The sequence below is a fragment of the Natronococcus sp. genome (assembly GCF_047921035.1).
GTDB lineage: Archaea > Halobacteriota > Halobacteria > Halobacteriales > Natrialbaceae > Natronococcus.
In genome coordinates, this window is the sequence record NZ_JBLRWX010000003.1 from 1 (window position 1) to 54,163 (window position 54,163).

General features: G+C 66.8%; 56 protein-coding genes, 1 tRNA gene and 1 pseudogene (1 of these 58 cut by a window edge). 29 read left to right on the forward strand and 29 right to left on the reverse strand.

What is annotated here, in order from left to right:
- The 3 genes and pseudogenes from ACNA7R_RS01140 to ACNA7R_RS01150 form a co-directional block, all read left to right on the forward strand.
- Positions 1 to 1,085 (forward strand): annotated as a pseudogene (locus ACNA7R_RS01140) (Rieske (2Fe-2S) protein); the annotation flags it as partial.
- Between the two features lie 83 nt (positions 1,086 to 1,168).
- On the forward strand, positions 1,169 to 1,951 hold the full coding sequence (locus ACNA7R_RS01145) for a hypothetical protein (RefSeq protein WP_416281695.1): 783 nt from the start codon (positions 1,169 to 1,171) through the stop codon (positions 1,949 to 1,951).
- Between the two features lie 57 nt (positions 1,952 to 2,008).
- The gene (locus tag ACNA7R_RS01150; RefSeq protein WP_416281786.1) at positions 2,009 to 2,524 is read left to right on the forward strand and encodes a DUF367 family protein; all 516 of its coding nucleotides are present in this window, start codon (positions 2,009 to 2,011) and stop codon (positions 2,522 to 2,524) included.
- A gap of 13 nt (positions 2,525 to 2,537) precedes the next feature.
- Here the strand turns inward: ACNA7R_RS01150 and ACNA7R_RS01155 are convergent, their stop codons facing one another.
- Complete coding sequence (locus ACNA7R_RS01155) at positions 2,538 to 3,437, reverse strand: hypothetical protein (RefSeq protein ID WP_416281696.1); 900 nt, start codon at positions 3,435 to 3,437, stop codon at positions 2,538 to 2,540.
- 93 nt (positions 3,438 to 3,530) lie between these two features.
- Here ACNA7R_RS01155 and ACNA7R_RS01160 point away from each other — a divergent pair, with 93 nt between their 5' ends.
- Together ACNA7R_RS01160 and ACNA7R_RS01165 are read left to right on the forward strand one after the other, a co-directional pair.
- The gene (locus ACNA7R_RS01160; RefSeq protein WP_394739081.1) at positions 3,531 to 3,680 is read left to right on the forward strand and encodes a 50S ribosomal protein L40e; all 150 of its coding nucleotides are present in this window, start codon (positions 3,531 to 3,533) and stop codon (positions 3,678 to 3,680) included.
- A gap of 151 nt (positions 3,681 to 3,831) precedes the next feature.
- Entirely contained in the window at positions 3,832 to 4,344 is a 513-nt protein-coding gene (locus ACNA7R_RS01165) for a hypothetical protein (RefSeq protein ID WP_416281697.1), read from the forward strand.
- Between the two features lie 36 nt (positions 4,345 to 4,380).
- Here ACNA7R_RS01165 and ACNA7R_RS01170 read toward each other — a convergent pair whose 3' ends face one another.
- Positions 4,381 to 5,742, reverse strand: a complete 1,362-nt coding sequence (locus ACNA7R_RS01170) for a hypothetical protein (RefSeq protein WP_416281698.1) — start codon at positions 5,740 to 5,742, stop codon at positions 4,381 to 4,383.
- 185 nt (positions 5,743 to 5,927) lie between these two features.
- On the opposite strand from ACNA7R_RS01170, the gene ACNA7R_RS01175 reads away from it, so the two are divergent.
- From ACNA7R_RS01175 to ACNA7R_RS01185, 3 genes are all read left to right on the forward strand, one after another.
- Entirely contained in the window at positions 5,928 to 6,155 is a 228-nt protein-coding gene (locus ACNA7R_RS01175; protein WP_416281699.1) for a DUF2249 domain-containing protein, read from the forward strand.
- 110 nt (positions 6,156 to 6,265) lie between these two features.
- Complete coding sequence (locus ACNA7R_RS01180) at positions 6,266 to 6,499, forward strand: DUF2249 domain-containing protein (protein ID WP_416281700.1); 234 nt, start codon at positions 6,266 to 6,268, stop codon at positions 6,497 to 6,499.
- A gap of 92 nt (positions 6,500 to 6,591) precedes the next feature.
- Positions 6,592 to 6,855 (forward strand): DUF2249 domain-containing protein, encoded by a 264-nt coding sequence (locus ACNA7R_RS01185; RefSeq protein ID WP_416281787.1) that lies wholly within the window; start codon positions 6,592 to 6,594, stop codon positions 6,853 to 6,855.
- 39 nt (positions 6,856 to 6,894) lie between these two features.
- Here the strand turns inward: ACNA7R_RS01185 and ACNA7R_RS01190 are convergent, their stop codons facing one another.
- Positions 6,895 to 7,506, reverse strand: a complete 612-nt coding sequence (locus ACNA7R_RS01190; RefSeq protein ID WP_416281702.1) for an MBL fold metallo-hydrolase — start codon at positions 7,504 to 7,506, stop codon at positions 6,895 to 6,897.
- 204 nt (positions 7,507 to 7,710) lie between these two features.
- Between ACNA7R_RS01190 and ACNA7R_RS01195 the strand changes: the two genes are divergently transcribed.
- The 3 genes from ACNA7R_RS01195 to ACNA7R_RS01205 all read left to right on the forward strand — a co-directional run bounded on the left by ACNA7R_RS01195 (position 7,711) and on the right by ACNA7R_RS01205 (position 9,185).
- Positions 7,711 to 7,887, forward strand: a complete 177-nt coding sequence (locus tag ACNA7R_RS01195) for a DUF5786 family protein (protein WP_416281703.1) — start codon at positions 7,711 to 7,713, stop codon at positions 7,885 to 7,887.
- Positions 7,884 to 8,477: a DUF99 family protein gene (locus tag ACNA7R_RS01200; RefSeq protein WP_416281704.1), complete on the forward strand. Its 594-nt coding sequence runs from the start codon at positions 7,884 to 7,886 to the stop codon at positions 8,475 to 8,477. Before ACNA7R_RS01195 ends, ACNA7R_RS01200 begins: the two co-directional genes overlap by 4 nt.
- Positions 8,478 to 8,588: 111 nt before the next feature.
- Positions 8,589 to 9,185, forward strand: coding sequence for a uracil-DNA glycosylase (locus tag ACNA7R_RS01205; RefSeq protein ID WP_416281705.1), 597 nt, complete (start codon positions 8,589 to 8,591; stop codon positions 9,183 to 9,185).
- A 316-nt stretch (positions 9,186 to 9,501) separates the two neighbouring features.
- Here ACNA7R_RS01205 and ACNA7R_RS01210 read toward each other — a convergent pair whose 3' ends face one another.
- Entirely contained in the window at positions 9,502 to 9,858 is a 357-nt protein-coding gene (locus tag ACNA7R_RS01210) for a nuclear transport factor 2 family protein (RefSeq protein ID WP_416281706.1), read from the reverse strand.
- Positions 9,859 to 10,091: 233 nt separating this feature from the next.
- On the opposite strand from ACNA7R_RS01210, the gene hisH reads away from it, so the two are divergent.
- The 4 genes from hisH to ACNA7R_RS01230 all read left to right on the forward strand — a co-directional run bounded on the left by hisH (position 10,092) and on the right by ACNA7R_RS01230 (position 16,060).
- The gene (hisH, locus tag ACNA7R_RS01215; RefSeq protein WP_416281707.1) at positions 10,092 to 10,811 is read left to right on the forward strand and encodes an imidazole glycerol phosphate synthase subunit HisH; all 720 of its coding nucleotides are present in this window, start codon (positions 10,092 to 10,094) and stop codon (positions 10,809 to 10,811) included.
- 74 nt (positions 10,812 to 10,885) lie between these two features.
- Positions 10,886 to 11,707 (forward strand): hypothetical protein, encoded by an 822-nt coding sequence (locus tag ACNA7R_RS01220; protein ID WP_416281708.1) that lies wholly within the window; start codon positions 10,886 to 10,888, stop codon positions 11,705 to 11,707.
- A gap of 1,195 nt (positions 11,708 to 12,902) precedes the next feature.
- A complete protein-coding gene (locus tag ACNA7R_RS01225) occupies positions 12,903 to 14,102 on the forward strand; it encodes a Cdc6/Cdc18 family protein (protein WP_416281709.1) in 1,200 nt (399 codons plus the stop codon).
- A 119-nt stretch (positions 14,103 to 14,221) separates the two neighbouring features.
- Entirely contained in the window at positions 14,222 to 16,060 is a 1,839-nt protein-coding gene (locus ACNA7R_RS01230) for a multicopper oxidase family protein (RefSeq protein WP_416281710.1), read from the forward strand.
- A 34-nt stretch (positions 16,061 to 16,094) separates the two neighbouring features.
- Here the strand turns inward: ACNA7R_RS01230 and ACNA7R_RS01235 are convergent, their stop codons facing one another.
- Complete coding sequence (locus ACNA7R_RS01235) at positions 16,095 to 16,451, reverse strand: hypothetical protein (protein WP_416281711.1); 357 nt, start codon at positions 16,449 to 16,451, stop codon at positions 16,095 to 16,097.
- Positions 16,452 to 16,631: 180 nt separating this feature from the next.
- A complete protein-coding gene (locus tag ACNA7R_RS01240; protein WP_416281712.1) occupies positions 16,632 to 17,078 on the reverse strand; it encodes an S-layer protein in 447 nt (148 codons plus the stop codon).
- Positions 17,079 to 17,301: 223 nt separating this feature from the next.
- Between ACNA7R_RS01240 and ACNA7R_RS01245 the strand changes: the two genes are divergently transcribed.
- The 4 genes from ACNA7R_RS01245 to lrp all read left to right on the forward strand — a co-directional run bounded on the left by ACNA7R_RS01245 (position 17,302) and on the right by lrp (position 21,350).
- Positions 17,302 to 18,417 (forward strand): tRNA (guanine(26)-N(2))-dimethyltransferase, encoded by a 1,116-nt coding sequence (locus tag ACNA7R_RS01245; protein WP_416281713.1) that lies wholly within the window; start codon positions 17,302 to 17,304, stop codon positions 18,415 to 18,417.
- A 110-nt stretch (positions 18,418 to 18,527) separates the two neighbouring features.
- Positions 18,528 to 19,832, forward strand: coding sequence for a YihY/virulence factor BrkB family protein (locus ACNA7R_RS01250; RefSeq protein WP_416281714.1), 1,305 nt, complete (start codon positions 18,528 to 18,530; stop codon positions 19,830 to 19,832).
- Between the two features lie 61 nt (positions 19,833 to 19,893).
- Positions 19,894 to 20,643: a phosphatase PAP2 family protein gene (locus tag ACNA7R_RS01255; RefSeq protein ID WP_416281715.1), complete on the forward strand. Its 750-nt coding sequence runs from the start codon at positions 19,894 to 19,896 to the stop codon at positions 20,641 to 20,643.
- A gap of 245 nt (positions 20,644 to 20,888) precedes the next feature.
- Complete coding sequence (gene lrp, locus ACNA7R_RS01260) at positions 20,889 to 21,350, forward strand: HTH-type transcriptional regulator Lrp (RefSeq protein ID WP_416281716.1); 462 nt, start codon at positions 20,889 to 20,891, stop codon at positions 21,348 to 21,350.
- 11 nt (positions 21,351 to 21,361) lie between these two features.
- Here the strand turns inward: lrp and ACNA7R_RS01265 are convergent, their stop codons facing one another.
- The 5 genes from ACNA7R_RS01265 to ACNA7R_RS01285 all read right to left on the reverse strand — a co-directional run bounded on the left by ACNA7R_RS01265 (position 21,362) and on the right by ACNA7R_RS01285 (position 26,809).
- Entirely contained in the window at positions 21,362 to 23,290 is a 1,929-nt protein-coding gene (locus tag ACNA7R_RS01265; RefSeq protein ID WP_416281717.1) for an ABC transporter ATP-binding protein, read from the reverse strand.
- Positions 23,291 to 23,366: 76 nt separating this feature from the next.
- The gene (locus ACNA7R_RS01270) at positions 23,367 to 23,507 is read right to left on the reverse strand and encodes a hypothetical protein (RefSeq protein WP_005552975.1); all 141 of its coding nucleotides are present in this window, start codon (positions 23,505 to 23,507) and stop codon (positions 23,367 to 23,369) included.
- 49 nt (positions 23,508 to 23,556) lie between these two features.
- Positions 23,557 to 24,048, reverse strand: a complete 492-nt coding sequence (locus ACNA7R_RS01275) for a methyltransferase family protein (RefSeq protein WP_416281718.1) — start codon at positions 24,046 to 24,048, stop codon at positions 23,557 to 23,559.
- Positions 24,049 to 24,190: 142 nt separating this feature from the next.
- Complete coding sequence (gene thsB, locus ACNA7R_RS01280) at positions 24,191 to 25,852, reverse strand: thermosome subunit beta (RefSeq protein WP_416281719.1); 1,662 nt, start codon at positions 25,850 to 25,852, stop codon at positions 24,191 to 24,193.
- A 201-nt stretch (positions 25,853 to 26,053) separates the two neighbouring features.
- Entirely contained in the window at positions 26,054 to 26,809 is a 756-nt protein-coding gene (locus ACNA7R_RS01285; RefSeq protein WP_416281720.1) for an SOS response-associated peptidase, read from the reverse strand.
- A gap of 114 nt (positions 26,810 to 26,923) precedes the next feature.
- Here ACNA7R_RS01285 and ACNA7R_RS01290 point away from each other — a divergent pair, with 114 nt between their 5' ends.
- The gene (locus ACNA7R_RS01290) at positions 26,924 to 27,091 is read left to right on the forward strand and encodes a hypothetical protein (protein ID WP_416281721.1); all 168 of its coding nucleotides are present in this window, start codon (positions 26,924 to 26,926) and stop codon (positions 27,089 to 27,091) included.
- A 229-nt stretch (positions 27,092 to 27,320) separates the two neighbouring features.
- Here ACNA7R_RS01290 and ACNA7R_RS01295 read toward each other — a convergent pair.
- From ACNA7R_RS01295 to sepF, 6 genes are all read right to left on the reverse strand, one after another.
- Positions 27,321 to 27,401: transfer RNA gene (locus tag ACNA7R_RS01295), tRNA-Ser, on the reverse strand.
- 47 nt (positions 27,402 to 27,448) lie between these two features.
- Positions 27,449 to 27,694 carry a hypothetical protein gene (locus ACNA7R_RS01300; protein WP_416281722.1) on the reverse strand — a complete coding sequence of 82 codons (246 nt, stop codon included), beginning with the start codon at positions 27,692 to 27,694 and terminating at the stop codon, positions 27,449 to 27,451.
- Between the two features lie 47 nt (positions 27,695 to 27,741).
- A complete protein-coding gene (gene ilvA, locus ACNA7R_RS01305; RefSeq protein WP_416281723.1) occupies positions 27,742 to 28,953 on the reverse strand; it encodes a threonine ammonia-lyase in 1,212 nt (403 codons plus the stop codon).
- 245 nt (positions 28,954 to 29,198) lie between these two features.
- Positions 29,199 to 29,636 (reverse strand): gamma-glutamylcyclotransferase family protein, encoded by a 438-nt coding sequence (locus ACNA7R_RS01310; RefSeq protein WP_416281724.1) that lies wholly within the window; start codon positions 29,634 to 29,636, stop codon positions 29,199 to 29,201.
- A gap of 69 nt (positions 29,637 to 29,705) precedes the next feature.
- A complete protein-coding gene (citZ, locus tag ACNA7R_RS01315; RefSeq protein WP_416281725.1) occupies positions 29,706 to 30,854 on the reverse strand; it encodes a citrate synthase in 1,149 nt (382 codons plus the stop codon).
- Positions 30,855 to 31,002: 148 nt separating this feature from the next.
- The gene (sepF, locus tag ACNA7R_RS01320) at positions 31,003 to 31,374 is read right to left on the reverse strand and encodes a cell division protein SepF (protein WP_416281726.1); all 372 of its coding nucleotides are present in this window, start codon (positions 31,372 to 31,374) and stop codon (positions 31,003 to 31,005) included.
- 169 nt (positions 31,375 to 31,543) lie between these two features.
- Here sepF and ACNA7R_RS01325 point away from each other — a divergent pair, with 169 nt between their 5' ends.
- From ACNA7R_RS01325 to ACNA7R_RS01340, 4 genes are all read left to right on the forward strand, one after another.
- Positions 31,544 to 33,058, forward strand: coding sequence for a S8 family peptidase (locus tag ACNA7R_RS01325; RefSeq protein WP_416281727.1), 1,515 nt, complete (start codon positions 31,544 to 31,546; stop codon positions 33,056 to 33,058).
- A 52-nt stretch (positions 33,059 to 33,110) separates the two neighbouring features.
- Positions 33,111 to 33,860 carry a DUF1028 domain-containing protein gene (locus tag ACNA7R_RS01330; protein WP_416281728.1) on the forward strand — a complete coding sequence of 250 codons (750 nt, stop codon included), beginning with the start codon at positions 33,111 to 33,113 and terminating at the stop codon, positions 33,858 to 33,860.
- Positions 33,861 to 34,410: 550 nt separating this feature from the next.
- A complete protein-coding gene (locus ACNA7R_RS01335) occupies positions 34,411 to 34,656 on the forward strand; it encodes a type II toxin-antitoxin system HicB family antitoxin (protein ID WP_416281729.1) in 246 nt (81 codons plus the stop codon).
- The gene (locus ACNA7R_RS01340; RefSeq protein WP_416281730.1) at positions 34,611 to 34,817 is read left to right on the forward strand and encodes a type II toxin-antitoxin system HicA family toxin; all 207 of its coding nucleotides are present in this window, start codon (positions 34,611 to 34,613) and stop codon (positions 34,815 to 34,817) included. Before ACNA7R_RS01335 ends, ACNA7R_RS01340 begins: the two co-directional genes overlap by 46 nt.
- Positions 34,818 to 35,092: 275 nt before the next feature.
- On the opposite strand, the gene ACNA7R_RS01345 is transcribed toward ACNA7R_RS01340, so the two are convergent.
- Positions 35,093 to 35,572: an RNA-binding protein gene (locus tag ACNA7R_RS01345; protein WP_416281731.1), complete on the reverse strand. Its 480-nt coding sequence runs from the start codon at positions 35,570 to 35,572 to the stop codon at positions 35,093 to 35,095.
- Positions 35,573 to 35,695: 123 nt separating this feature from the next.
- Between ACNA7R_RS01345 and ACNA7R_RS01350 the strand changes: the two genes are divergently transcribed.
- Together ACNA7R_RS01350 and ACNA7R_RS01355 are read left to right on the forward strand one after the other, a co-directional pair.
- Positions 35,696 to 35,989: a hypothetical protein gene (locus ACNA7R_RS01350; protein ID WP_416281732.1), complete on the forward strand. Its 294-nt coding sequence runs from the start codon at positions 35,696 to 35,698 to the stop codon at positions 35,987 to 35,989.
- Between the two features lie 49 nt (positions 35,990 to 36,038).
- Positions 36,039 to 37,322 carry an RNB domain-containing ribonuclease gene (locus ACNA7R_RS01355; protein WP_416281733.1) on the forward strand — a complete coding sequence of 428 codons (1,284 nt, stop codon included), beginning with the start codon at positions 36,039 to 36,041 and terminating at the stop codon, positions 37,320 to 37,322.
- 184 nt (positions 37,323 to 37,506) lie between these two features.
- Here ACNA7R_RS01355 and ACNA7R_RS01360 read toward each other — a convergent pair whose 3' ends face one another.
- The 6 genes from ACNA7R_RS01360 to mutL all read right to left on the reverse strand — a co-directional run bounded on the left by ACNA7R_RS01360 (position 37,507) and on the right by mutL (position 45,625).
- Positions 37,507 to 37,959 (reverse strand): Hsp20/alpha crystallin family protein, encoded by a 453-nt coding sequence (locus ACNA7R_RS01360; protein WP_416281788.1) that lies wholly within the window; start codon positions 37,957 to 37,959, stop codon positions 37,507 to 37,509.
- An 82-nt stretch (positions 37,960 to 38,041) separates the two neighbouring features.
- On the reverse strand, positions 38,042 to 39,499 hold the full coding sequence (locus tag ACNA7R_RS01365; protein WP_416281734.1) for a dihydrolipoyl dehydrogenase family protein: 1,458 nt from the start codon (positions 39,497 to 39,499) through the stop codon (positions 38,042 to 38,044).
- A 46-nt stretch (positions 39,500 to 39,545) separates the two neighbouring features.
- On the reverse strand, positions 39,546 to 40,502 hold the full coding sequence (gene kdgK1, locus ACNA7R_RS01370; protein WP_416281735.1) for a bifunctional 2-dehydro-3-deoxygluconokinase/2-dehydro-3-deoxygalactonokinase: 957 nt from the start codon (positions 40,500 to 40,502) through the stop codon (positions 39,546 to 39,548).
- A gap of 91 nt (positions 40,503 to 40,593) precedes the next feature.
- A complete protein-coding gene (rtcA, locus tag ACNA7R_RS01375; RefSeq protein WP_416281736.1) occupies positions 40,594 to 41,676 on the reverse strand; it encodes an RNA 3'-terminal phosphate cyclase in 1,083 nt (360 codons plus the stop codon).
- A gap of 75 nt (positions 41,677 to 41,751) precedes the next feature.
- Positions 41,752 to 43,023 (reverse strand): S8 family peptidase, encoded by a 1,272-nt coding sequence (locus tag ACNA7R_RS01380; RefSeq protein ID WP_416281737.1) that lies wholly within the window; start codon positions 43,021 to 43,023, stop codon positions 41,752 to 41,754.
- Positions 43,024 to 43,441: 418 nt separating this feature from the next.
- Complete coding sequence (gene mutL / locus ACNA7R_RS01385) at positions 43,442 to 45,625, reverse strand: DNA mismatch repair endonuclease MutL (RefSeq protein ID WP_416281738.1); 2,184 nt, start codon at positions 45,623 to 45,625, stop codon at positions 43,442 to 43,444.
- Between the two features lie 150 nt (positions 45,626 to 45,775).
- On the opposite strand from mutL, the gene ACNA7R_RS01390 reads away from it, so the two are divergent.
- Both ACNA7R_RS01390 and ACNA7R_RS01395 read left to right on the forward strand, forming a co-directional pair.
- Entirely contained in the window at positions 45,776 to 46,534 is a 759-nt protein-coding gene (locus ACNA7R_RS01390) for a hypothetical protein (RefSeq protein ID WP_416281739.1), read from the forward strand.
- A 116-nt stretch (positions 46,535 to 46,650) separates the two neighbouring features.
- Positions 46,651 to 47,484 (forward strand): YihY/virulence factor BrkB family protein, encoded by an 834-nt coding sequence (locus tag ACNA7R_RS01395; protein WP_416281740.1) that lies wholly within the window; start codon positions 46,651 to 46,653, stop codon positions 47,482 to 47,484.
- A gap of 10 nt (positions 47,485 to 47,494) precedes the next feature.
- On the opposite strand, the gene ACNA7R_RS01400 is transcribed toward ACNA7R_RS01395, so the two are convergent.
- A complete protein-coding gene (locus ACNA7R_RS01400; RefSeq protein ID WP_416281741.1) occupies positions 47,495 to 47,911 on the reverse strand; it encodes a response regulator in 417 nt (138 codons plus the stop codon).
- Between the two features lie 140 nt (positions 47,912 to 48,051).
- A complete protein-coding gene (gene mutS, locus ACNA7R_RS01405) occupies positions 48,052 to 50,706 on the reverse strand; it encodes a DNA mismatch repair protein MutS (protein ID WP_416281742.1) in 2,655 nt (884 codons plus the stop codon).
- A gap of 139 nt (positions 50,707 to 50,845) precedes the next feature.
- Here mutS and ACNA7R_RS01410 point away from each other — a divergent pair, with 139 nt between their 5' ends.
- The gene (locus ACNA7R_RS01410) at positions 50,846 to 51,640 is read left to right on the forward strand and encodes a universal stress protein (protein ID WP_416281743.1); all 795 of its coding nucleotides are present in this window, start codon (positions 50,846 to 50,848) and stop codon (positions 51,638 to 51,640) included.
- Positions 51,641 to 51,669: 29 nt separating this feature from the next.
- Here the strand turns inward: ACNA7R_RS01410 and ACNA7R_RS01415 are convergent, their stop codons facing one another.
- From ACNA7R_RS01415 to ACNA7R_RS01425, 3 genes are all read right to left on the reverse strand, one after another.
- A complete protein-coding gene (locus ACNA7R_RS01415; protein WP_416281744.1) occupies positions 51,670 to 52,404 on the reverse strand; it encodes a universal stress protein in 735 nt (244 codons plus the stop codon).
- A complete protein-coding gene (locus tag ACNA7R_RS01420) occupies positions 52,401 to 53,816 on the reverse strand; it encodes an APC family permease (protein WP_416281745.1) in 1,416 nt (471 codons plus the stop codon). Before ACNA7R_RS01420 ends, ACNA7R_RS01415 begins: the two co-directional genes overlap by 4 nt.
- Before the next feature lie 154 nt (positions 53,817 to 53,970).
- Positions 53,971 to 54,163: the 3' portion of a tRNA-binding protein gene (locus ACNA7R_RS01425; RefSeq protein WP_416281746.1), read on the reverse strand. Its footprint extends 143 nt past the window's final position; the window shows 193 of its 336 coding nt (coding positions 144-336); its start codon lies beyond the right edge, outside the window — the gene reads right to left on this strand; the stop codon is at positions 53,971 to 53,973.

Below are 54,163 nucleotides of genomic sequence, written 5' to 3' on the forward strand. Positions count from 1 at the left end.
CCGAGCGGTGTCTGCGAACCGCCGTCGCCGCCGACCGCTCGGAGGGCGAACTCGCCGAACTGGTCTTCGCCGCCGCGACCGACCACCCCTACCTCTCGACCGGCCACGTGCTGGATTTCGCGAACACGGCCTTCGAGAGCCTCGAGCACGCCGGCCCCGAACACGCCGGCGACGCCCTCGCGGCGCTCGTCGAGCCCCTGGTGACGGCCGAGCGAAGCGACGAGCGATCCTCGTGGCGCCGGCCCGTCGACCTCGTCGCCCTGCTCGAGGACGTCTACGGGGGCGACATCACCGAGACGAGCGGGCTCGAGGCGCTGGTCACCGAGGACGCGAACGCGGGCAGGGAGCCGCCGGCCGACCTCCGAGAGACGCTGCTCGCGGATGACCCCGAGGCGATCGTCGACGCGCTGGCGGACGCCGTTCGAGAGGGTGCGACGAGCGAGGCCCTCGCGAGCGAGGTCGCACACGCGGCCGCGACGCGGGTCGCGCAGTTCGGCACCGCAAACGAGTTCTCCGACTGGAACACGGTCCACCACACGTTCACCTACGCGAACGCGGTCCACGGGGCGACCCGTCGGACCGACGCCGTCGAACTCTATAGAGGCGTCTTCGACGCCGCGATGAGCGTCTACCTCGATCGGTTCCTCAACACGCCGCCAGCGCCGATCCCAGAACCGGGCGCCAACGACACCGGGAGGGAACCCGAGGAGGTCCTCGAGGAGCTGCTCGAGACGTTCGACGTCGAGGGCGAGGTCAACGAGGCGGGACGGCTCGTCGGCGAGTTCCTCGACTGCGGGGGCGACCCCGGGGAGCTGAAGCGGACCCTCGGACGCGGGCTCCTGCGTGAGGACGCGGGTTTCCACACGATCCAGAACCTCGAGGCCGCGTTCCGGCAGTTCGACCTCGCCGAGGATCACGCGAGCGAGGAGAGCGAGGAGAGCGCCGACCTCGAGGTTCGCCGTCGGGTACCGCTGATCGCGACGGCGCGGTACATGGCCGCGCACTTCCCGACCAGACGCGAGACCGAGCAGACGTTTACGATCGCCGCGCGGCTCAATCGCGGCGAGGCGATCCACGAAGAGTGAACGGTCGGACTCGAGGACGGTAAAACGGTACCAGAACGGAACTGCCGATACTGTTTTGACAATTCCTATAGTACGACTGTCACATGCGGACACATTACGTCTGGTTCGCGCTCCTCCCGTTCGCCGTGCTCGCGTACCTCGTCGCGCTCGGCTACGAACCCGCGCCGGCGGCGCCGACCGGAACCCTACTTTTCGTCTCCGTGGGCGGGCTCGCGCTGGCGGCCGCGCTCGCGGTGCGGGCCGGGACGTGGATCGCCGTCCCCGTCTCGCTGGCGGTCCTCGCGCTCGTTCCTCACCTCGGCGACCTCGGACTCGGCCCGCACTTTCTCACCTTCGGCGCAGTCGTCCATGCGCTCGCGTTCGCCTGCGTCGGCGGGATCGTGCTAATCGCGCTCGAGTATGTTGTTCGGAACCGAGAGCGAGTGACCGAGTCCGTCTCGAGGCGGGCGCTCCTCGCGAGTCTCGCGGTCGGAGTGGGTCACCTCCTCGCGGTAGTTCTCGTCGCCGAGGCGGCCGGCGACGGCGTCTCCGGGATCGCCACCGAGCTGTTCGCCGCACAGCCGGCCGAGTACGCCATGCTCGCGTTCGCGGTGATCGGTCTCGTCGCGCTCGGTGTGGGTCCGACGCTGGCGTTCGCTCGCTTTCGGCTGCGGTTGCCCGCGGCGGTCGTCGCGGTCGGGTTCGCGCTCGCGACCCTTCGGACGTGGCACTACGTCCAGGAGACCGTCCACATCGGAGCCTCGCCGTCACCGATGATCACCTACGCGGTGCTCTGGTTCGTTCCCTTCGCGCTCGCGCTGGTCGTCGGCGGGTTCGAGTACCTTCGGTTACACGGGCGATCGAAGCGGGGCACGACGGCGAACTGAGTTGTCGTGGACGCATCGACCGGCTTTTCTCGACGGCGCCCCTACCTCGCGTCGACCGTGGACTGTCACGTCTACTACGAGGGCGACGACGACCCGAAGAAGTGCACCGCGCGCCGGCTCGAGCAGTTCGACGAAGCGACGCTCTACCGTAACATGCGGCAGGTGCCCTACGGCGTCGTGCTCAACCCCCACGCCGAGCAGGCGCTCTCGCCGGCCGACGCCGACGAGGCGCTGGGGACGCTGGTCGCCCTCGACTGCTCCTGGGAGTCCGCCGAGGAGGCCGCCTTTCGGATGAACGGCGTCCACCGCGCGCTGCCCTTCCTCGTGGCCGCGAACCCGGTCAACTACGGCCGGCCGTTCCGGCTGACGACCGTCGAGGCGCTCGCGGCCGCCTGCTGTATTCTCGGCGACCGGGAGCGCGCCGAGGCGCTGCTCGAGCCGTTCCGCTGGGGCGAGACCTTTCTGACGCTGAACGAGGAGCCCCTGCGTCGGTACGGCGAGTGTGCGGACTCGAGCGAGGTCGTCGCGGTCCAGGAGGACTACCTGGCCGACGAGGACGAGGAGTCGGCGTAGCGCGGAGCGATCGTTAGCCGGCCGCTTCGTCGGTTCGCTCGCGGCGCGCCAGCCACGACTCGTAACACGCGTAGCCGAGCGAGACGCCGCCGAGCAACAGCGGGAGCGCGAACAGGATCCCGTCCGCCCCCTCGGTGTTACCGGAGGCGAGATAGCCGAGCGCGAGTCCGACCGCGAGGAACTTCACGGCGACGACGACGAGCATGATCCGCATCGGCCGCGTCGTACTCGGGGTCCTGGGCTCCGCGCTCGGGCCCGTCTTGGAGCCCTCCTCGAGCGCTCGCTCGAACGACGGGCGGTGACGTTCGGGGACGGGAACGAGGATCGGATTCGCCCCCACGCGCCGACAGACGTACAGGCCGAGCGGTCCGAGCGGAAGGCGGTAGGTAGCCGTGACGTTCGCGAGGTCGATCCGTTTCGTCGCCCCGCTGTCCCGACGCCGGTCGTTTCGCACGACGACCCGCCGGGCGCTCGGGTCGAACGCGACCGTCGTCTCGGCCGAACTCGAGACCGTCGCCAGCACGAACGTCCCGAGGAAGACGAGCAGTACCGTCCCCCGTGGCCAGAGAAAGCCGACGATGCCGACGAACGCGGCGCCGACGGCGATCGCGAGCGCGAGTCCGCGACGGGTGAGCCTGTCGGTCAGGTACAGCCCGTCCAGCCACTTCGGAAGGCTGTCGTGACGGACGAGCAGCCACAGCGCGACGACCGAGGCCGGACCGCCGACGAGTACCGCGACCAGCGCGAGCGCGAGCGGCGAACCCGCGAGCGCCTGACCGACGGTGAGCAGGACGGCAGCCGCGACGATCCACGCGGCGAACCCGCCGTACAGGCCGTACGGCGCGTACACCAGTGCGTCGCGGAGTGGGGTCTCCTCCGGCAGCATCGACCACTCGCGAACGGAGCCCGACATGGGCGACAGTTCGTGTCGCCGAAGCATAATTATTCGGTCCGAGACTGGTTCGCGACCACAGCGGTTATATGGACGACGGGCCAACGGAGCGACATGCCAAGTTTCGACGCCGCCGAAAACCGGACGCTCCAGAAGATGATCTGCATGCGCTGTAACGCACGCAACGCGAAAGACGCCGACAGCTGCCGCAAGTGCGGCTACAAGAACCTCCGACCGAAGGCGACCGAGCCGCGAGCGGCCTAACTCGGTTCTCTGCGGCGTTTTCGACCCTCGAGCGAGTTCTCCCCAGTTCCGACCTCGAGCGAGTCCCGCTTCAGTTTCGTTCTCGATCGAATCCCGACGGCCGAACCCGTTCGGCAGTACGGCCAGGGATTCGCCGTCCGTACGCCCGGGCATGAACCCGCTCTCGCGCGGCCGATCCGACGACGCCAACGCGGAGTTCGACGGCTGGAACGAGTTCGTCCCCGCTCACCTCCCCGAGCCCGGACCGTTCCTCGAGGGCCACGTGCTCCTCGAGAGCGGGGATCACACGGCGTTTCACCGACTTACCCGGGACCTCTTCGAGGAGCGAGGCGTGTACGACGCCACGTTCGGCTACAACCTCGCCAGGCTCAACCTCGACCGCCGACAGCCCGACGCCGGTTTCAGGTACGCGGTCGACGCCGACGACCCCGGCGTGCTCCGGGCGGAGTTTACCCCGACGACGGCGTTCTGTCCGATCGCCGACGCGCTCGTCACGGGCTCGTTCCGCGCGTGGAACGCGCTCGCGGATCGCCACGAGTACGACCGCGTCCGGGTGCGAGTTCACCCGATGCACCAGCAGGCCGACGCGCTCGAGGACTCGCTCGAGCGCGCCGAACGGGCGCTCGAGGCGGGCGAGTCGCTCGAGTCGGTGTTCTCCGACTGAGGCCGTCGGCCCGCCTGCGAACGCTCTTCTGCCGATCTAGTCGCCGACGCCGTCGATCTCGGGAGCGTCGGGCTCGGAATCGCTCCGGAGCCCGCGGGCGACCCCGCCGACACCGTCGGGAGCGTGTCGGCGGAGCGTCGACAGCATGTTGGCCGCGAACAGCCCGAACCCGGCGCTCGCGAGAACGCCGCCGGCCGCGGCGAGCCAGGCCGGAAGCGAGAGCGATCCGGCGACGACGAGGACGAGGAAGCCGGCGAGCGTGAGCCCGAAGTCGGCGCGCTCGAGCCGGCTCGAGTAGAGGTCGTCGATCGTCGGAACGGGCTCGAGGCCAACCCGGTCGCTGTACTGCTCGAGCCAGACGATAAACGGGATCACGTGATAGAGGGTTCCGACGACGACGAAGCCGAACACGCCGAGGACGAGCAGGTCGGTCGTTCCGGGTGCGCCGAACAGCCCTGTCTGACCCGTCGGATCGCGCCACCACGCCGGCGCGGCGAGGGTGGCCCAGACGAGCAGCGATCCCGCCACGATCCAGTACCGCGCGGTCATGGGACTTCGCTCAACCGTCGACCGGAACAGCGCTCGAGCGATCACGAGCGCCAGCGCGGCCGCCCCGACGAGCACGGCCAGCCCGCCGAGGCGCGCGATCGACTCGAGGCCGATCCCGCGGCCGACGGCGAACGCCGCGACCCCGCCGTAGAGGGCGAGTTCCTCGAGGCCGAGGAGTCGTCGATCGATCGCCACGTACTCGGTCTGGGTGAACATCGTCGCGAGCTGTGGCAACGCGCCCGCGACCGTCACGAGGACGGCGCCGTAGAGCGCGAGGGTCGCGTGCGCGAGGAGAAGCTCGCCTCGCGTAACGGGCAGACTCTCGAGTGGTCCCGTCGAGAGCGAGAGCGCGAGGAGGAAGCCGAGCGGGGCGAGCGCGGTGAAACAGAGCAGGGCGAACGCGAAGTGTCGTTCCGTCCGGTCGAGCGGTCTGGCCCGTGCGAGGGTTCGACCGACCGTGTAGACGAAGAGCCACACCCCGGCGAGCAGGACCGCCGCGGCGATCGGAAGGGCGAAGAGCGCTCCGGTGGCGGCGACGACTGCGAAGCCGGCCAGCCCACCCGCGACCAGCCAGAGCTGTGCCGTCGCGAGTCGCTCCGAGTAGAGTTCCACGCCGGACCAGACGGGGACGAACTGCACCATCGCACCCATGATCGTCAGGGCGATCCAGCCGACGAGGAGCAGGTGCAGTTGGGCGAGGGCCGCCAGTCCCGGCACCGACACGACCGACAGGACGGTCCCCGCGACGATCCCGACGACGAGAAAGCACAGTCCGACCAGGAAGTGCTGGAGCGGGATCGCGATCGGCGGGGTTCGATCGGTCCGTAACCCGCCCGGAATCGAGTTCATGGTTCGACGTTCGATCCGACCGTCCGTCGCCCTGCTCCCGAACGGGTTCGGCGGACGTCCTGCGCTTGCGGGACGGCTCGCCGACAATCGCTCGAGCAGGGCGGCCGGAGGGAGAAGCGACTCGGAGCGTGGGGCGAACTTGTTCGCACGAACGTCCTCCTGCAGGCCCGTCCTACCGATCGCGCATGGGAACGACCACGACCGAAACGACGCTCGACGTCCGCGAGATCGACGGCCCGCCGTTCGGGAAGATCACCGCCGCGCTGGACGCACTCGAGGACGACGAACGCGTGCGACTGATCGCGGGGTTCGAACCGGTGCCGCTGTACGAGGTGCTCGAGGAACGCGGGCTGTCGTTCGAGACCGAGCGGGTCGGCGAGAACGAGTGGCACGTGCTGATCGAACGTCCCTGAGCGGGCGGCTCGACTCGAGGGCGCGATCGTCGCTTCGAACGCCGTCTTCGACCTCTCCCGAACAGGTTCGGACGAACACCGATACTGACGGCGACCGGATCTCGACGCGTATGTCACGACTCGACGTCAGGGAGGTGCCGCCGTCGGAGCGCCACCCGATGATCCACGAGGCCTTCGAGGACCTCGAGGCAGGCGAATCGCTCACGATCGTCAACGACCACGAGCCGAAGCCGCTGTTCTACGAGTTCCAGGCGGAGGTCGACTCGTTCGATCCGGACGGCTACGCCGTCGAGCGGGTCGCACCCGAGAAGTTCGAGGCGACGTTCCCGAAACGAAGCGGCTGATGGGGGCTGACTGGGGCCTGCGGACGGCCCTCGCCGTTCGCCCGAACCCGTTCGGCAGGAACGTCTGGGTCGTTCGGCACGACCGTTCGAACATGGAGTCACGCGTCGACGTCCTCGACCGAACCGACGCCCCGACCGATCGGCCGACCGACCACCTCGACGTCCGTTCGCTCGGTCCGCCCGAACCGCTCCAGCGGACCCTCGAGCGACTCGCCGAGCTGCCCGACGAGACGGTGCTCGTCCAGCGAAACGACCGCGTCCCGCAGTTTCTCTTTCCGAAGCTCGAGGAGCGCGGCTACGCACACGAGACGCTCGAGCGGGAGGACGACGTGGTAACTGCCGTCTGGAAACCCTGACGTTCGGGAATCGGTACCTCGTATCCGCAGGAGCGACCGCTACTCGTCGGGATACTTCGGCTCCCGTTTCTCCGCCCGCTCGAGAGCCGTCTCGACGACGTCGCGCACGTCGCCGTGGAAGACCCCGCCGTGGCCCGCGTACATGTGCTCGACACCCTCCGGCATTCGCTCGAGCAGGTCCTCGATGCTCTCGATGAGCCGCTCGCGGGACTGGCCGGCCATGTCGGTGCGGCCGAAGCTGCCGTAGTCGAAGGCGCCGTCGTCGTGGACGACCACGTCGCCCGAGAACAGCGTCGTCTCGGAGATAAACGAGACGTGGTCGTCCGAGTGGCCGGGCGTGTAGACGACGTCGAACTCCTCGTCGCCGATCCGCACCGTGTCGCCGTCCTCGATCGATTCAGTTCGCGTCGGGTGGTGATCGTAGGCGTACACCTCGGGATCGAAGGCGTCGCAGACGGCCTCGAGCTGCTCGACGTGGTCGCCGTGCTGGTGGGTCATCGCGACGGCGTCGAGGTCGTCGGTGTGCTCGCGGATCTCGTCGACGACGCCCTCCCACGAACCGGCGTCGACCAGCGTCGTTCGCTCGCCCTCGACGAGGTAGGCGTTGCAGGTGAACGTCTCGGCGGCCTCGGTGACGTGGTGAACCTCCATACGGGACCCGTCGGTTGCCGACGGCAAAACGGTACTGCCGGACTCGCGGACGTCGGTGGCATCGATACCGTCGGAGCGATCGTAACGTCGAGGTTACGGATACGATCCGCGAGGACGGCCGTCGGCACGGTCAGGCGATGTTTAAGGTGATTGAAGGTGGGCCACCACGAAACTTTTCAGTTCCGCTCTCCAAGTGTATAGTGTATGGGATTCGGGAGCTACGACGAGTCCGAACAGCAGGAGGTCAACGCCGATTTTGATGATGACGACGCCGTCCAGTCGGAACAGAACCATCACCACGGCTCGATCGAGTTCGAGAACGGCGCCTCGAGCGACGAGCTGCTCGATCGGCTCGAGGAGATCAAAGACGACGCCGAATGAAGGCGGGGACGCGGGCGCTCGGCGTCGCCGAGTCGTTCCGCGGCAGTTCGGACGCCTCCCGCGAGGGAGGCCGAAGCACAGTAGCCGGCGCCGTCGTCCGGGCCGACCGCGTTCTGGACGGCGTCGGCTACCGCAGCTGTACCGTGGGTGACACCGACGCGACCGACGCCGTCGGCCGGCTCGTCGACGACCTCGGTCGCCCCGATGTTCGGTACGTGCTGCTCGGCGCCGTCGCGCCCGCCTGGTACAACGTTCTCGATCTTTCGACAGTACACGAACGCGCCCAGCGCCCGGTCCTCGCGGTTACCTTCGAGGAGAGCAAGGGGCTTGAGGCCGGCCTTGAGGACGCCTTCTCCGGAACGGCGCTCGAGGAGCGCCTCGAGCGCTACCGGCGGCTCCCGGAGCGACGGGCGGTCGAAGTCAACGAGGAGACGGTCTACGTCCGCAGCGTCGGCCTCGAGCCGTCCGCAGCTGCGGAGGTCGTCCGCGGCTTTACCCCCGAAGGCGGGCGCCCGGAGCCGATCCGGGTCGCCCGGCAGGCCGCTCGAGCGGCTGACGCGTACGCGGAGTCGCTTGCACTCGGCGAGTGAGTGGGGCGCTCGGCGAGTGAGGGGCCTGTCAGCTACCGGCCGTCGATCCTCGATCGTCGACCGGCAGCTGCGACCCGAAAAGCGTAGTAGGAAGCCGTCTGAGGGACGGCCATGGGAACGATGGAGGATCTCTGCGTCAGGGAGTGTACCCGGTGTCCGAAACTCGTCGAGTCGCGGAGCCGGATCGTCAACGGGACCGGGCCCGAGGACGCCGACGTGGTGTTCGTCGGCGAGGGCCCCGGCGCGCGGGAAGACGAGCAGGGCGAGCCGTTCGTCGGCCGGAGCGGCTCCGTGCTCGATGAACAGCTGCGAACGGTCGGGCTGGATCGCGACACCGTCCGGATCACTAACTGCGTGCGCTGTCGTCCCCCCGAGAACCGCGACCCGACGACGGAGGAACTCGAGAACTGCCGGGGGTACCTCGAGACGGAGATCGATCTGCTCGACCCGGACGTGATCGTCACCCTCGGAAAGGTGCCGAGCGAACACCTGCTCGAGCGATCGGTGGCGGTGACGAAGGAGGCCGGCTCCGTCGAGGAGGTCCGCATCGAGGGGACGCCGCGCCGATTGCTGATCTGCGTCCACCCCGCGGCGACGCTGTACGACCGCAGCCAGGAGGAGACGTTCGCGGACGCCATCCGGCGCGCGGCGGAGCTCGCGGACGTCGACGGGAGCGAGGGCGGGCAGACTCGCCTCGACGGGTTCTGACGGTTCGCTCCGTTTCGAGCGGTTCAGAGAGCTTTACGAGGATTCTTGCGGTGGCGCGCGCTGTCGATCAGGTTCGAGCGACAGCGAGAACCGATCGACAACGTCGTGTGAGGGATGAGCGAACGGGCTGATAGCCCGTGAGCGAATCGGCTGGGGAGGGTGTGTAAACTCCCGTCATCGGTGTGAGCAGAGACTCGAGTTCGAGACGGCGACACCGAGGAAACAACGCTGTGCGACAGTCGACAGTCGGCTCCGACGTGGCGATCGCTCCTTCGGTTCTTGGCACCGTCTCGGCGGCGAGGATAGATTCCGCTCCCTACACCTCGTCACGATCCGTAAACGAGTAGCGCCGCGCGATCGTCCCGTCCTCGAACTCGTGGAAGTCCGCAAAGGCGAAGGCGACGTCCTCACCGTCCTGTCGGCCCGAGAACGTCCCCCGCACGGCAACCGTGTCGCCGTCGACGATCAGGTCGTCGACCTCGTGGCTCCCCTCCTCGAGCGGCCGCCCCTCGAGGTAGAACTCCCGGAGTTGCTCTCGGCCCTCGATCGCACCCTGTCCCGGCCGCTCGTAGCGGATATCGTCGGCGAACAGGTCGACGAGGTCGTCGTATCGTTCGTCGTCGACGGCGTCGTAGTAGTCCCGTACCACCGTTTCCGGATCCGTTTCGACCATACGGGAAGTACGGACGGTGCGGGTAGTAACTCCTGGGTTCGCACTCGAGCGCCGGGAACGGTTACCGGTTCGACTCGAGTCGGATAGTTCGGCTCGGATGGTTTGGCTCGAGTCGGGTAGTTCGGCTCGAGTGGTTCGGGTCGCCGTTTCTGCGCGGCCGCTCGAGCGGGTTCCGAACGCCGAGAACTGCGCGAATGACAATACACTTCTTTCCGCCCCACCGAGGTCGGAGCATGAGCACCGTCACGTCCGACCAGCAGCAGTCGCTCGCCGACGTCGTGGTCGTCGACTACGGCCTCGGCAACCTCCGCAGCGTCACCCGCGGCCTCGAGCGCGCGGGCGCCGACGTCGAGATCACCGACGATCCCGAGGCGTTCGCCGACGCCGACGGGGTCGTCCTCCCAGGCGTTGGCGCGTTCCGCGAGGGGATCGAGAACGCCGACCCGCTCCGGGGAGACCTGCTCGAGGTCGCCGACGCCGGCACGCCGCTGTTCGGGATCTGTCTCGGCATGCAGATGCTGCTGACGACCAGCGAGGAGGGCGCCAACGAGGGTGAGTCCGCGGTACAGGGACTCGACTTGATCCCGGGGACGAACGTCCGCTTCGCCGAGGGCCAGAAGGTACCCCACATGGGCTGGAACGAGTTGAGCGTCGAGCGCGACCACCCGCTCGTGGAGGGAATCGACAGCGTTGGATCGGAGATCCAACGAGAAGACGAAGCCGCCAGCGGCGGCTCCGTCGACGGACGCTACGCCTACTTCGTCCACTCCTACTACGCCGTCCCGGACGACGAGGACGCGGCGGTGGCGACGACCGACTACGAGCGCGAGTTCCCGTCGATCGTCGCCAACGAATCCGGCAACGTCTTCGGCACGCAGTTCCACCCCGAGAAGAGCGGCGAAACGGGACTGGCGATCCTGCGGAACTTCGTCGAGATCTGCAGCGAGGAGTAGATTCGGCGGTCGCGAGACGGGCAACGAGCGGTCGCGAGTAACCTTTTAAGGTCGTTCGCACGGCACTGCGAGCCATGTATGCCATCCTCACCGACGACTCCGAACTAGCTCGAGCCGAGATCGGCGATCGCAGCTACTACTTTACGGAGTTCGTCGACGGACGCCGGCAGGAGCCACTCGAGGGAACGGTCAGCTCCGTCGCCTGCTGGGGCGACACGGCGGCAGTTCGCGACGAGCCGGAACGGGCGGCCGTCGACGCCGACGGGACGCGGGCCACGCCCGACGCGGAGGGCCACCACTGGGGAACCGTCTGCCCGACCGATCCCGACTACCGCGAGGGGTTGCTCGAGCGAATCGGACGGCTCGAGGGCGACGTTCGGCTGACGACGCTCGGGTTTCCGGGCGCGGGGTTCTGCCGGTGCGAGCGCTGTAACCGGCGATTCGAGGGGAGCGAGCACGACGAGCGCGACGCCTGGCGGGCGGACGTTCTCACGGCGTTCGTCGCGGCGGTGGCGACTCGAGTCGACGGCGAGCTAACCGCAACGCTGTACCCGGATCCCTACCCGGGGAGCCTCCGCGAACGGGCGGGGCTCGAGCCGGCCGGGCTCGCGGCCCACGTCGACGGCTTCCTCGTCCCGCTGTGCGATCCCGGCTACGGGACGAGCTACTGGGTCGAGTCGCTGGCCCGCGGGTTCGCTCGCGAACTCGAGGGACTCGAGGTCTCGCTGTCGATCCAGCTGTCGGGAGCGGAGATCGACCCCGAGCGACTCGCCGGGGTCACGCGACGGGTCGAACCCCACGCGGACGAGATCGTCTACGGGACGTACCCGGACGACGCCGAGACGGTTCGGGAGGCGATCGAACGACTGCGCGAGGAGAAGGCGGCGCCCGCGTGAACCGGGGCTGTGAGCGAAATCGCCGGGAACTCGTGAGGAAGGTCGTCGCTCGGGGGCGTCCGGAGATCGACGAGCCGACTGCGGACGTGGCGATCGATGAACCGACTGCGGACGCGGAAGTGGCAGAGACACACCCCGCGGTGCCGCTGTATAGCTCACGGAGAGGGGACGGGGTGGAAGATCGGACGGTCGCTGCGTGGAGGGGAAAACCGCCTCTCGAGCCGTTGCGAGACCGTAGTACCCGCGAGTTGGGTTATCACGACCGGCGAGTTGGGTTGGTAGTTCCCGACTGATGATGTCGATCCGCTCGACCGGACTCTTCCCTTCGGATATCACCATACCTAAATACTATTACTGAGTCAAAGTCCATTAGCAGTATCGAACGTTACTTCGTTCGATCGTATCGAACGGGGGGACGACTCGAGTCGAATCCGCGGTTCGGACTCGGGCCGGTTTCCGTTTCGTTCGCGTCCTCCGGTTTCTCACTCGAGTCCGCGGTGCTTGTCACTCGAGTCCGGGGTGGGAGTCTCCGTGAGGTTCCTCGCGGTCGGACGGGTCTTTCGTTGTATGGCTATTGACCGCCGTTTCGAGGCATCTGCGATTCGTTGCGGAGACTGCCCGGTATCCCTCGACGATATCGCACAGGAGTCAGAGTCGACGTCCGCGATCGCGTCGCCGCGGACGCCAGTTCTCGAGCACCCTCCGTTTCGACTCCCCCACCTCCGTCCCGTTACAGCGGCACTGCGGGGTGTGTGTGTATCTATACAGCGGCACCGAGGGGTGAGATCCGGGCGAATACGTCTGTCTACCGAGAATTTTGTCCATATACAGAAGAACTCCGGTGTGTGCCAGCTCCTCGAGCGCCGTCGGAGACGCCCCAGGCTCGCCCATCCGCTCGCCGATACAGCGGCATCGAGGGGTGTTCTCGATCCCACCTCGTACGGCGCCTCGCTGCGAGAGACCCGTTCATACAGCGGCACCGAGGGGTGTGTCCTCGAGCGCAGCTTGCGGCGACCGACCGCGAGAGACACACTCATACAGCGGCACTCCGGAGTCCCCGAACGACCTATACAGCGGCATCGAGGGGTGTCGTTCCCGTTTCTCAGAACCCGACGCAACGAAACCGGGGGAGATACAGCGGCAATCCGGTTCCGAACGTTTACAAGCCACCCCTCCCGATAGTCGGAGTAGCTGAATGTCGGATTCGATGGACTACTTCGGCAGCGAAACCGAGATCTTCCGGAACAAGGAGCTGCTGCAGGTGTCACACCTCCCTGACGGCGACCGCATCATCGGTCGCGAGGACGAGCTGACGAACCTCGCGAACGCGATCAAACCGGCCACGCGGGGGAACACGCCGAACAACGTCCTCGTCTACGGGAAGACCGGGACCGGCAAGTCGCTGTGCTCGAAGTTCATCACGAACCAGGCGATCGACCGCGCCGAGGGTAACGACGTCTCGATCGGGGTCGCCTACGTTGACTGCCTCCAGGAGTCGACGGAAACCCAGGCCGTCCAGTCGACGGCCCATCAGCTCAACGACCAGCCCGAGACGGGGATCTCGATCCCTCATTCGGGACTGAGCACCGCCGAGTACTACCGTCGGCTCTGGCGGATCGTCGACACCGGGTACGACGTCGCGCTGATCATCTTAGACGAAGTCGACAAGATCGAGGACGACGACATCCTGATGCAGCTCTCGCGGGCGGTCGAATCCGGCAAGCTCACCGACAGCACCGTCGGCGTCATCGGCATCTCGAACAAGGTCCGGTACAAGGACTCGCTGGACGAGCGAATCAAATCGAGCCTCTGTGAACGGGAATACGTCTTCTCGCCGTACGACGCCTCCCAGATCCGCGAGATCCTGCGCTCCCGTTCGGATGCCTTCCACGACGGCGTCCTCGAGGACGGGGTCGTCCCCCGCGTCGCCGCCCTCGCCGCGCGCGAACACGGCGACGCGCGAAAGGCGATCGACATCCTCCGCTTCGCCGGCGAGATCGCCGAGGAGGACGACCTCGAGACCGTTACAGAGGCCTGCGTCGACCACGCCCACGAGCGCGAGGAAACCAGCCGGCTGGCCGAACTCATCTCGAAGAGCCCGAGCCACGCGAAGCTCGTCCTCGAGGCGATGGCGCTTTTGACCCAGCAGAAGGAGGGTGAGGACGCCCCGGTGACGACTAACGAGGCCTACGACCTCTACAAACGGCTGTGCGATCGGGACCGCTCGGACCACCTGAAGCTTCGCCGAGTGCGGGATATCCTCTCGGAGCTCGAGTTCCTCTCGATCATCGAACAGGAGCGCAAGTGGGCGGGGAAGGGGAAGGGCAACTACATGGAAAACCGGCTGATCGACGATCCGGAGGTCATCATCGCGGCCTGTAACGAGTCCGACTAGCTGTGACAAGCGGAGGGCTTTCCTTTCCTGACGCACTACGTTGAGGAATGGATCGTTCGCCTCCCACCGGATAGGAACCGTCTCCACCCGGTATTTGCGGGGGTTTCTTATGGACGAGTATGAGGCAACGACCTCCGGTCATCGAAACGGATCTCTCGCGTCGAACGGTGCTCCTGGCAACAGGTGCGACGGGACTCTCGGCGTTCGCGGGTTGTTCGACGGACGGGACGCCGTCGGAGACCGAACCGGATCCGACGGAACCGACCGAGGCGACGACCGTCGCGGCCCACTCGTCGCCCGATCTCGAGAAGTGGGTCGACGAGGTTCCACGGCCGGGCGTCGTGGAGCCCGACGGAACGAAAGACGGCCAGCCCTACTACGAGATCGAGATGCGCGAGGTCGAACAGCAGCTCCACAGCGACCTGCCGCCGACGACCGTCTGGGGGTACGACGGGCAGTTCCCGGGCCCGACGATCGAAGCCGAACAGGGCGAACCGATCTACGTGCGGTGGCAAAACGACCTGCCCGACGACCACCTCCTCCCCGTAGACACGACGGTCCACGGCGAGATGATTCCGTACGACATCCCCGGCGTCCGGACCGTGACCCACCTCCACGGCGGCAACATCGAATCCGCGAGCGACGGCAAGGCCAGAGGCTGGTTCACCCGCGACTTCGAGGAGACCGGCCCCGCCTTCGAGAAGAAGGATTACTACTACGCGAACGACCAACCCCCGGCGACCCTGTGGTACCACGATCACGCGGTCGGCATCACGCGGTTGAACGTCTACGCGGGTCTCGCCGGCTTCTACCTGCTTCGAAACGACCGCGAGCGCGAGCTCGGATTGCCCGACGGCGAGTACGAGATCCCGCTCGTCCTCCAGGATCGGAGCCTCGAGGGGGACGGCTCGCTGTTCTACCCGTCGGCCGTCTCCGAGGACCGGGGCGGCGACGACTCACACCCCGAGCCGAGCATCGTTCCGGAGTTCTACGGTGACGTACCGGTGGTCAACGGGAAGGCCTGGCCTCGCCTCTCGGTCGAGCCCAGGAAGTACCGGCTCCGGCTGCTCAACGGCTCCAACAGCCGGTACTACGACCTCGCGCTGCGGGAGTACGACGAGGCGTCGGGCGAGGTCGGGGACGACGGTCCGCAGTTCCTCCAGATCGGGAACGACGGCGGGCTCCTCTCGGAACCGGTCCCGGTCGAGGGCCGTCTCGAGATCGGGTCGGGGCAGCGCGCCGACGTCGTCGTCGACTTCTCGGAGTACGCCGGGGAGACGCTGTTGCTCCACAACGACGCACCGTCGCTGTACCGCGGGACGCTCGAGAAAAGCGAGGAGACGAAGCCGCTTCCGGAGCTCGCGGTCGTCGACGTGGCTGACTCCGAGGCCGACGACGCCAGGGACCTCGGGGAGATCCCGGACGACCTGACCGAGGTTCCGGAGATCCCCGTCGAGGCGGCGGACCGACACCGTCATCTCACGCTCGCCGGGGACACCGACGAGTACGGACGCATGGTTCACCTCCTCGGAAGCGAGGACCAGCCGTCGGGGCACAACCTGGACGATCCCGTTACCGAGGAGCCCGAACTCGGCGACACGGAGATCTGGAGCATCGCCAACCACACCTCGATGTCCCACCCGATCCACCTCCATCTCGTTCACTTCCAGCTGCTCGGTCGACAGCCCCTGGCCGACTACGAGCCATCCGAGGACGGTCTCGATCCGAAGGCGCTCGAGGAACCTCGACCGTACGAGCTGGGCTGGAACGACGTGATCTCGGTCGATCCCGCCGAGGTAGTCCACGTGATCGTCCACTTCGGGGAGTACGAGGGGCTGTTCAACGATCAGACGGGCGAATACATGTGGCACTGCCACATGATCGAACACGAGGACTACGACATGATGCGCCCCTTCAGGGTGCTCCCGAACGGGGAGGACGAGCCCGACGACGGGTAGCGGTCCTTCGAGCGCCGCGAGCCGTTTCCGGTGCTCAGAGCAGCTCGCGGACGTCCGAGTACCACATGTCGTGGTAGTCGACGTGACCGACCCGGCGGGCGATCGCCACCGCGAGGGCGTGCCAGCACAGCTCCGTCGGATCGTCGTCGTCGAGATTGTACTCGCTGTCCTTGCAGGTACAGCCGCCATCCTCGACGATGTACTCGTCCTCGTAGCCGACGACGATCGTGAAATCCCGGTAGGACTTCACGCGGTGTTCGCCGACCGCCTCGATGGCGCGAACCCCGCGATCGCCGTGGAGCGTCGAGATCCGGTCGACGATCTCCGGCGTGAGCTCGCCGGTCTCCTCGAGCCGGGCCTGCCAGCGCTCGACGGGGTTCGCTTCCGACACGCTCGAGACTCGGGAACGGACCGTCAAATCGGTTTGGTTGTCCGTCGGGGAACCGACCGGCTCGAGCATCGATCGGTGTCGGCCGGCCGTCGACGAGAGACCGCGCGGTCCCGCCGACTGAAGCGTCGCTCGGCGTCCGAACGAACTCGAGCAGGAGCGTCGACGCGCGGGACGGACGTGCTACTCGTCGTCCTCCTCGTCCTCGAGTTCGGAGTCGGGCGTCGCGCCCTCGAGGACGAGCGTCTCCTCCTCGTCTTCGTCTTCCTCGAGCGTGACGGTCTCCTCGACGTCGTCGAACTCCCCGTCCTCGCTTTCGACGGTGATCGTGTACTCGCCCTCGTGAATAAGATTGATGTCGGAGAGTTCGCCGTCCTCGATCCCCTCGGCGTAGTTGGAGCTGTAGGCCTCCTCCTCGTGTTCGATCAGGACGCTGAACCCGGTCGAAACCGGCTCACCGTCTTCCGTCTCGAAAAAGAGCGTGAGAGCACCGGGGTCGTCCGTCTCGAACATCTCGTCGTCGCCGTTCTCGCCGTCGTCATCGTCGTCCGAACAGCCGGCGAGCCCGACCGCGGTCAGGGCCGCGGCGGTCGTCGCGAACTGCCGGCGGGAGAGCCGTTGTCGTTCCATACGGTATCACGCTCGGTCCCCGTGATAAATTTTCAGATCTCCTACTTATTGGGTGTCGATACCATCCACCACTCCCGCGAGAGCCGACTACGGTTTACTGTAAGTCAGTACCGGCGCAACCGCCGCACGGGTCGCGGTTGCGCCGGTAAATCGGTACAGCAATCCGTAGACGGACCGAACGGAAGATCACGCGCTTTTTCGACCTCCGCCGACGAGGGGCGGTATGCGCGTCACCGAGGGCGGGATCGAACTCGAGGTCCCAGGCGAACAAACCGAAGGGATCGAGGAGTCGGTGTTTTACAACCCGCGACAGGAGCTGAATCGGGATCTGACGATCGCGACGCTGCGGGCCTACCGGGAGCGCGAACCGCGCGCCAAGTCCTATCTCGACGCGATGACCGCGAGCGGGGTCAGGGGAGTGCGGGCGGCCGCCGACGGCTGGGACGTCACGTGCTGTGACGTCGACGAGGAGGCAGTCTCGCTCGCCCGCGGGAACCTCGAGCGAAACGACTGTGAGGCCACTGTTCGCAACCGCGACGTCAACGCGCTCATGCACGAGGACGTCTTCGACGTGATCGACCTCGACCCCTACGGGACGCCGATGCCGTTCGCCGACGCCGCGTTCGCGAACTGCCGGGATCTGGTCTGCGTGACCGCGACCGACACGGCGCCGCTCTGTGGCGCCCACTTCAACAGCGGCGTCCGCTCCTACTCCGCGGTGCCACGGAACACCGACTACCACGCCGAGATGGGCGTCCGAATTCTGCTGTCGGCGCTCGCGCGAAGCGGGGCCCGCTTCGACGTCGGCGTCGAACCGATCCTGACCCACGCGACGAGCCACTACGTCCGAACCTACCTCGAACTCGAGCACAAACCCACCGCGGCCGACGCCGCCCTCGAGGAGCTGGGCTACCTCTCTCACTGCGAGGACTGTCTCTACCGCGAGGCGAGCCCGGGTCTGATCGCCGACCCGCTCGAGCGCTGCCCGCACTGCGACGGCACCCGGATCCTCGTTGCCGGCCCCGTTTGGCTCGGGGCGATCCGCGACCGGACGTTCGTCGCCGACGTTCGCGAGCGGGTTCCCGAGTCGTTCGGCACCGCCGGAAAGGTCCGCGAACTGTGCGAGACGCTCGAGGCGGAACTCGACGAGCCGACCCACTACGACCAGCACAAGCTCTGTCGCAACTGGGGGCTCCCCGCCAACGCAATGGACGACTTCCTCGCCGACCTACGCGAGGCCGGCTACGACGCCTCGAGAGCCCACTACGGCGGAACGACGTTCAAGACCGACGCCTCGGTCGGCGAGATTCGGGCGGCGACCGCGGACTCGCTCGAGTAGCCGATCCCGTCTCGGCCCACCACTCGAGCCGAGCGGGACTCCCGTTTCGACGGGCGCTGCAGGCCAGTGCTACACGATCGCATATTTGTTTCCGGCCCGAACGTCCTCCCGTGCTCGATTCCAGCCGCGCGCTCGAGCTCGGAACACGGCTCGTCAGACTGGCCCGCCGGCAGCAGCTGACGCTTCTGGCGGCCGGCGTCGCCTTCTACGCGTTTCTCTCGCTCGCACCGCTTGCGCTGCTCTCGCTGGCGCTTGCGGCCTCGGTCGGCGGCGAGGCGCTCGCGACACAGGTAACCGACACGACCGACGACGTGCTGACGCCGTCGGCTCAGACGCTTCTCGCCGAAACCATCGTCGACGAGACTGGCCAACAGGGGGCGACCGTCGTCGGCGCGCTCGGCCTGCTCTGGGGCTCGAGCCGCGTGTTTCGGGGCCTCGATCGCGCGTTCTCGTCGGTGTACGGCACCGTGGCCTCGAAGTCGCTGGTCGATACGCTCTGGGACGCGACGATCGTCGCCGCCGCGATCGCGATCGGGCTCTCGATCGTCACCGGTATCGAGGTGGCGGTTCGATTCGTCCCGTTTACCGGGCAGCTCGTTCTCGGACCGCTGTTCGTCCTGCTGGGGCTTATCGCCGCCTTCCTGCCGCTGTACGTGATCTTTCCCGACGCGGACGTCGACGTTCGCGAGGCGCTTCCCGGAACGCTGTTCGCGGCGGTGGGGTGGTTCGCCCTCAGTCGCGTCTTCTCCCTGTACGCCGGCCTCGCCGGTCAGTACGCGGTCTACGGCGCGCTCGGCGCCGTCTTTCTCGTTCTCGTCTGGCTGTACGCCGGGGCAACCATCCTCGTCTTCGGGGCGACCCTCAACGCGGTGCTCGCGGATCGGGAAGTGGATCGGCAGCTACAAAGTCCCCGCCCTCGACAGTTTTCGACAGAAGCGATGACTGACGACGCCACGGGTGCCGACGAGGGGACCACGCGAGATCGTCCGGACTCGGACGCGGATCGTACGAGGACGTACTCGAGCGCCCGGACTCGGGATCGGGCCGACGACGCCGACGCGCTCCGCGAGGAGATCGAACGGCTCCGCGACCGGGTCGACGAGTTCGAGACGTCGGTCGAGCGACGCACCGTCGAGAAGGAGTCGCTCCAGACCGAACTCAAGCGGTACGTCCGCCGTCGAGTGCGACGCGGCCACGCCCACGGCTGGGGCCCTTACCTGGTCTTGCTGTACGGGACCGCGATGTCGATCGCGGCGTTTTACTTCCTCGCCGGCGGCTGGGCGATCCTGGCGATGCTGGTCGTCTGGACCTCGACGCTCGGACTGTACGTCCTGATGGTGTTGCTCGGCGCCGGACTCACCGTCCTCGGCGTCCCCGGCCGCATCAGGAACGCCATCGGAGAACGGCGGTCCTGAGGACCGAGCCGGATCGGACGGACCGTTGACTATATCCTCGCACTCGCCGTAGGTGCCCCCGATGTGGTTCGAGTCGGCGCGGGTCGAAGCCGTCAGGGACGCGTTCCCGGAGTGGCTGGCGTTTCTCGTCGCCTTTCTCTCCCACCTCGGCAGCGTCTGGTTCGTCGCACCGGCGGTCGTCCTCGCGTTCTGGTATCTCGATCCCCGTCGGTTCGCTTCCTGGATCGGGATCGTGCTGGGCTGTTACGCCGTCATGATCGGGCTCAAGGGGTTCTTCGAGACGCCCCGTCCCGGCGTCGATCCCGCCGTCCCGGTCGAGTCGCTTCCCGTCCTCGTCGCCGTCGTCTACGCTCCCGCCGTCGAGATCAGCACCTCGAGCTTTCCGAGCGGTCACGCGATGGCCGCCGTGGTCGTCTGGACGATGCTGGCGATCCGGAATCGAACGCGGGCTCGAGGCCGTCGGGCGGCCACGACGGCCGTCTTCGCGACCAGCGTCGCCCTGGCGTCGCTGGCGCTTGTGACCGACGGCCGGGCCGATACTGCGGCCCTGCTCGGCGGTTCGATCGGCGGCTTGCTGGCCTGGCGGTACGCGACCCCGCCGCGGGAACCCCTGAACCGGACGCCTCGAGGGGTGCTCCCGGCCGCACTCGGCTCGGGACTACTCGCCGGTATCGCGGCGACGCTGCTCGTCGTCGACAGCCACTTTGTCTGGCTTATCGTCGGCCTGATCGGCGGCACGGTCGTCGTCGGGCTACCCGCGTTCGCCGCGAGGCGGCCGTCGGCCGCAACGTTCCGAGGGTCGACGAGCTAACGCCGCACCTCCGGACTTCGTCGGACGGAAACGCCGCTTTACCGTTCGAGCGACCCCTACTCGGGTTCCCTCGCGCGACGCGTTCGGAGTCGCGGAGCGCGGGATGTTTTCGCTTGTTAGCTTTCTCGTCGCGGCTCTCGGCCAACCCCAATACTAATTCCCACTGCTTCGATCAAATCGTCCCTCTCCGGCCCGTAATTGGATGTTCGTAAACTTCTAAAACGTGGGGTGTGAGGGGGTACGTGATGACGTACGAAAATCTCGACGCAAAGCTAGTAAACGCCCTGCTGGGCGACGGGCGGGCGAGCCTCCGGAGCCTCGCGGAGGAGCTCGACGTCTCGGTGACGACGGTCTCGAACCATCTCTCGGATCTCGAGGAGGAGGGCGTCATCGAGGGGTACACGCCGCGAGTCAACTACGATGCGGTCGGCTACGACGTCACCGCCGTCATCCAGCTGCAGGTCGAGGGGAACGCCCTCCCCGACATCACGGACACGCTCCGGGAACACCGTCAGATGACCAGCGTCTACGAGGTCACCGGCGACTACGACGTCATCGCCATCGGCAAGTTCAAGGATACCGACGGGATGAACGAGCAGATCAAACAGCTCCTGACCGATCCCGACATCAAGGCGTCGAACACGAGCGTCGTCCTCAACGCCGTCTCCGAGAACGAGCAGTTCGAACTCGACGTCGACGACGCCTGACGAACTCGTTTTCAGTCGTCGGTCTCGAGCAGCGCCTCGGCCGCTCGCTCGCGGTCGCCCGCCTGCGCCGCCCACAGCCGCGCGTACGTGCCGTCCCGCTCGAGCAGTCTCTCGTGGGTTCCCCGTTCGACGACCCGCCCGTCCTCGAGGACGAGGATCAGGTCCGCGTCCTTGATCGTCGACAGTCGGTGTGCGATCGCCAGCGTCGTCCGATCCTCGCTCAGTCGGTCGATCGATCGCTGGATCTCGAGTTCGGTCTTCGTGTCGACGGCGCTGGTCGCCTCGTCTAAGATGAGTACCGCCGGATCCGCGAGAACGGCCCGGGCGAGCGCGATCCGCTGGCGCTGGCCGCCCGAGAGCTTGATGCCGCGCTCGCCGACGCGGGTATCGTACCCCTCCGGGAGCTCGCTGACGAACTCGTGGGCCTGCGCCGCCCTGGCAGCGTCCCGAACCGCGTCGTCGGACGCCTCGAAGTGGCCGTACCGAACGTTCTCGGCGATCGTCCCGTCGAAGAGGAACGTGTCCTGACTGACGTAGCCGACCGCGGATCGGAGATCCGCCATCGCGACGTCGCGAACGTCGTGGCCGTCGATCCGCACCGCCCCCTCCTGGACGTCGTAGAGCCGGAGCAGGAGCTTCAGCAGCGTCGACTTTCCGGCCCCGGTCGGCCCGACGAACGCCACGGTCTCGCCCGGTTCGGCCTCGAAGGAGACGTCCTCGAGGACGGGTTCCTCGAACGCCGCCTTCGAATCCCCGTCGGCGTCGGCGTGCTCGGTGTCGGCGTAGCTAAAGGAGACGTCGTCGTAGGCGACCCGGCCCTCGACGGGCTCGAGGGCGACGGGATCGTCGGGGTCGGCGACGTGGACCGGGATGTCCATCAGCCCGAACACGCGCTCGCTCGAGGCCTTGGCGTTCTCGTACTGGTCGACGATGTTCGACACCTCCGCGAGCGGGTCGACGATCCGCTGGGTCAAAAAGAGGAAGACGACGAAGTCACCGACCGAGAGCGTCCCGGTCAGCGGACCGGGTGCGGTCCCGGTCGTGAGCCAGAGCCCGCCGACGAGGAAGGTCCCGGCGAAGGCGATCCCCGCGAGCAGCTCCATCCCCGGCCGGTAGACGTAGCTCAGTTTCAACACGGCCATCGTGCGATCGAAGAAGTTCCGCGAGGATCGACGCACCCGATCGACCTCGTGGGCCTCGCTCGAGGTCGCCTTCGTCAGCCCCATCCCCGAAATCGCGTTCTCGAGGCGGGTGTTCAGCCGGCCGACGGCCGAGCGCTGGCTGACGTAGCGGGGTTCGGCGGCCCGCATGAACCAGATCGTAAAGGCGACCATCGCGGGCACGGCAAACAGGGTGACGAACGCCAGCTGCCAGTTCAGGTAGAACAGGACACCGGCGATGCCGCCGACCATCACCAGCAGCCGCGCCGAGTTCATCAACGCGTCGTCCAGGAACCGCTCGAGGTTCTGCGTGTCGTTGTTCAGGACGGCCATGACCTCGCCGGTCTGTTTCTCGTCGAAGAACGCCGTGTCCAGTCGCTGCATCTTCTCGAAGCTGTCGACCCGGACGGCGTGCATCACGTCGTGGGCGAACAGGTTGGCGGTGACGCCGTAGATCCAGGTGAAGACGGCGACGACGAGAAACGAGCCGGCGATGGCGACGACCGTGAACTGGAACTGCTCGGCGCTCTCGGTCGGCAGCCAGGCGTCGGGGACGATCGGCAGTTCGAACGGTCCCTCGTCGAGGAAGACCGCGTCGATGGCGACCCCGAGGATCAGCGGCGGCACGAGACTCGCCATCCGCGCGACGAAGTTGGCGAGCATCCCCGCCGAGAACCAGCCGAGACGGCCGGGGGCGTACTCGCGAAAGAGCCGCGAGAGCGGGCGGTCGACCGCCTCGCGGTAGGCGTCGAACGGCGTCTCGTCGTCGTGGGTACTCACTGGCGGCCCGATACTGTTTCGGATCGTAAACGTTCACCGGTTCCGGTCGCGGTGACGCGTCACTCGCGTCCGATCGTCAGCGGATGTAGAGGATAACGGCTCCGAGCGCGAGCAACAACAGCCCCCACCAGAGCGAATCGCCGGGCATGACCTTGAGGATGAGCGTGACGATACCCGAGGAGAACAGCGACCAGCCGATGGTCGTTTGATATGCCATAGTCGAACGACGCCCCCGAGCACAATAGTTCACGGGCCTGCCGACTTCGCTACGAGCGTCCTCGAGGAATCCACCGCGGCACTCGATTTCGATACACCTCGTAGGCGTCGCCGTGTTTCGCCGCCAGGTGGGGTTCCTCGTACTCGAGCACGCGGTTGTGGAAGCCGAGCCAGCAGCCCGCGGTCCACCAGGCGACCAGCACCGATCGGTACAGCAGCGCCTGGCCGAGAAGACACAGCAACACGGCGACGTACATCGGGTTCCGGACGTAGCCGTAGGCCCCGCCGGTTACCAGCTCCGGGGGTTCGTCGGACGGCGACGGCGTCCCACCCCCCTCGTCCGAGAACCGCCACGCGGTGTGGGCGTACAACCCGATTCCGGCGAGGATCGATCCGAAGCCCGCGGCTCGAGCGACACCTACCGGAACCGGAAGCCTGAGCTGATCGCGCCGGGCCAGTACCCACGGGACGAGTCCGGCGACGGTTCCCGGAACGAGCGCCGAGAAGATGGCGGTCTTCAGCAAGACGAACGGTGACGCCATGCATCGACTGCGACGCGACCGTGCAAAGCGTTTGGCACGGCTACGGCTCGAGACTACTGGCGCAAAAAACACGAAATCACGATTGGTTAGTCGACGGTGCAGGCGTTTCGGTTCGGAGAGTGGCGGAGGTCGGAGACCTACTTCACATCGCGCCGCCCATGCCACCCATACCGCCCATGCCGCCGCCGCCGGGCGCGCCTTCCTCGTCGCCGCCCTTGTCCGTCGAGAGGTCGCCGGCGGAGATGATGTCGTCGATCTTGAGCACGAGGTTCGCGGCCTCGGCAGCGGAGGTCACGGCCTGCTCCTTGGCGTGGGCCGGCTCGACGACGCCGGACTCGAAGGTGTCCTCGACGTCGCCCGAGAGGACGTTCAGGCCGGCCGTCATGTCGCCGTCGTCGTGGGCCGCACGCAGATCGACGAGCGTATCGATGGAGTCGAGACCGGCGTTTCCGGCGAGCACGCGCGGAACGAGCTCGAGCGAGTCGGCGAACGCTTCGACTGCGAGCTGTTCGCGTCCGGAGACGCTGTCGGCGTAGTCACGGAGCCGCGAGGCGAGTTCGACCTCGATGGCGCCGCCGCCGGCCAGCACGCGGCCGTCGGAGACGGTCTGGGCGACGACGTCGAGCGCGTCGTTGACGCCGCGCTCGAGCTCGTCGACGACGTGGTCGGTCGAGCCGCGCAGCAGGAGCGTGACGCCGTGGGCGTCCTCGCCCTCGACGTAGAACAGCTCGTCCTCGTCGTCGCGGGTGACGTCGCCGTAGCCGAGATCGTCGGTCGTCGCGTTCGCCAGATCGGAGACGATGTTCGCGCCGACGACTTCCTTGAGGAACTCGAGGTCGGACTTCTTGGCGCGCCGGACCGCGAGGATGCCCTCCTTGGCGAGGTAGTGCTGGGCGAGGTCGTCGATGCCCTTCTGGCAGAAGACGACGTCGGCGCCGAGGTCGGCGATCTGGTCGACCTTCTCCTTGAGCTGTTTCTCCTCGCGGTCGAGGAACTTCTGGAGCTGGTCGGGATCGGTGACGGAGACCTCGGTGTCGACGTCGGCTTCGTCGACCTCGATCGGCGTGTTCAGCAGCAGGATGTCGGCGTCGGTCGCCTCGGTCGGCATGTTGTCGTGGACGGGGTCCTTGTCCACGATGCCGCCCTCCAGCAGGTCGGACTCGCCGGCGCTGCGGCCGGTCTGGGTCTCGATGTTGAGGAACTCGAGGTCGACGACGTTCTCGCCCGCCTCGTTCTCGACGGTGACCTGGCTGATCGCGTCGATGATGAGCTCGGCGAGGTGCTCCTTGTTGACCTCGGTGCCCTTGCCGGTCATCGAGGTTTCGGCGACCGAACGCAGGAGTTCTTCGTCGCTGGTGTCGACGTCTGTGGCGATGTCGTCGATCTCCTCGCGGGCCTGCTCGCTCGCGAGGTGGAAGCCCTTGATGATCGCCGTCGGGTGGATGTCCTGCTCGAGGAGGTCCTCGGCGTTCTTGAGGAGTTCACCCGCGATCGCGACCGCAGTAGTAGTACCGTCGCCGGCTTCGTCCTCCTGTGTCTCGGCGACCTCGATGATCATCTCGGCCGTCGGGTTGTCGATGTCCATCTCCTGGAGGATGGTGACGCCGTCGTTGGTGATCGTTACCGATCCCATCGAGTCGACGAGCATCTTGTCCATCCCTTTCGGGCCGAGCGTCGAGCGAACGGCCTCGGCGACCGCTCGAGCGGCGCGAATGTTGTAGTCCTGCGCGTCCTGATCCTTGACGCGCTGGGAGTCCTCGCTCATCACGATCATCGGCTGTCCCTGCTGCATTCGCTGGCTCATAGTCAGCTGATTCATTGATTGTCCTTCTACATAAGCCCACCGCTATCGATCGTCGCCGCGACATCAAGCTGTTCGCCGAGCGACGGCTGAAACCACCGTACTGCGGACCGGTATCGCCCGATCGTGAGACCGAATATCATAGCTACCGATCCCGAGACGGTCCGATCTCTCGACCACATTTAAGTAGCTTCGCGCCGGTACTCACGGCTCGATCGGTTCGACCAGCGACGGCTCGTCCGTACTGGGATCGTTGACGGCCGTCGACACCGGATAGGCTCGCAGGTCGTCGCTCGGGTACGGCTCCAGGCACCCCCGCGGGTCGTCCGCGGTCAGCCACTCCCGTTCCCGACCGGGCTCGAGGATGACCGCCATCCGGTGGTGGAGCTCCGCGACCAGGTCGTTTGGCTCGGTAGTGATGATCGTAAACGTCTCGAGGGGCCCCTCGTCGGCCTCGTCCTCGAGCCCACCGCCGAACGCGTCCAGTCCGGACTGGGTCGTCTCGGGTTCCCAGCGCTCCCACAGCCCCGCCATCGCGAACGGCCGGTCGTCCTCGAGGGCGACCCGGTAAGGCTGTTTCCTACCGTCAGATCGGAGATCTGACGAGGATCGCGAATCTCCGATTCGCTCACCTCCCTCGGTCTCGACCCACTCGTAGAAGCCGTCGGCCGGGACGAGACAGCGCCGGGACTCGTAGGCCGCCCGAAAGCTCGGCTTCTCGGCCACCGTCTCTGCGCGCGCGTTGATGAGTCCGCCGCTGTCGTCGTCGGCCCACGAGGGGATCAGTCCCCACTCGAGGTGTCGAAACTCCTCGGGCGCCTCGTCCGTGATCACCGGCAGTTTCTGACCCGGCGCCGCGTTGTACCGCGGCTCGAACGGGGCCGCCGACTCGAGGAAGCGGGCGTCGAAGCGCTCCTCGAGTTCCTCTCGGTCGACGAACAGCGTGTAGCGACCGCACATACGAGCCATTACGCGTCGGACGGGCAAATACGCCCCGCTCGAGGCTCGATCGTCGATCGTTCCACCCCGCGAAACGGTCGCCCAAGCGTCGGTTTCTAGACGCTCGAACTCGGTATGTCCCTCGTACTCATCACGGCGTTCGTGCTCGAGGCGAATATGCAATCGAACGAGGATTCGGAGTACGAAGCACGGTTCAGCGAGGACGGGTTCTTCGAGGTCCGCGAGTGTGCCGATCCAGACCGCTGGATTGCCTGCGACAGCCCGGTCGAAATCGAGCAGTAGAGCTCGATGGAGGCTCGAGAGGGGGTTACTCAAGGCGTCCGCGTCGCTTGTCGCTCGCGAGCGTGCTCGCGACAGAATACGCCAGGACTGGGATTTGAACCACGTCCGAGAACCTGCTCGCGTTGCTCGCAGAACCTCGGCCTGATTCAAATCCCACTCGTCGCCGTTTCTTCGATTTTAGTTGATTCGCGCCGCTTCCCGTCGCTCATCGGAGTTGTAATCGAAGAAACGCCAGGACTGGGATTTGAACCCAGAATCCCAAAGGGAACACGCTTTCCAGGCGTGCGCCTTACCGTTCGGCCATCCTGGCTCGGGTTATCCTAACCGCGTCCGTCGTTTAACTGTTACGAGACGGAGTCACTTCGCGCGGCGAGTCGACCACGCAGCAACTCGGTGCTCGAGCAGATAGCTGCCGAGCCCCGCGCCGATACCGACGAGGACGGCTACGAGCGCGCCCTGGGTGATCGTCACCAGCGGTTCGACGAACAGGGCGTACCCCTGGACGAGCACCAGAAAGGAGAGCGCGCCGACGAGTCCCCACAGCAGCGCGGACTTCGCCCGCCGCGAGAGGCCGAAGAAGTCGTCGTTCGAGGGACCAGTCATCGCTTCTCACTCGAGAACGCGTCGCCCCGCCCTTACGGCGTTCGATTCTAGGCGAGGACGTCGACCTCGTACCCCTCCTCGCGCAGCGCCGCGAGGAACCGCTCGACGTGGTCGGTGCCCCGCATCTCGAGTTCGATCTCGACCTCGGTGTCGCTCATCTCGACGTCTCTCGAGGTCCGATCGTGGTGGATCGCGTAGATGTTCGCCCGGTGGGCAGTGAGGATCGCAAGCAGCTCCTCGAGCGAGCCCGGCCGATCCTTCAGCACCGTCCGGATCTTGAGGTAGCGCCCGGTCTCGACCAGCCCGCGGACGATGACGTTGCTGAGCGTGTTGAGGTCGATGTTGCCCCCGCTGAGGACCGGGACGATCGTCTCGCCCTCGTCGTACTCGAAGCGATCGAACAGCAACGCGGCGAGGGGCACCGCGCCGGCGCCCTCGACGACCGTCTTCGAGCGCTCGAGCAGGTAGATCGTCGCGACCGCGATCTCGGGATCGGAGACGGTGACGACCTCGTCGACGTGCTCCCGGACGATCGGGAACGTCCGCTCGCCGAGGCTGCGGGTCGCGATCCCGTCGGCGATCGTCTCGACTCCGTCGATGGTGACGCGCTCGCCCTTCCGTAGGGACGGGGCGGCGCTCGAGGCCCCCTCTGCCTGGACGCCGATCACGCGGGCGTCGGGCTTGCGCTCCTTGACCGCTGTCGCGATCCCGCTGATGAGTCCGCCCCCGCCGATGGGGACGACGACGGTGTCGACGTCGGGACAGTCCTCGAGGATCTCGAGGCCGATCGTCCCCTGGCCGGCCATCACGTCCTCGTCGTCGAACGCGTGGAGGTAGGTCCGGTTCTCCTCGCGTTCGATCTCGTGGGCCCGATCGGCGGCCTCGCTGTAGTCGGCCCCCTCCAGGACGACCTCGGCACCGTAGTTGCGGGTCGCCTTGACCTTCGAGATCGGGGCGTGTTCGGGCATGACGATCTTCGCGTCGACGCCCGAACGGGTCGCCGCGAGGGCGACCCCCTGGGCGTGGTTGCCCGCGCTGGCGGTGACGACGCCCGCTTCCTTCTCCGAGGGCGACAGCGTCGCGATCCGGTTGGTCGCTCCGCGAATCTTGAACGCGCCCGTCCGCTGGCTGTTCTCGAGTTTCAGGTGGACCTCGGCGTCGGTCATCGACGAGTAGGTATACGAGTACTGCAGCGGCGTCCGCCTGGAAGTCTCGCGGACCCGATCCTCCGCCTCGAGAATATCCGATAACTGAAGCATACGCTCGAGTAGTGGGCACGTACTGTAAGGATTTACTATCGGGAATCGGTGTATCGGCTACCCCCTCAACCCGATAGTTGTGTTGCCCCGTGGGCAACACGACAGGGAATACAGGATTGCACGGCGTGTGACCTGCGAGTGTAGTCGGGGGTGGAGACACCATAAAACCCATGCACCCGGAGCGGAAGTGAAACCGCAAGACGGCGACGCGGTCTACCGGCCGTCAGACGCGGGACAGACGTCCGTCATTCGCTCGCCGCGATCACGACATCCCGGTTCGAAACGTCGGCTCGAACCCGGTCCTCGAGCGAGGAGCCGTCGGGCCAGTCGACCCGTTCTTCGACGCCGAGCCGGTCCGGGTCGCCGACGTAGATCCAGCAATCGCCGGCGTCGGAGTCCTCGCGCGGTACCGCGATCCGTTCGTACAGCCCGCGGTCGACGCCCTCGTACCGATCGAGGGCCTCGAGCCCGCGTTCGTCGACCGAGAGGAGTCGCCCCTCGGTGCGGTCGCCGGGCGCCAGCGTCGGGTACTCCCCCTCGACGCGGCGGAGTCCCTCGAGGACGGCCGCCGGGCCGAGTTCGGAGGCCGCGTTCGGGACGCTCCGGAGGACGGCCTCGACCCGGTCGGGATCGGTCAGCGTGCCGTAGACGAACACCGTTTCGCTCGAGCGTGTCGTCGCCATGAGAACGTCTCGCTCGCTCACCGCAAAAGTAGCGCCGGTTTCCCGCTACCGGCGGTCCGTTCGAGCGCCCTATCGATCCTCGAGGGGGACGAACTCCTGATCCTCGGGACCCGTGTACCGGGCGCGCGGGCGGATGAGGCGGTTGTCCTCCTGGTACTCGACGACGTGGGCGATCCAGCCGGGTGCGCGGCTCATCGCGAAGATGGGCGTGTAGAGATCGATCGGGATCCCGAGCTGGTAGTAGACCGACCCGGAGTAGAAGTCGACGTTCGGGGCGATCCCCTTCTCGGCGAGGCCCTGCTCCTCGACCAGGTACTGTTCGATCGTCGTCGTGTAGTCGTACCACTTGCTCTCGCCCTGTTCGGCGAGTTCCTCGCTCCGTTCCTCGAGGATCTTCGCGCGCGGATCCTTGACGTTGTAGACGCGGTGGCCGTAGCCGGGAATGCGACGTCCCTCGTCGATGGCCTGCTCGATCCACTCGCGGTGGTCGAGGTCGCTCTCGTCGATCTCCATGAGGACCTCCATGACGTCCTGATTGGCGCCGCCGTGGAGCGGTCCGGAGAGGGCGCCGATGCCGCCGGTGACCGCGCTGTAGATGTCGGCCATCGTCGAGCCGATCACCATCGAGGTGAACGTCGAGGCGTTCAGTCCGTGGTCGGCGTGCAGCGTCAGCGCCTGGTCGAACGTCTCCGCCGCCAGCTCGTCGGGCTCCTCGCCGGTCAGCATGTAGAGGAAGTTCGCCGCGAGGCCGAGTTCGGGGTCCGGATCGACAGGTTCCTCGCCGAGGCGGTAGCGCTCGAACGCCGCGAGGACCGTCGGGATCTTGGCGGTGATCCGCCGTCCCTGTCGGCGCGCCGCCTCGAGATCCTGCGGGTCCGCGTCGGCTTCCGGCTCGTACGCCGAGAGCATCGACACCGCCGTCCGCAGCGCCGCCATCGGCCGCTCGTCGGCGTCGGCGAGCTGCTCGACCGTCTCGAGAACGTCGGCGTCGACCGACCGTTCGTCGGTCAGCGACGCGGTAAACGACTCCAGCTCGTCTTCGGTCGGGAGCTCGCCGTGCCAGAGGAGGTAGACGACCTCCTCGTAGCTCGCGCCGCGAGCGAGGTCCTCGATCGAGTAGCCGCGATAGATCAAGCGTCCGGCGTCGCCGTCGACCGAGCTGAGCGCAGACTCTGCGACCAGAACTCCCTCCAGCCCTTTCTCGAGATCGTCAACCATACTCGGGCTTTCGTATAGTAATGGAAAAGTATTATCGTTTGCAGGCCGCCTGAACGGGGTTCTCGAACGCGTGGGAGATTACACTCGTCGAACAAGGGATCGACGTCTGTCGACAGACGGTGGACCGGTGGTCGGTCGAATCCCGGTATCAGGAGTTCTGGCCGAGCTTCGAGCGGCTGATTCGGACGCCGGCGGGGGTGACGATGATCTGGTCGTCGCCCTTGCGGACGATGTCGCCGTCGACCTCCTGGGCGACCTGTCGCAGCTCGTCGACGATGTGCTCGACGGTGCTGTCGTTGGTCCGCAGTCGAGTGATGTCCGCGAACACGACGTCGCCGTCGTAGACGGCGTCCTTGATATCGACGGCGTCGGCCTGACCGCTGATCTCGGCGATCCGAACTTGCATCCGTGCTTCGGCCGACTCGGTCGAAATGTCGTCGAGGTCCAGTTCGACGTAATCGTCGGTGCTGGCGGTCGTGGACTGTCCACCGGTGCCGACGATCTTATCCATAAATCCCATTGACGGTATCCTGCGTGGCCGCCAGTATAGTTCTTACGTCAGACGACGCGGGAGACCGACGTCGCTCCGGACACTGTTCGTCTCCGTTCTCTCCACACATACATTATATATTTTACTAATCGGTTATTTATACTATGGGCTGTACGAACATCATGTGATTTGAACACACATGCCCAGTGAAGATTTCTCACGACGGACGATTCTTCGCGGCGTCGGCGCAGGTGTCGCCGGGACGGCCCTCGCCGGGCAGGCGTCGGCGACCGACATCCGGGACGACGAGTACGTGGTCGGCGTCGATCCCGACGGGGGACTCGAGCGGGCCCGCGAGGCCGCCGACGAGGTTCGGCGAGAACTCGACTTCGGGCCGATCGGTCGGGCGGTCGCCGGCCGGTTCTCCGAGAACGCCGTCGAGAACCTGCAGAATAACCCGAACGTTCGCTACGTCGAGCGAAACGAACTGATGTGGGCGCTCGAGCAGGAAACCCCCTACGGCATCGAAACCGTCGACGCCGACCTCGCGATCGACGAGGGCGAGACCGGCGAGGGCGTCAGCGTCGCGGTCATCGACACCGGAATCGACGCCGCCCACGAGACCCTCGAGGCCAACCTCGGGGAGGGGTACGCGACGGCCGACGCCGCCTGTACGACGAGCTGTGGCGGCGGCCCCTTCGGCGGCGGCAACGACATCGACGACTGTCTCGAGGAGTGGGACGACGACAACGATCACGGCACCCACTGTGCGGGAACTGCGGGGGCGGCCGACGACGGCACCGGCGTCCTCGGCGTCGCGCCCGACGCGACGCTGCACGCGGTGAAGGCCCTGCAGTGCGACGGCGGCGGCACCTTGGACGACATCGCCGCCGGCATCCAGTGGTCGGCCGACCAGGGTCACGACGTCCAGAACATGAGTCTCGGGTCCGACACCGACTCCGACGTTATTCGCGACGCGGTGCAGTACGCCGACCAGCGGGGCGTCGTGATGGTCGCCGCCGCCGGCAACAGCGGTCCCTGTAGCGACTGCGTCGGCTACCCGGCCGCCTACGACGAGGTCATCGCCGTCTCCGCGACCGACGAGAACGACGACCTCGCGGACTTCTCCTCGACCGGCCCGGAGGTCGACATCGCGGCGCCGGGCGTCGACGTGCTCTCGACGGTCCCGCGGGACGACTACGCGGAGTTCTCGGGTACCTCGATGGCCTGTCCCCACGTCGCCGGTGCGGCCGCGACGCTCATCGCGGCAGGTACCGATCCCGACGCTGTTCGCGCGGAGCTGACGGCCGCAGCCGACGACGTCGGCCTCGAGAGCACCGAGCAGGGGGCGGGCAGACTGAACGTCGCCGACGCCCTCGATATCGAGGACGACGGCGATGACGACGATGACGACGACGAGGATCCCGTCGACTCCGACCCGTCGATCGAGACGTTCTCGGTCGAGACGTCCGGCAACGGACCGTGGTCGAACGCCGACGTCGACTGGGAAGTCGCAGACGAGGACGGGGCCCTCGAGTCAGTCACGACGGAGCTGCTCGACGGCTCGACCGTCCTCGAGAGCGAGTCGTCGTCGGTCGACGGCTCGAGCGCATCGGGCGAACACGAACTTCGGTCCCGGGACGACCCCGACGCCGTTCGACTAACCGTCGCCGACGAGTCGGGCGCGGAGACGACGGAGACGGCCGACTACTGACGAGCCTGCCGGAAACCACTGCTTTTTGCCGAATCGAACTGTCTCCTCGAGTATGACGTTCAGCATCTGCGTCCACGAAGCCTACGAGACGCCCGACGGGGAGCGCCACGACCGCTTCGGCGTCGCGGTCACGACGCGTCTTCCGGGGGTCGGGACGCTCTGTCCGTTCGCCAGCGAGAACGGCGCCGTCGCGACCCAGAGTCTGGTCAACGTCGACCTCGGCCGGGACGGGATCCGGTACCTCGACGAGGGACTGGCCGTCGACGACGCCCTCGAGGCGCTGCTCGAGGCCGACGACGGCGCCCCCCAACGGCAGCTTCACGGCGTCGACGCCGACTCGACGTTCGCCTTTTCGGGCGAGGGCTGTGAGGGCTGGTTCGGCGACCTCGAGGGCGATCGCTACACGGTCGCCGGGAACATGCTCACGGGAGAGTCGGTGCTCGAGGCGACCGCCGACGCCTACGCCGAAAGCGCGGTCCACGAGACGACCGACGAGACCGGCGGGATCGGCGCCGGCGCCGACCCCCTCGCAAAGCGGCTGATCGACGCCCTCGAGGCAGGCCACGGCGAGGGCGGGGACAAACGCGAAGAGCTGCCGATCCAGAGCGCGGCCGTCGTCGTCGAGACGACCGAGGACTACGAGTTCACCCCGCCGTACAACGACCTGCGAGTCGACGCGACGGAGTCGCCGATCGATGATCTGCGAGAAACGTACGAGCTGGCGCTCGAGGGCTACGAGGATACCCTGGACCGGTACGCGGACGCCTTCGAGGAGGATTCGCTCGAGGAAGCCGTGGAGTAATCAGGACAATCCGTTGCAATTGCAGTGGTCACTATAGGCGAAATACTACTAGATATTTTGAAATAATCAATAGGTGATGGGAGTTCTCTACAGAATACAGAGCACGAATGTCACCCGTGATTTTGGTCGATATCTGAAAGTGGGGATCGCTCAGTACAGACGACTCACTCACCGCTCGCTACGCTCGCGCTTCGATCGTCGTTCCGCAGAGAGACGCGCTGTCGCGCGTCTCGGACGGCTGTTCGCCCAGTAGAAACGGCGAGCGAAGCGAGCAGTTTGTGTGCACATGTAGCGCGCAGCTGGTCCACTTTTTCGGCATGAAACAAACGGGGTCCTCGTGTTGCACTATCCCTCTGTATTCAGCATCACTCCTGAAGCCTACCACCAGCAAAGTAATTCAATATATAATTATATTCTAATTTATATAACTTCAGATTGATTCTACTAATCGTCGCTCTCCTATTCGAAAGGACGTGGTACAACGGCCAGATCAGTCTTGTTCCGGGTTGGAACGAACGCTTATCACTGTCTTTCCCCTACGTGGTCGTATATGGCGAGCGCAACGCGGAACGACCGTTCCGAAGGGGTCGAGTTCGTCCACGAGGACGATGGGACGATCACTGCCGTGGATCTCGAAACGGGAGTCGCGTCGTTCGGCGACTCCAAGTCCGAAGCGCTGGCGATGCTCGCAGAAGCCCTCGAGTTGCACGAAGGTGGCGGAGAGCCAGTCACTGACGAAGATCTCGAGGAGTGGGGTCTCGATCCCGACGCACAGGACGAGAAGGAAGTCACCTGAAACTTCGCTACGAGCATCCGGAAACCGACGAGGTGCGAATCGTTACCGTTCCGATGCACTCCGAGGACAAGATCCCAACGGGGACTATGCGCTCGATCGCTACCCAGTGTGGCGCGAACGATTTTCACGCCTGGTGTCAGTGGATCGACGATAACCGATAACCGCTCTGCTCCACCCCTCGAGCCCGTGCGGTGGATCGCCGGTTCGATTCACTTCAGGAGACCGGTGTCGGCACGCTGCTCGTTCTGATCGGGAACCGTCACGAGCACTACGGTGTCGTCGCTCACGCAGAACAGCCAGCGCGACCGTTCTCGATCGCCAAAAGACAGCAGACTCTCGAGAAAACCACCGATCGAAGCGGTGCGAAACGATAGCACCAGCTACAACAGTTCACACACCGATCACACGACCGCAAAAACACATCCAACTGCGTCGTCTATCCGGCGAACTCGTAGAGGTCGTCGCCGACGTGGTGCAGCGAGTCGACGACCTTCCCCTCGTCGCCGACCATCTCCGAGCCCTCGACGCGGGCGCGGCCGACGGCCAGCACCTTCCCGTGGGACTCCTCGGCGATCAACACGAGGTCGTCGGGCGAGATGTCGTCGGTCGCCTCGGTGATTCCGGGACGCATCACGTCGGCGCCGTCGCTGACGAACGAGATCGCGCCGCTGTCGACGGTGACGACGTGTTTCTCGGGATCGTACGCGTTCGCGCCCCGAACCGTCAGAAACGGTTCGTCGTCGAAGAACGCGACCTGCGGTTCGCCGTCGATCAGGACGACCTTCCAGTCGTTCTCCTCGAACTCCACTCGTTCGTAGGTATCTCCCTCCGGGGAGACGCCCAGTTGCGCCGATAGCATCTCCTCGATCTCGGAAATGGCGTCGCTGCGGAGGTGGTGGCGAGACTTGACCTGCATACCCGGGGTGAGGACCGGTCGGAGTATAAAACGCCCGTTCCCGCGACCGACCGCCTCGACGGAGACTTCCGTCGAACGCCAGGTGTGCCAATCGCTAAGTGGGTTCACGCGCAGGTCGGTAGTATGTGGTTCTCTCGGAACCGCGATCCGTCCGTCGTCTGTCCCGCGTGCGGCTCCGAGATCCCGCGCTCGAGCGCCCGCGAGTACGACAAGTACGGCGATCGGTGGAATCGCGAGAACAAGCGCTTCGAGTACCTCTGTAAACCCTGCTACGGCGAACTCTGTCACCACCCGCGCGAGGGACTCGAGGCGCTGCTGGTCGAACTCGAGGACGAGGACCACCCCTGGGAGACGTTTCTCGCGGAGTACGTCGCCGCCGTCGAGAAGCGGGACGGGCCGCTCGAGGAGGAGTCCTGAACGTATCCGTCCCGACACGACTTTCACCCCGACGTTCGTAGGCTAGCCTATGAGCGACGACGCACAGGCCCAGGCCGGTACGGCCGAGGGTCAGGGCCCGGTCGAGATCTCCGAGGAGGTCGCGCGCCACCTCGAGAACAAGCGCGAGGAGCTGTTCGAGAAGTTCGAGATCCGCGACGAGTTTCCCGAGGCGGTGCTCGAGGAAGCCCGCGAGCGCACCGAGGGCGTCCAGGCCGAGATCGAGGACGAGGTCGACGAACGCGAGGACCTCCGGGAGCTGACGACGTGGACGACCGACCCGATCGACGCCCAGGACTTCGACGACGCGCTCTCGATCGAGGAGCGCGAGGACGAGTACGTCCTCTGGGTCCACATCGCCGACGTCACCCACTACGTCCACCCCGACTCCGAGATGTGGGAGGAAGCCGTCGAGCGCGCCAACACGGTCTACCTTCCGGGGTACACCATCCACATGCTCCCGCCCGTCCTCGCGGAGACGGTCTGTTCCCTCGTTCCCAACGAGGACCGACTCGCCCACACCGTCGAGATGCACCTCGACAAGGAGAACCTCTCTTACGAGAACATCGAGATCTACAAGTCGGTGATCCAGTCCGACGAGCGTCTCACCTACTCGCAGGCCGAGAACCGCCTCGAGGATCCAGACGCGCCGTTACACGAGGAAAACATCCTCGTCCACGAGGTCGCCGATCGGATGCACGAACAGCGCAAGGAGGACGGTTCGCTCGTCCTGAACCCCGCCCGCGACCGCGCCCACACCATCATCGAGGAGTGCATGCTGAAGGCCAACAAGGCCGTCACGCACGAGCTCATGTGGTCCCGCGGTGTCGAGGCGATGTACCGGGTCCACCCCCAGCCCAGCCCCGACGAGTGGTCCGAGGCGCTGCGGGAGATCCAGGACCTCGAGGGCGTCTCGATCCCCGGCGACAAGTGGGACGACCCCCGGAAGGCGGTCAACGCGACCCTCGAGGACGCCCCCGGCCGCCAACTCGACAAGATCCAGTGGGCCGTGATGAAGGTGATGCCCCGGGCGAAGTACATGAACGACCCCTTCGGCGGCCACCACGCGCTGAACTTCGAGATCTACGGCCACTTCACCAGCCCCATCCGTCGCCTGTCGGACCTGATCAACCACTGGATCGTCTACCAGAACGACGTGCCGGAGAACCTGATCGAACTCTGCGATCGGGCCAGCGACAAACAGAAGGACGCAGAACAGTGCGAACGCGAGTACAAGCAGTTCCTCCAGGAGGTCGGCCTCGACCCCGCTGCGGTCAACAACCGCGGAATCGAAGTGGTCGACGACCCCGAGTAGCGCTCGGTCGCCGTAGGTGGCTCGACGAACGGCTATCGGTGTGTTTCAAACAGTGAGAATTTGACAAGTTATTTTATTAGATAATATACAAGTGATGGTGGAGTCTGGATCCCTGTCACACGCTCCATGACTCCGTTTTTCCCGTTATGATCACCGGCAACTCGTCTCGCCGAAAGGAGGGACCTTACTCGATCTCGATCCGGTTGTCATCCTCGCGCTCGTCGTCGACGATCGGGAGGCGAACCTCGAGGACGCCGTTGTGGTACGTCGCCGAGATCGCCTCCTCGTCGACGGCTTTCGCGATCGGAACCTGTCTGGCGACCCGTCGGGAGCGACGCGCCCGGTAGGCGTCCGACCCCGCTTCGGCGTCGGCGTGGGCTCGGACCGACAGCACGCCGTCGCGGAAGGAGAGGTCGATGTCCGCCTTCTCGAAGCCGGGCAGGTCCATCACGAAGACGTACTCGTCGTCCATCTCCTCCAGGTTCGCTACCCCGTGGTCCATCGCGGTCGATTCGGCGGCGTCGCTCCCCTCGAGGGCCGGCCGGCCGAACCCGCGGTCGTCGGCCGGGAACTCCGCGTCCCAGCTCGAGCGGAACTGGTCGAACATGCGGTCCATCTCGCGGAACATGCGGTTCATTTCATCAAAGGATCTCATAACTGATCGAGATATATAGGCCACAGTTAATAATAAAGATTGCGAGAACCGGGATAGCACGCCGCTACAGCGCCAAATCGCGGGCGTCGGTGTCGTCGACACAGTCCTGTTCGTCGCCGAGTTCCTCGCAGGCCTCCCGGAGCAACCCGTCGAGAATCTCGGGCGTCGTCGGGTGGTAGGCCCGCTTGGGAACCTCGCGGACGTCGACTTTCATCTCGACGAGCACCTGCATCGTCTTGGCCATCACGTCGGCGTGGAGGTGCAGTCCCTGGAACCCCAGCACCGTCCCGCCGTCGGCGTCGACGACGAGCGTCGCCCGCCCCTCGGGGTGGCCCTTCGTCTTGAAAACGCCGTCGTCGCTCGCCTCGCGGGTGACCACGATCGTCTCCATCTCCGTTTCGGCCGCCGTCTCGGGCGTGTGACCGATGCGGGCGAACGGGTACGTTCCCAGCCCCGAGAAAATTACGTGGTGCGGGATGTTGGCGTACGGCTCGCACTCCTCTTCGCGAGCGTGGCTGACGATGTTCTGTGCCGCCGCGAAGCCCTGTTCCTTGGCGACGTGGAGGATCGGCTCGCGGCCGTTCGCGTCGCCGACGACGAAGACGCGGTCGTCCTCCGCTGTCTGCATCGTCGACTCGACCCACCCCTCGTTGGGTTCGAGCCGGGTCGCCTCGAGCCCCAGTCCGTCGAGGTTCGGCCGCCGGCCCGTAAAGCAGTAGAGCTGATCGGCCTCGAGCACGCGCTGTTCGCCGTCCTGCTCGGCGTACAGCCGGACCCCGCCGTCGTCGGTCCGCTCGAACCGTCGTTCATCGGTGTTGGTCAGCACCTCGATCCCGAACTCCTCGCGGTAGAGCTCGAGGATCGCCTCGCCGTACTCGGGCTCGAACTCGTCGAGGGGGTGGTCGTCGTGTTCGATCACCGTGAGATCGACACCGCCGGCCTCGCTGAGGTAGGGCGCCAGCTCGAGGCCGATGTAGCCAAAGCCCATGACGATCCCCGAGTCGGGAAACGAGGTCGCATCGAGGACGTCCGCACTGCTCATGAAGTCGACGTCGTCGATCCCCGGCAGCTCCGGCACGTTCAGCGTCGATCCGGTCGCGACGACGACGTAGTCGGGCTCGAGCCGTCGCCCGTCGACTGCGAGGACGCGGTCGTCGACGAACTGCGCCGTCTCCCGGAGGAATTCGACCTCATCGCGCTCGGCGAGGTCGTGAACGTGGTCGCGGCGGTGCTCGGCGAACCCCGAGATGTGCTCGTCCTTGCGAGCGACGACGGCCTCGGGGTCGACCTCGGGAACGCCCTCGAGGCGGTCGTCGTGGCGCGCCCGGAACCGGTGGTCGGCCGCCGACAGAACCTCCTTCGAGGGCATACACCCGCGAAGAATGCAGAGGCCGCCGCCGGGGTCGCCGTCGTCGATCAGCGTCAGTTCGAGCTCGGACAGCTCCTCGGCTCGCTCGAGCAACCCGTCGGCGACGGCGACGCCCGCGCTCCCGTACGCTCCGATGATCGCGACGTGAACCATACCTGGGGTACGGACGACGGGCAAAAAGAGATTCTGCAGGCCGATCCTATCGCGAGATTTCGCTCTCCTCGTCGGCGACGACCGCCTCGACCTCCTCGCGGGTGACTAGCGCGACGTCGCCGGGGATCGTTCGCTTCAGCGCGGCCGTCGCCGCGGCGTACTCGAGAGCGGTCTCCACGTCGTCGCCCTCGAGCCGGCGGGCGAGGAAGGCCCCCGAGAAGGCGTCGCCGGTGCCGATCGGGTCGAGCGTCTCGGTCTCGTAGCTGGGCTGTTCGACAATTACGCCGTCGTTCCAGGCGAGCGCGCCCTCGGCGCCGCGGGTGACGATGACGGTCTCGAACCCGAACGTACCGGCCAGCTCGTCGGCCAGCTCGCGGGCCTCGCCCTCGAGCCCGAGTACGTTCCGGGCGTCACGGGCTGCGACGACGAGCACGTCGATCGACGGGAACAGCTCGCGCAGACAGTCGTCGGCTTCCTCGGGCGACCAGAGTTTCGCCCGGTAGTTGAGATCGAGGGCGGTCTTCGTTCCGCTCTCGACGGCCGTCTCGAGCAGCTCCGCCGTCGTCTCCCGCAGCGTCCCCGACAGCGCGGGCGTGATCCCGGTCGTGAAGAACAGCTCCGCGTTCTCGATCAGTTCCGTGTCGACCTCCCCAACCTCGGCGGTCGTGACCGCGGCGTCGCTCCGGTCGTAGATGACGTTCGTTCCGCGGGGTTTGCCGCCGTGCTCGAGGTAGTACGTTCCCTGCCGACCCTCGTCGCTCCAGACGATCTCGGTGTCGATCCCGTACCCCTCGAGTTCGCCGACGACGCGCCGACCGAGCGGCGAGTCCGGCAGCTTCGAGGTCCAGGTCGCCGACGCCGATCCGAGTCGCTGGGCCGCGATGGCGACGTTGCTCTCCGCGCCTGCGGCACGAACCTCGAGTTCGGCCGTCTCCTCGAGGCGGCGCTGGTCGGGCGGCGAGAGCCGCAGCATCGTCTCGCCGAAGGTGACGATATCGCTCACTCTGCTGCCCTCCGATCGCTCCCGTCGGTACTCGCTGAAACGGTCATGTGCGGGTGATCGATCGGCTGCGGTTAAGGTGTGTCGTTCGACGCTACGGCGGGCCGGGCGACCGCGAGACGACGGCCCCCTCCTCGCGGCGCTCGAGATCGACCTCCCGACCGAACGCCTCGAGCAGCGCCCGGCTGGTTTCGACGTGGTCGGTCACCCGGGGGATCCGAACCCGTCCCCCCGCGAGCGCGAGAAAGAGCAGGAGCTGATCGCCCATGTGGCGGTCGACGGCCGCGTCCCCCTCGAGGAACCGGTTCGCCGCGTCGGCGGCGTCCTCGCCGACGCGCTCGGCGGGTTTGCCCCGCTCGCCCAGCGCGCCGAACCCGGCGATTCCCGTTCCGTGGTCGACCCTAATCACCAGCGCGGAGCCCGGCGAGGGGCTCTCGGCGGTTCGCTCCTGGCGCTCGAGCACCGCGAGCTCCGTTTGCTTATCCTCGTCGACACCGTCGGCGTTCCGGCCACCGCCCGCGAGATCGAGTCGCTCGAGGGCGCCCTCGAGCTGGCGGTGGGCGACGTCCCGATCCGCGAGCGACGCGGATTCGGTCGAGTACAGCCGCACCCCCTCGAGGTCGCCACGCCGTTCGAGCGCCAGGGGCTCGAGACTCGAGGGAGCGATCCGCAGCGTCGCGCGACCCCCGCCATCGGGGTAGAACCCACGGCGATCGACCTCGCAGGACGCCACCAGCCCGTGCGCTCCGAGCAGGGGGAGCTTGACCTGCCGGAAGTACTCGAGGGGTGGCGACCACTCGACGTCCGTCCCGCCCGTCGCGGTGACCGACAGCGGCGCCTCGAGGACCGTCGCCAGCGGCAGGAGGGCGTCGAACAGCAGCGTCACGCTGCCGGCCGTGCCGATGTCGACGGCGTAGGAACCGCCCTCGAGCCCACCCGCACTCGAGCGGTCGGGATCGAACTCGACCGTCTCCGCGCCCAGTTCGGCTCCCGAAACCTCGGCGTCGCAGATCTCCGCGAGCGTCTCGAGGACGGCCAGATGCTGATTGGCCAGTCCCGGGTTCGGTCGGTCGCCGCGGACGTTCTCGAGGCGAACGGGTTCGTCCTCGAGGACTGACAGCGTGAGTGCGGTCCGAAGGAACTGCCCGCCGGCGTTCGAGCCGTCGAGTTCGCGCATGGCTCGGGGTACGGGCTCGAGTCACCTACCGTTGCCGAACGAAAAGAGCCGTCCTGGAACCGTTCGAGCCGCTGTTCAGAGCCGCTGGACCGTGTTCAGCGCGTTGATGCGTCCGGCACCGAACTCCGAACTGCTCCGACCCTCGGCACGCTCCGCGCCGTGGGCGATGTTGGTCTCGACCTCGTTGGCGTTCATGTCGGGCTCGAGTTCGCGGACGAGTCCGACCAGACCGGCGACCTGCGGGGCCGCCATCGAGGTGCCGGCCTTCCAGCCGTACGTTCCGTCGGGTTCGGTCGAGTAAACGAGGTTCGTCGGATATGGCCACTCGACGTCCGCGTCGGGATCGACGGTTTTCTCCTCCGTCTCGTAGCCGCCTCCGGGCGCACCGACCTCGATCTCGTTGGTGCCGTAGTTCGAGTAGAACGCCAACTCGTCGTTCGGTCCGCTTGCGGAGATGGTCATCACGCCCTGAACGGTTCCTGGAAGGTAGAATAGGCCACCTTGCTGGAGGTTCGTCTCGGCGTTGCCCGACGACACCGTCGAAACAGTGCCGCGGCGAGCGACGTCTTGCATCACTCGCTGGACCGCGACGCGCATACCGTCGCTGTTCGCCTGCGGGGGCTGTGGAGCGGCTCCGAGGCTGAAGTTCGCGACGTCGGCGCCGATCGATGCGGCGTAGTCGGCCCCCGCGAGAATGTCTGTGAAGCTCCCACCATCGTCGAGAACCTGTACCGAAACGATCTCCGCGTCGGGAGCAGTACCCGTTACACCCTCGGCACCCGTTGCTGCTGCGGTCCCTGCAACGTGAGTTCCGTGGTCGCCGCTATCTCCGATGTACGGACTCGGGGTCCCATCTCCATCGACGAACGCGATGCTCAGATCCTCGTTGAAGTTTGCCTCGAGATCCGGATGGCTACCGTCGACGCCCGTGTCGGCGACGACGATTCGGCTCCCTTCGCCCGTGGCGTACTCGTGGGCCTCGAACGTGTCGGTGATCTCCTTGTCCCACTGGAGATCGGTGAACGCGGCGTCGTCGGTCGTCCGCGGTTCGGCGCTCTCGACGGGGTCGGCGAGATCGACCTCGAAGTTCTCGGTGACTCCGCTGACGCCCGACACCGCCTCGAGGTCGTCCTCGGCGTCCGCCGGCCCGGAGACGATCGAGACCGACCCGCCCGCGAGTTCGCGCGTGACCGCAAAGCCGGCGTCCTCGAGCCGACTCCTCGAGCCCCCAGTGACGACGTAGGTCGTCGTCGACCCGGCGCTTCCCGTACCGATCATCCCGACCGACAGTCCCGCCGCCGTGATTCCCTGCAGCACCCGCCGCCGTGTTTTTGTATGTCGTGTCATAGCGACACAAAAGTCGATCATGGTTAGTAATGTAATCGTTATGGAACCGGTGATCGAAAGGGGATAAACTATCCACGGTAGCGGTCGAATTTTGGAAAATTCCGGCGAGCAATCGCGTCGTCGTGCGCCGCGCTCGAGGAGCGGTCACCGACGGCATGAACGGTTGGCCGACGACGCTACCGAGAACCGCGTCGGCGCGGCGCGCGGTCCGGTTCTCGACGATCGCTCTCGGGGACGCTCATCCCGACGAAGAACCCGAGGTACAGACAGAGTACCGCCAGCCACCCGATGACTATGAGTGCCATACTCATTTTGAACGATATTTTCATTAGTGTATTAATATAAGTGCTTTCTGCTCGAGCGGGCGGTATCGGCGCCGACCCGCCCTTTCCATCGATCGCGGTGACGAGGACGGCAGTTAGCCCTGGTGGCCGGGGTAGTCCCGCTCGAACCGGTCCTCGATCTCCCCTTCCTCGAGGCGGACGATCACGGGCCGGCCGTGGGGACACGAGTAGGGGTTCTCGCAGTCGTCGAGCGCCGAGAGCAGGTCGACGACCGACCCCTCGGTCAGCGAGGTGTTGCCCGTGATCGAGGGGTAACACGCGAGGTCGCCGAGGAACTCGTCGGCCAGCGCGTCGATCGTCTCCGCGCCGGCCTCGCGGTCGCCCTCGACGAACGAAGTGAGGACGTCTCGAAGCCGTTCGGGCTCGAGGGTCTCCTCGAGCACCGCGGGAACGGTCGTCACCGCGACGGTTCGGTCGTCGGTCCGGTTCGCGTGAAACCCGAGTCGGGCGAGGGCCTCCCGGTAGCTCTCGAAGGCCTCGGCCTCCGCGGCGGTGAGCTCGAGTTCGACCGGCGAGGCCAGCGACTGGGCGGCGGGGTCGTCGGCGAAGGCCTCGCGCAGGCGCTCGTAGTTGACCCGCTCGTCGGCGGCGTGCTGGTCGATCAGGACGAGCCCGTCGGGAGACTCGCAGACGAGGTACGTGTCCCGGTACTGACCGAGGACCTGCAGCGAGGGCAGCGAGTCGAACTCCGAGGCCTCGCCGTTGGCGGCCTCGCCGCCGAGCGTTCGTTGCTCGGTCGGCCCGGAAAAGCGCCGACTCGAGTCAGCCTCGTCCCGATGTGCGGGGCCGTCCGAACTCGAGTCGGTGTCGGTCGACGGCTCGGCCACCCCGTCGCTCGGCTCGACTGGCGTCTCGGACTCGGGGGCGAGCGAACCGCGAGGTGTGTCCACGCCCTCGGTGTCCCCCGTCGCCGGGCTCTCGTCGACGGTCGACTCACTCGGGCGGTCGTCACCGGTTCGCGTCGCTTCGTCCGACTCCGACGACGCCGGAGCCGGTTCGGCGTCGGCTGCCGGCGAGTCGACCCCGTCGGAGTCAGCCGTCGACGAGTCGGACGCATCGGTGTCGGAGACTCGAGACGTCGAGCGATCGGTCGACGAACTCGAGTCCCGCGGACCGGGACCCGCGGCGGCCGGCCGTCCTCCCGAGCCCGATTCGCCGGGCTCGAGGCGGGCCTCGTCGGGCGCCGACCGACCGCGGGGCGCCCCCGAGCGAAGCAGGCCGTGCTCGAGTAGCGCCGACTCGACGGCCGAATCCACCTGCCGTCGCACGGCGTCGTCGTCGTCGAAGCGGACCTCCCGCTTGCGCGGGTGGACGTTGACGTCGACGGCCTCTCCCGGCACGTCGAGGAAGAGAACGACGAACGGGTAGCGGTCGCCGCCCAGCTGCGTGCCGTAGGCGCCCATGATCCCCTCGCGGACGGCGTCGGCCGAGACGGCGCGGCCGTTGACGTACGTCGCGAGGTACTCCCGGCTCGAGCGGTTCGTCTCGGGGTGGGAAACGAGCCCGGTAACCGACTCGAGCGGTCCGACGGGAAGCTCGTCGCCGTGGGCCTCGATCGGGATCATCGCGGAGGCGACCTCGCGACCGTACACCGAGAGGACGGCGGCCTGCAGGTCTCCCTGGCCGGTCGTCGAAAAGACCTCGCGACCGTCGTGGGTCAGCGAGACCGCGACGTCGGGGTTCGCCAGCGCGTACCGTGTCACGACCCGGTTGACGTGGGCGAACTCGGTCGCGGTCGTCTTGAGGAACTTCCTGCGGGCGGGCGTGTTGTAGAAGAGGTCCGCGACCTCGACGACGGTTCCGGCGGGACAGCCCGTCGGCTCGACGCTTACGACGTCACCGCCCTCGTAGACGAGTTCGGTCCCGGCGCCGTCGCCTCCCTGCGGCCGGCTCCGGATGGTCAGTTTCGAGACCGAGCCGATGGTGTGCAGGGCCTCGCCGCGGAACCCCAGCGTGGCGACGCCCGACTCGAGGTCCTCGAGCCCGGCGATCTTGCTCGTGGTGTGCTGTCGGACCGCGGCCCGGAGATCGGCCTCGCTCATCCCGTGTCCGTCGTCGGCGACCCGGATCAGCTCGGTACCGCCCGCCTCGACGGTGACGTCGACGCTGTCGGCGTCGGCGTCGAGACTGTTCTCGAGGAGCTCCTTGACCGCGCTGGCGGGCCGTTCGACGACTTCGCCGGCGGCGATCCTGGCGACGGTGTCCTCGTCGAGCCGGCGAATCGCGGTGTCGTCCGGAGTGGTCGTATCCTCGCTCATGGTACGTAGGGGGACCGGTCGCTCCCGATACTCATCGGTAGTTCGTACTCAGAGCGGCTGGTTAGGTCTTACGCGTCACTCGGTCGGCGACGGTCCCGACGCGGGTTCCGGCGAAAGAACGAGCACGCTGGGCGCCCAACCCGACGACCGATGTCCACCGGCCTCGCGCTCGTCGACGGCGACTCGCTCCTCGTTTCGGTGCTCGTCGTCGCGGTCGCGCTCGTCCACCTCCTCCCCGACGAGCTGCCCGTCTCGAGCGGGCGCTCTCGTCACAGCCTGCTCTCGGCGGCCGGCGGCGTCTCGATCGTCTACGCCTTTCTCCACCTGTTTCCCGAACTCGACGGCCGCCGGGAGTCCCTCGAGGGCGTCGACGTCCTCGTCGGCTCGCTCGCCGGTCACCACATCTACGGGCTCGCGTTCGTCGGTCTCGCGCTGTTCTACGGGCTCGAGCGGCTGGCGGCGATCTCGCGGTCCCACGAGTTCGAACGCGACCTGGGACCGTTCGCCGACGAGCCGGTCTTCTGGATCCACGTCGGCGGCTTCGCCGTCTACAACGCGTTCATCGGGTACGTGCTCGTCCAGGGGGAGACGGGGACCGAGAGCGCGACCCTGTTCGCGGTCGCGATGGCGCTGCACCTGTTCGGTAACGACGCGGCGATGGAACAGCACCACCGAGACGTCTACCGGCGGATCGGCCGATGGGTGCTCGCGGCCGCGGTACTGCTCGGAGCCGGCGCGGGTGCCGTCTACGCGCTCGGCGACGCCACGCTCACGATCCTGCTCGGCCTGTTGACCGGCGGGATCGTCTTCAACGCGATCAAGGACGAGCTCCCTCGCACCCAGGAGAGTCGATTCTGGGCGTTCGCGGTTGGGGCGGGCGGCTACGGCTCGATCCTGCTACTCCTGTAGCACCCGGGGTTCGGCTGCCGTCGCTCCGCTCGATCCGTCGGGCTCGTGAGAATCGCGACGGCCACGGCGGCAGCTTCCGGCTCCGGGCTTTTTGAGTCGGCCGCCGTCCGTCCGGTATGGACCTGCGACGGGCCGGCGCCGTCGCTCGAGCCGTCGTAAGCGTCATCCGCGAGCACAACGTGACGTTTATGGCCGGTAGTATCGCCCACGCCGCTTTCCTCTCGATCCTCCCGCTCCTGCTGTTGCTGTTTATCCTCGTCGGGGCGGTCGGCAACGACTACTTGACCGAGCAGATCACGGTGCTAGCTCGTCAGCACCTGAGCCCCGCCGGTGAGGGGCTGGTGTTCGAGGCGCTGACCCACGCTTCCGAGCGCGCCGGCGCGTCGCTCATCGGCATTGCCTCCCTGCTGTGGGGGATGCTTCGGATCTTTCGGGGACTCAACACCGCCTTCGACGAACTCTACGGCGGGGGTGAGAGCTCGTTCGCCGAGAAGCTGCTCGACGGCGTCGTCGTCTTCGCCGTCATTCTGATCGCAACCGTCGGCGCCGGTGCCGTCGCGGCGACGCTGGCGACGGTCGATCACGCGATCATCGAGACGCTCTCCCCACTCGCGCTGCTGCTCGGCCTCTCGGTCGCGTTCTTTCCCATGTACTACGTCTTCCCCGACCCCGATATCGGCGTTCGCGAGGCTCTGCCGGGGACGATCGTCGCCGCGGCAGGCTGGGTCCTGCTCGAGATCGTCTTCGGGATCTACGTCGGGCTCGTCGACACCGTCGGCACCTACGAGACCCTCGGAGCGGTCATCCTGTTGCTCGTCTGGCTCTACGCCAACGCCCTCGTCTTGCTCGTCGGGGCGGCGATCAACGTCGTGGTCGGCGGCCACCACACCGACGAACCGGACCGGAACTCGGGCGACGAGTCGGACACGACGGAAGCCGTTCGCGTATAGCGGGTCGGTGCTACGCGAGCCGCCGGGCGCCACCCAGCCGTTCGGCGAACCGCCGTAGTTCGTCGGCCCCGATCGGCTTGACCGCGCAGGCGTCCGCCGCCTCGGACTCGACCCGGAGCGCCTCCGCCTCGAGTCGCGATCCCGTCACTACGACGACCGGAACGCCGGCGAGTCGGTCGTCGGCGCGCAGTTCGGCCAGCACTTCCTGGCCGTCCTTTCGCGGCAGATACCAGTCGAGCAGGACCAGATCCGGACGCGGCGCGTCGGCGTACTCCCCGCGCTGGCGGAGAAACTGCAGTGCTTTGACCCCGTCTCCCACGACGTGTCGGTCGCACTCTACCCCCGCCTCCTTCAGCATCTCCTCCGTGTACCTGACGTCAGCCGGATTGTCGTCGACTATCAGTAGATTTCGTAACACCCGTTCCACCTCTTACGATCACTGAACATCCAGTAGCTAATAAATGTATTTCAATATCTATGATTTTATACCGTTGCTACTAGTTAGATCGAAGATAAATACAACCGATGGTAACGCGATCGGGAACCGGACGAGGACGCGATCGCCGTCTACTCTTCGAGGCGGCGCTGCCACTCTCGGACCGTCGAGAGCAGTTCGACGGGCGAAGTTTCGTTGACGTCGACGCTCTCGAGGTCCTCGAGGACGCGTTCGGTCTCGGGGTCGAGCGACGGCTCCGGGTCGTCCCCGCCCGCCGGTCGCTCGCCGCCGTCCGCGTTCGCGGGACCGCGGAACTGCCCGCTCGAGACGTCGAACACCGTCTGGACGGGTTCGCTCGACGTTCCTCCTTTGGCCTCGATGGCCTTCTCCTCGCGCAGGCGCTCGAGCACGTCCCGCGAGCGGTCGACGACGGGGTCGGGAACGCCCGCGAGATCGGCGACGTGGATCCCGTAGCTACGGTCAGTGGGGCCGTCGCGGACGGTTCGCAGGAAGGTGACGTCGCCGTCCCGTTCGTCTGCGGCGACGTGGACGTTGGCGACGCGGGGCAACTTCTCGGCCAGTCCCGTCAGCTCGTGGTAGTGGGTCGCAAACAGCGTCTTCGCCCGGACTTCGTTGTGGAGGTACTCCGTGGCGGCCCAGGCGATCGAGATCCCGTCGTAGGTCGCCGTCCCGCGGCCGACCTCGTCCAGAATAACGAGTGACTCCTCGGTCGCAGTGTGAAGGATGTTCGAGAGTTCGCTCATCTCTACCATGAAGGTCGACCGTCCCTGCGCGAGTTCGTCGAGCGCCCCCACCCGGGTGAAGATGCCGTCGACCAGCCCGATCTCCGCCTCCTTCGCGGGGACGAAGCTCCCGATCTGGGCCAGCAGCACGATCGCGGCGACCTGGCGCATGTACGTCGACTTGCCGGACATGTTAGGTCCGGTGACGACGAGGAACCCTCGATCCTCGTCGAGGCGAACGTCGTTGGGGACGAACTCGGTCGTCTGCTCGACGACGGGGTGGCGACCCTGCTCGATCTCGAGGCGGTCGCCCCCGTGCAGCGCGGGGTTTACCCACCGGTTCTCCGCGGCGTGAGTCGCCAGACTCGCCAGCACGTCGAGGGTCGCGAGCGCTCGGCCGACGTCCTGCAGGAGCTCCGCGCGCGCGGCGACGTCCTCGCGGAGTTCCTCGAACAGCTCGTACTCGAGGTCGCCGCGTCGTTCCTCCAGACGCAGCATCTCGCGTTCCTTCTCCTCGAGTTCGGCGGTCGTGAAGCGTTTGGAGTTCTTGAGCGTCTTGATCTGCTCGTAGTGGTCGGGAACCCCGTCGGCCGCGGACTTGCCGACCTGGATGTAGTAGCCGTCGGTCTTGTTCCGGTCGACGGTGACGTGGCTCAGGCCGTGCTGGCGTTTCTCCCGGTCGGCGAGCCCCTCGAGCCACTCCCGTACCTCCTCGTGGCGCTCGATCACCTCGTCGAGTTCCGCGTCGTAGCCGTACCGGAACAGTTCGCCCTGGGTTACCGTCGACGGCGGCTCCTCGGCGATGGCGTCCTCGAGTTCGGCGCGCAGGTCGCGAGCGGCGTCCCGATCCGGACGCTCGAGGATCTCGGCCAGCGGCGAGTCGGCCAGATCCGGGTTCGCGGCGACGGCGTCGGCGACCGCCGGCAACACGGCCAGCGTCTCCCGGACCGCCACCAGATCCCGCGCGTCGGCGCTGCCGTGGCTCGCCTTCGAGGCGAGTCGGGCCAGGTCGTAGGCCTCGCCGAGCGTCTCCTGGATCTCGTCGCGGGCCAGCGCGGCCGTCGACAGCGCCGCGACGGACTCCTGGCGCCGCTCGAGGACCTCGAGCGATCGCCGCGGGCGCTGGAGCCACTCCTTGAGCAGGCGGCCGCCCGCGCTGGTCGCGGTGTGATCGATCGTGGCGAACAGCGATCCCTCGCGTTCGCCCTGCATGGTTTCGGTCAGCTCGAGGTTTCGCTGGGTGGTGGCGTCGAGGGTAACGTGGTCGTCGCCACGGTGGGCCTGGATCCGAGTCATCGAGGCCAACACCCCGGCGCCGGTCTCCTCGACGTAGTCGAGCACGGCGCCGGCGGCGGCGACGGCGGGCTCGCCGACGCCGAGGCGGTCGACGCGCTCGCCGAACTGCTCGCGGACGGCGTGGCTCGCCCGTTTGGGCGCGAAAGCCTCGGTCTCGTGGAGGGTCAGCGTCACCTCGAGGCGCTCGCGAACCAGCCCGAGCAGGTCGTCGTCGGCCCGGACCTCGGGGCCCGGCAGCACCTCGACGGGGTCGAACCGGTAGAGTTCGGTGAGCGTCTCGTCGGCGTCCTCGGCTTCGGCGACGAGGAATCGGCCGGTGGTCACGTCGGCGAACGCGAGGCCATACGCGGGGTCGTCGCCGCGAGCGCTCGAGTCGGCCACGATCGCGGCCAGGTACTGCGCGTCGGCGTCGCTGGTCTCGAGGAGCGTTCCGGGAGTAACCACCCGGACGATCTCGCGGGCGTGGCCCGAGTCGGTCTCGTACTGGTCGGCGACGGCGACCCGGTAGCCGCGCTCGACCAGCGCTTTGAGATAGGGCGTCAGATCGTCGACGGGAACGCCGGCCATCGGGTACGACGAGCCGTGCGAGGACTTCTGGGACACCTTCAGCTCCAACTCGTCGGCGACGATCTCGGCGTCCTCGGCGAAGAACTCGTAGAAGTCCCCACACTGCATCGCCAGCAGGTCGGCCTCGGTCTCCTCCTTGAGCGAGAGAAACTCCCCGACGATCCCCGTCGCCTCTGTCATAGGCAGAGCCTGGCGTCCCATCGCAAAAACCCTGCGGGATCCGGGGCGAAAGTGATCGCCGACTGTGGTCTCCGATGACTGTCACGATCGTCGTTACGGAAGTCTATGAAGCCCACTGTCGTACGGTAGCATAGACCTCATGGCTGCTCCCGACCACAGCGTGCTCGTCCCGGTCGACGTCCTCGGCGGCGAGAGCGTTCCGCGGACGCTGATCGACGCGCTCGCGTCGGTCCCGGTCGTCCTGCTGGGCTACCGCGAACTCCCCGAACAGACCGGAACCGACCAGGCTCGCGACCGGTACGGCTCGCGAGTCCGCGCCGAACTCGACGAACTCCACCGGGTCTTCGAGGACGCCGGCTGTCTCGACGTCTCGTCCAGAGCCGTCTTCACCCATGACCGACTGAAGACCTTCGAACGCGTCGCCGTCGAGGCCGACTGCGACGCGATCCTGCTGCTCAACCCCGCCCCGGTGCTCGAGCGGGTGCTCGTCGCAGTTAGGGGGGACGTCAACCTCGAGTACATCGCCCGGTTTCTGGGTGCGGTGCTCGCGGATACCGATCTCGAGGTAACGTTGTTCAACGTCGTCCCCGACGACGACGAGCGGAACCGCCGGATCGAACTCCTCGAGACCGCCGTCGACGAACTCGTCGCCACCGGCGTCGCCCGCGATCGGATCGACACCTCGCTCGTCGTCGACGGCTCGCCGACGCGGGCGATCCTCGAGGCCGCGGCCGACCACGACCTGCTCGTCGTCGGCGAGAGCCGACCGTCGATCCGTCAGTACGTCTTCCGGGATCGGGCGAAGAAACTGGCCAGAGAGACCGTCGACCCGGTGCTCGTGATTCGCGGGGAGTACCTCGAGGGGAGCGACGAAGATGCGGGCAGTGAAACGGTGTCGACGGAGGACGTCGACGTGGTCGACGACGGCTCCTGATTCGCGTTTGAGTCGGCGTACGTCCCCGCCTACGAACGTCCGACGTCCACCGTTCGATCGGGCGGCTTCTCGTCGACGTCCTCGACGTTCCGGACGACGAGCACCGGGCCGACCGACTCCGCGGCGACGCGTTCGGCGTCCTCGCCGAAGACGAGCGTCAGCAGCGACGGCGCCTGCTCGCCCATCACGACGGCGTCGTGGCCGACCGCCCTCTCGAGCAGTGCCTCGAGCGGCGGTTCGTCGACCGCGAGTTCGGTTCGAACGTCGATGCCGCGATCGGCGAGGGGAACTGCGGCCGTCTCGAGCAGCTCTTGGCCCGCGGGCTCGTCGTCGGTCGCCAGGAAGAGCGTGACGCCGATCTCCCGGTCGCCGATCAGTTCCGCGGCGAACGAGACGATCCGCTCGACGGCGACGTCACCGGTCAGCGCCACGAGCAGCCGATCGATCGGGCCCGTCGCGCCCGGGATGGCGTAGACGTCCGCAGCCGTCTCCGCGGCGACGCGATCGAACGTCTGCTTTCGATCGTGGGTAAAGACGAGGCGGTAGTCGGCGGTCCCCTCGGTCGAGCCGAACTCCGCCGCGAGATCCTCGAGCGCGTCGGTGGCCCGGTCCTCGTACTGCAGCCGCGCCTGATCGGGCGGCGTCTGCTCGGGCAGGACGTGATAGCCGAGCACGGTGACGTTCATCGGCTCGAGCAGCACCGTCAGTCCGGCCGAGACCGATTCCCCTTCCAGTACCGCCAGCGGAACGAGTATTCGTGTCATAGTGATCCTTTCAGGTCGACGTCGCGGGCGTAGTAGAAGTACCATCCGGCGGTCGCGATCATGATCCCGATGCCGACGAGCTGCGAGGCGGGCTGCATGAACCCGATCAGCGCGAAGCTGGCGACCGCCCCCAGCGCCGGGACGACGGGATACCCCGGCACCCGGAAGGCGGGGTCGTACCACTCCGGCTCGTTTCGACGTAGCGCGATCAGCGCGACGCAGATCAGGCCGTACATGATGAGATGCAGAAACGAGGCGACCTCGGCCAGTAGCTCGACGCGGCCGGTCGCGGTCAGGACGAGGATCGGCCCGCCGGCCATCCCCAGCGCGACGTGGGGCGTCCCGTAGCGGAGGTTGATTCGGCTCGCTTCCTGCGGGAGCAGAGCGTCCCTCGAGACCGCGTAGATGGCTCGGGACGTGCTCAGGACGGAGGCGTTGGCGCTGGACATCGTCGCGAGCAGACCCCCGAGGACGATCGCGAACGCGCCGGCGGCGCCGAGGTAGTGGCGACCCACCTCGACCATCGCGGTCTCGCCGAACTGCGAGAGCTGTTCGCTCCCGAAGGCGCTCGTCGCGACGAAGATCGTCGCCACGTAGAGCACGCCGACGATCACCACCGAGCCGACCATCGCCAGCGGCAGGTTCCGGCCGGGGTCTTTCATCTCCCCGGCGACGGTCGCCACCTGCGCGAAGCCGAGGTAGGAGGTGAACACGAGCGCGGCCGTCGTCAGCACGGGCATCGTCCCGAACGGGGCGAACCGCTCGGGCGCGGTCGGCTCGCCGACGAGCCCCGCCGCGTCGAGCCCGCCGTAGCCGAGAAACACGACGAGGATCGACAGCAACAGCGCGACGATCCCGTTCTGGAGCTTCGCCGCGTTCTCGGTTCCCGTGACGTTGAGCACGGTAAAGCCCGCGCCGAACAGCAGCGCCAGCGGGATGACAAGCCCCTCGCCAACGGCGATTCCGAGTTCGGCGAGCGTGTCGACGGCGTAGTAGCCGAAGCCAACGAGGTAGAAGGCCGTCGCGAACACCAGCCCGAACCACAGCGAGAGGCCGACGACGGCCCCGGCGAGCGTTCCGAGTCCGCGGGAGATGAAGTAGTAGCCGCCGCCGCTTTTGGGCATCGCCGTCGCGAGTTCCGAGGCCGGCAGCGCGACCAGCAGGGCGACGGCGGCCCCGATGGCAAAGGAGGCCGCCGCGGCTGGTCCGGCCTGGCCGGCCGCCAGTCCGGGAAAGACGAAGATCCCGGCGCCGATCATCGTCCCGATACCGATCGCGAGCCCGCCGGAGAGCCCGAGCGTCCGCTCGAGTTCGGCGTCGTCGGTGATCGTCGCCTCCTCGGTCTCGACCGTCGGTTCGGCCTGTGGCGACTCGCCCTCGATGTTGGTGCCTCCGGGCGACGACTCGTCCATGGGAGTCGATATTATAGCGGGACGTATATTTCTGCCGCGGGCGGTCGAAGCGGTTCGGACCGTCCACTAACTCATACGGTTTCCTGTACGTCAGTACCGGCGCAACCGCGACCCGTGCGGCGATTGCGCCGGTACATCGGTACAGCAATCCGTATCAGAACAGCAGCCCGCCGAGCGGAACCGCCTTCTCCCGATCGGGCTCGACCAGTACCGGAAACCCCTCCTCGTCGGGGATGCCGACGGTCAGCGCCTCGGATTTGAAGCCGGCGATCCGAACGGAGCCCAGGTTCGTCGCACACAGCACCCGTCGGCCCTCGAGTTCGTCGGGTTCGTAGTGGTGATCGAGC

What these genes read in the sequence shown, in the direction of transcription:
- ACNA7R_RS01145 (WP_416281695.1), top strand. Translation starts at nt 1,169, where the DNA reads ATGCGGACACATTACGTCTGGTTCGCGCTCCTCCCGTTCGCCGTGCTC.
- ACNA7R_RS01155 (WP_416281696.1), bottom strand. Translation starts at nt 3,437, where the DNA reads ATGTCGGGCTCCGTTCGCGAGTGGTCGATGCTGCCGGAGGAGACCCCA.
- ACNA7R_RS01160 (WP_394739081.1), top strand. Translation starts at nt 3,531, where the DNA reads ATGCCAAGTTTCGACGCCGCCGAAAACCGGACGCTCCAGAAGATGATC.
- ACNA7R_RS01165 (WP_416281697.1), top strand. Translation starts at nt 3,832, where the DNA reads ATGAACCCGCTCTCGCGCGGCCGATCCGACGACGCCAACGCGGAGTTC.
- ACNA7R_RS01170 (WP_416281698.1), bottom strand. Translation starts at nt 5,742, where the DNA reads ATGAACTCGATTCCGGGCGGGTTACGGACCGATCGAACCCCGCCGATC.
- ACNA7R_RS01175 (WP_416281699.1), top strand. Translation starts at nt 5,928, where the DNA reads ATGGGAACGACCACGACCGAAACGACGCTCGACGTCCGCGAGATCGAC.
- ACNA7R_RS01180 (WP_416281700.1), top strand. Translation starts at nt 6,266, where the DNA reads ATGTCACGACTCGACGTCAGGGAGGTGCCGCCGTCGGAGCGCCACCCG.
- ACNA7R_RS01185 (WP_416281787.1), top strand. Translation starts at nt 6,592, where the DNA reads ATGGAGTCACGCGTCGACGTCCTCGACCGAACCGACGCCCCGACCGAT.
- ACNA7R_RS01190 (WP_416281702.1), bottom strand. Translation starts at nt 7,506, where the DNA reads ATGGAGGTTCACCACGTCACCGAGGCCGCCGAGACGTTCACCTGCAAC.
- ACNA7R_RS01195 (WP_416281703.1), top strand. Translation starts at nt 7,711, where the DNA reads ATGGGATTCGGGAGCTACGACGAGTCCGAACAGCAGGAGGTCAACGCC.
- ACNA7R_RS01200 (WP_416281704.1), top strand. Translation starts at nt 7,884, where the DNA reads ATGAAGGCGGGGACGCGGGCGCTCGGCGTCGCCGAGTCGTTCCGCGGC.
- ACNA7R_RS01205 (WP_416281705.1), top strand. Translation starts at nt 8,589, where the DNA reads ATGGGAACGATGGAGGATCTCTGCGTCAGGGAGTGTACCCGGTGTCCG.
- ACNA7R_RS01210 (WP_416281706.1), bottom strand. Translation starts at nt 9,858, where the DNA reads ATGGTCGAAACGGATCCGGAAACGGTGGTACGGGACTACTACGACGCC.
- hisH (WP_416281707.1), top strand. Translation starts at nt 10,092, where the DNA reads ATGAGCACCGTCACGTCCGACCAGCAGCAGTCGCTCGCCGACGTCGTG.
- ACNA7R_RS01220 (WP_416281708.1), top strand. Translation starts at nt 10,886, where the DNA reads ATGTATGCCATCCTCACCGACGACTCCGAACTAGCTCGAGCCGAGATC.
- ACNA7R_RS01225 (WP_416281709.1), top strand. Translation starts at nt 12,903, where the DNA reads ATGTCGGATTCGATGGACTACTTCGGCAGCGAAACCGAGATCTTCCGG.
- ACNA7R_RS01230 (WP_416281710.1), top strand. Translation starts at nt 14,222, where the DNA reads ATGAGGCAACGACCTCCGGTCATCGAAACGGATCTCTCGCGTCGAACG.
- ACNA7R_RS01240 (WP_416281712.1), bottom strand. Translation starts at nt 17,078, where the DNA reads ATGGAACGACAACGGCTCTCCCGCCGGCAGTTCGCGACGACCGCCGCG.
- ACNA7R_RS01245 (WP_416281713.1), top strand. Translation starts at nt 17,302, where the DNA reads ATGCGCGTCACCGAGGGCGGGATCGAACTCGAGGTCCCAGGCGAACAA.
- ACNA7R_RS01255 (WP_416281715.1), top strand. Translation starts at nt 19,894, where the DNA reads ATGTGGTTCGAGTCGGCGCGGGTCGAAGCCGTCAGGGACGCGTTCCCG.
- lrp (WP_416281716.1), top strand. Translation starts at nt 20,889, where the DNA reads ATGACGTACGAAAATCTCGACGCAAAGCTAGTAAACGCCCTGCTGGGC.
- ACNA7R_RS01270 (WP_005552975.1), bottom strand. Translation starts at nt 23,507, where the DNA reads ATGGCATATCAAACGACCATCGGCTGGTCGCTGTTCTCCTCGGGTATC.
- ACNA7R_RS01275 (WP_416281718.1), bottom strand. Translation starts at nt 24,048, where the DNA reads ATGGCGTCACCGTTCGTCTTGCTGAAGACCGCCATCTTCTCGGCGCTC.
- thsB (WP_416281719.1), bottom strand. Translation starts at nt 25,852, where the DNA reads ATGAGCCAGCGAATGCAGCAGGGACAGCCGATGATCGTGATGAGCGAG.
- ACNA7R_RS01285 (WP_416281720.1), bottom strand. Translation starts at nt 26,809, where the DNA reads ATGTGCGGTCGCTACACGCTGTTCGTCGACCGAGAGGAACTCGAGGAG.
- ACNA7R_RS01290 (WP_416281721.1), top strand. Translation starts at nt 26,924, where the DNA reads ATGTCCCTCGTACTCATCACGGCGTTCGTGCTCGAGGCGAATATGCAA.
- ACNA7R_RS01300 (WP_416281722.1), bottom strand. Translation starts at nt 27,694, where the DNA reads ATGACTGGTCCCTCGAACGACGACTTCTTCGGCCTCTCGCGGCGGGCG.
- ilvA (WP_416281723.1), bottom strand. Translation starts at nt 28,953, where the DNA reads ATGCTTCAGTTATCGGATATTCTCGAGGCGGAGGATCGGGTCCGCGAG.
- ACNA7R_RS01310 (WP_416281724.1), bottom strand. Translation starts at nt 29,636, where the DNA reads ATGGCGACGACACGCTCGAGCGAAACGGTGTTCGTCTACGGCACGCTG.
- citZ (WP_416281725.1), bottom strand. Translation starts at nt 30,854, where the DNA reads ATGGTTGACGATCTCGAGAAAGGGCTGGAGGGAGTTCTGGTCGCAGAG.
- sepF (WP_416281726.1), bottom strand. Translation starts at nt 31,374, where the DNA reads ATGGGATTTATGGATAAGATCGTCGGCACCGGTGGACAGTCCACGACC.
- ACNA7R_RS01325 (WP_416281727.1), top strand. Translation starts at nt 31,544, where the DNA reads ATGCCCAGTGAAGATTTCTCACGACGGACGATTCTTCGCGGCGTCGGC.
- ACNA7R_RS01330 (WP_416281728.1), top strand. Translation starts at nt 33,111, where the DNA reads ATGACGTTCAGCATCTGCGTCCACGAAGCCTACGAGACGCCCGACGGG.
- ACNA7R_RS01335 (WP_416281729.1), top strand. Translation starts at nt 34,411, where the DNA reads ATGGCGAGCGCAACGCGGAACGACCGTTCCGAAGGGGTCGAGTTCGTC.
- ACNA7R_RS01345 (WP_416281731.1), bottom strand. Translation starts at nt 35,572, where the DNA reads ATGCAGGTCAAGTCTCGCCACCACCTCCGCAGCGACGCCATTTCCGAG.
- ACNA7R_RS01350 (WP_416281732.1), top strand. Translation starts at nt 35,696, where the DNA reads ATGTGGTTCTCTCGGAACCGCGATCCGTCCGTCGTCTGTCCCGCGTGC.
- ACNA7R_RS01355 (WP_416281733.1), top strand. Translation starts at nt 36,039, where the DNA reads ATGAGCGACGACGCACAGGCCCAGGCCGGTACGGCCGAGGGTCAGGGC.
- ACNA7R_RS01360 (WP_416281788.1), bottom strand. Translation starts at nt 37,959, where the DNA reads ATGAACCGCATGTTCCGCGAGATGGACCGCATGTTCGACCAGTTCCGC.
- ACNA7R_RS01365 (WP_416281734.1), bottom strand. Translation starts at nt 39,499, where the DNA reads ATGGTTCACGTCGCGATCATCGGAGCGTACGGGAGCGCGGGCGTCGCC.
- rtcA (WP_416281736.1), bottom strand. Translation starts at nt 41,676, where the DNA reads ATGCGCGAACTCGACGGCTCGAACGCCGGCGGGCAGTTCCTTCGGACC.
- ACNA7R_RS01380 (WP_416281737.1), bottom strand. Translation starts at nt 43,023, where the DNA reads ATGACACGACATACAAAAACACGGCGGCGGGTGCTGCAGGGAATCACG.
- mutL (WP_416281738.1), bottom strand. Translation starts at nt 45,625, where the DNA reads ATGAGCGAGGATACGACCACTCCGGACGACACCGCGATTCGCCGGCTC.
- ACNA7R_RS01390 (WP_416281739.1), top strand. Translation starts at nt 45,776, where the DNA reads ATGTCCACCGGCCTCGCGCTCGTCGACGGCGACTCGCTCCTCGTTTCG.
- ACNA7R_RS01395 (WP_416281740.1), top strand. Translation starts at nt 46,651, where the DNA reads ATGGACCTGCGACGGGCCGGCGCCGTCGCTCGAGCCGTCGTAAGCGTC.
- mutS (WP_416281742.1), bottom strand. Translation starts at nt 50,706, where the DNA reads ATGACAGAGGCGACGGGGATCGTCGGGGAGTTTCTCTCGCTCAAGGAG.
- ACNA7R_RS01410 (WP_416281743.1), top strand. Translation starts at nt 50,846, where the DNA reads ATGGCTGCTCCCGACCACAGCGTGCTCGTCCCGGTCGACGTCCTCGGC.
- ACNA7R_RS01415 (WP_416281744.1), bottom strand. Translation starts at nt 52,404, where the DNA reads ATGACACGAATACTCGTTCCGCTGGCGGTACTGGAAGGGGAATCGGTC.
- ACNA7R_RS01420 (WP_416281745.1), bottom strand. Translation starts at nt 53,816, where the DNA reads ATGGACGAGTCGTCGCCCGGAGGCACCAACATCGAGGGCGAGTCGCCA.